The organism is Lysinibacillus sp. NPDC047702 (assembly GCF_050272555.1).
Taxonomy (GTDB): Bacteria; Bacillota; Bacilli; order Bacillales_A; family Planococcaceae; genus Lysinibacillus.
Map to the genome: position 1 here is coordinate 1 of NZ_JBNNMG010000005.1, position 57671 is coordinate 57671.

Annotated in this window: 54 protein-coding genes and 2 rRNA genes (1 of these 56 running past the window's edge); 37 read left to right on the forward strand and 19 right to left on the reverse strand. The window is 37.0% G+C overall.

Going from position 1 to position 57671, the window contains the following annotated elements; genetic code table 11:
* Nucleotides 1-94 (forward strand): 23S ribosomal RNA (locus ACQKIM_RS03975); the annotation flags it as partial.
* Between the two features lie 183 nt (nucleotides 95-277).
* Nucleotides 278-393: ribosomal RNA gene (gene rrf, locus ACQKIM_RS03980) — 5S ribosomal RNA — on the forward strand.
* An 810-nt stretch (nucleotides 394-1203) separates the two neighbouring features.
* Here the strand turns inward: rrf and ACQKIM_RS03985 are convergent.
* Nucleotides 1204-1875 carry a LytTR family DNA-binding domain-containing protein gene (locus ACQKIM_RS03985; RefSeq protein ID WP_427539394.1) on the reverse strand — a complete coding sequence of 224 codons (672 nt, stop codon included), beginning with the start codon at nucleotides 1873-1875 and terminating at the stop codon, nucleotides 1204-1206.
* 214 nt (nucleotides 1876-2089) lie between these two features.
* Between ACQKIM_RS03985 and aceA the strand changes: the two genes are divergently transcribed.
* Together aceA and aceB are read left to right on the forward strand one after the other, a co-directional pair.
* Nucleotides 2090-3373, forward strand: coding sequence for an isocitrate lyase (aceA, locus tag ACQKIM_RS03990; protein WP_427539397.1), 1284 nt, complete (start codon nucleotides 2090-2092; stop codon nucleotides 3371-3373).
* Nucleotides 3374-3487: 114 nt separating this feature from the next.
* The gene (gene aceB, locus ACQKIM_RS03995) at nucleotides 3488-5086 is read left to right on the forward strand and encodes a malate synthase A (RefSeq protein ID WP_427539400.1); all 1599 of its coding nucleotides are present in this window, start codon (nucleotides 3488-3490) and stop codon (nucleotides 5084-5086) included.
* 322 nt (nucleotides 5087-5408) lie between these two features.
* On the opposite strand, the gene ACQKIM_RS04000 is transcribed toward aceB, so the two are convergent.
* Nucleotides 5409-6074 carry an O-methyltransferase gene (locus ACQKIM_RS04000; RefSeq protein WP_427539403.1) on the reverse strand — a complete coding sequence of 222 codons (666 nt, stop codon included), beginning with the start codon at nucleotides 6072-6074 and terminating at the stop codon, nucleotides 5409-5411.
* Nucleotides 6075-6194: 120 nt separating this feature from the next.
* Between ACQKIM_RS04000 and ACQKIM_RS04005 the strand changes: the two genes are divergently transcribed.
* The 6 genes from ACQKIM_RS04005 (at nucleotide 6195) to ACQKIM_RS04030 (ending at nucleotide 11310) form a co-directional block, all read left to right on the forward strand.
* Nucleotides 6195-7082 carry a LysR family transcriptional regulator gene (locus ACQKIM_RS04005; RefSeq protein WP_427539406.1) on the forward strand — a complete coding sequence of 296 codons (888 nt, stop codon included), beginning with the start codon at nucleotides 6195-6197 and terminating at the stop codon, nucleotides 7080-7082.
* Between the two features lie 75 nt (nucleotides 7083-7157).
* Nucleotides 7158-7553, forward strand: a complete 396-nt coding sequence (locus tag ACQKIM_RS04010) for a GntR family transcriptional regulator (protein WP_427539409.1) — start codon at nucleotides 7158-7160, stop codon at nucleotides 7551-7553.
* A 4-nt stretch (nucleotides 7554-7557) separates the two neighbouring features.
* Nucleotides 7558-8652 carry a DUF1648 domain-containing protein gene (locus ACQKIM_RS04015; RefSeq protein WP_427539412.1) on the forward strand — a complete coding sequence of 365 codons (1095 nt, stop codon included), beginning with the start codon at nucleotides 7558-7560 and terminating at the stop codon, nucleotides 8650-8652.
* Nucleotides 8653-8789: 137 nt separating this feature from the next.
* Entirely contained in the window at nucleotides 8790-9461 is a 672-nt protein-coding gene (locus tag ACQKIM_RS04020; RefSeq protein WP_427539415.1) for a response regulator transcription factor, read from the forward strand.
* On the forward strand, nucleotides 9461-10831 hold the full coding sequence (locus tag ACQKIM_RS04025) for an ATP-binding protein (RefSeq protein ID WP_427539771.1): 1371 nt from the start codon (nucleotides 9461-9463) through the stop codon (nucleotides 10829-10831). The genes ACQKIM_RS04020 and ACQKIM_RS04025 overlap by 1 nt, the downstream gene beginning before the upstream one ends.
* Before the next feature lie 74 nt (nucleotides 10832-10905).
* Complete coding sequence (locus ACQKIM_RS04030; RefSeq protein WP_427539418.1) at nucleotides 10906-11310, forward strand: hypothetical protein; 405 nt, start codon at nucleotides 10906-10908, stop codon at nucleotides 11308-11310.
* A 59-nt stretch (nucleotides 11311-11369) separates the two neighbouring features.
* On the opposite strand, the gene ACQKIM_RS04035 is transcribed toward ACQKIM_RS04030, so the two are convergent.
* A complete protein-coding gene (locus tag ACQKIM_RS04035) occupies nucleotides 11370-13313 on the reverse strand; it encodes an SEL1-like repeat protein (protein ID WP_427539421.1) in 1944 nt (647 codons plus the stop codon).
* Between the two features lie 185 nt (nucleotides 13314-13498).
* Here ACQKIM_RS04035 and ACQKIM_RS04040 point away from each other — a divergent pair, with 185 nt between their 5' ends.
* From ACQKIM_RS04040 to ACQKIM_RS04055, 4 genes are all read left to right on the forward strand, one after another.
* Nucleotides 13499-14209 carry a glycosyltransferase family 2 protein gene (locus tag ACQKIM_RS04040; protein WP_427539424.1) on the forward strand — a complete coding sequence of 237 codons (711 nt, stop codon included), beginning with the start codon at nucleotides 13499-13501 and terminating at the stop codon, nucleotides 14207-14209.
* A 74-nt stretch (nucleotides 14210-14283) separates the two neighbouring features.
* Nucleotides 14284-14544 (forward strand): metal-sensitive transcriptional regulator, encoded by a 261-nt coding sequence (locus ACQKIM_RS04045; RefSeq protein WP_004233098.1) that lies wholly within the window; start codon nucleotides 14284-14286, stop codon nucleotides 14542-14544.
* A 232-nt stretch (nucleotides 14545-14776) separates the two neighbouring features.
* Nucleotides 14777-15934 carry a transglutaminase domain-containing protein gene (locus ACQKIM_RS04050; RefSeq protein WP_427539427.1) on the forward strand — a complete coding sequence of 386 codons (1158 nt, stop codon included), beginning with the start codon at nucleotides 14777-14779 and terminating at the stop codon, nucleotides 15932-15934.
* A 131-nt stretch (nucleotides 15935-16065) separates the two neighbouring features.
* Nucleotides 16066-17370 (forward strand): transglutaminase domain-containing protein, encoded by a 1305-nt coding sequence (locus ACQKIM_RS04055; RefSeq protein WP_427539430.1) that lies wholly within the window; start codon nucleotides 16066-16068, stop codon nucleotides 17368-17370.
* Nucleotides 17371-17410: 40 nt separating this feature from the next.
* On the opposite strand, the gene ACQKIM_RS04060 is transcribed toward ACQKIM_RS04055, so the two are convergent.
* From ACQKIM_RS04060 to ACQKIM_RS04090, 7 genes are all read right to left on the reverse strand, one after another.
* Nucleotides 17411-18358: an N-acetylglucosamine kinase gene (locus tag ACQKIM_RS04060; protein ID WP_427539433.1), complete on the reverse strand. Its 948-nt coding sequence runs from the start codon at nucleotides 18356-18358 to the stop codon at nucleotides 17411-17413.
* On the reverse strand, nucleotides 18355-19869 hold the full coding sequence (gene argH, locus ACQKIM_RS04065; RefSeq protein WP_427539436.1) for an argininosuccinate lyase: 1515 nt from the start codon (nucleotides 19867-19869) through the stop codon (nucleotides 18355-18357). Before argH ends, ACQKIM_RS04060 begins: the two co-directional genes overlap by 4 nt.
* Nucleotides 19870-19896: 27 nt before the next feature.
* Entirely contained in the window at nucleotides 19897-21618 is a 1722-nt protein-coding gene (locus tag ACQKIM_RS04070) for an ABC transporter permease (RefSeq protein ID WP_427539439.1), read from the reverse strand.
* A gap of 13 nt (nucleotides 21619-21631) precedes the next feature.
* Complete coding sequence (locus ACQKIM_RS04075) at nucleotides 21632-22702, reverse strand: ABC transporter ATP-binding protein (RefSeq protein ID WP_427539442.1); 1071 nt, start codon at nucleotides 22700-22702, stop codon at nucleotides 21632-21634.
* A gap of 981 nt (nucleotides 22703-23683) precedes the next feature.
* Nucleotides 23684-24775: an extracellular solute-binding protein gene (locus tag ACQKIM_RS04080; protein ID WP_427539445.1), complete on the reverse strand. Its 1092-nt coding sequence runs from the start codon at nucleotides 24773-24775 to the stop codon at nucleotides 23684-23686.
* Nucleotides 24776-24969: 194 nt separating this feature from the next.
* Complete coding sequence (locus tag ACQKIM_RS04085) at nucleotides 24970-25896, reverse strand: EamA family transporter (RefSeq protein WP_427539448.1); 927 nt, start codon at nucleotides 25894-25896, stop codon at nucleotides 24970-24972.
* Nucleotides 25897-25914: 18 nt separating this feature from the next.
* Nucleotides 25915-26478 carry a GNAT family N-acetyltransferase gene (locus tag ACQKIM_RS04090; protein WP_427539451.1) on the reverse strand — a complete coding sequence of 188 codons (564 nt, stop codon included), beginning with the start codon at nucleotides 26476-26478 and terminating at the stop codon, nucleotides 25915-25917.
* Nucleotides 26479-26694: 216 nt separating this feature from the next.
* Here ACQKIM_RS04090 and ACQKIM_RS04095 point away from each other — a divergent pair, with 216 nt between their 5' ends.
* From ACQKIM_RS04095 to ACQKIM_RS04140, 10 genes are all read left to right on the forward strand, one after another.
* A complete protein-coding gene (locus ACQKIM_RS04095; RefSeq protein ID WP_427539454.1) occupies nucleotides 26695-27642 on the forward strand; it encodes a carbohydrate kinase family protein in 948 nt (315 codons plus the stop codon).
* Between the two features lie 19 nt (nucleotides 27643-27661).
* Nucleotides 27662-28093 carry a protein-tyrosine phosphatase family protein gene (locus tag ACQKIM_RS04100; RefSeq protein ID WP_427539457.1) on the forward strand — a complete coding sequence of 144 codons (432 nt, stop codon included), beginning with the start codon at nucleotides 27662-27664 and terminating at the stop codon, nucleotides 28091-28093.
* Nucleotides 28094-28298: 205 nt separating this feature from the next.
* Complete coding sequence (locus ACQKIM_RS04105) at nucleotides 28299-28502, forward strand: PLDc N-terminal domain-containing protein (RefSeq protein ID WP_427539460.1); 204 nt, start codon at nucleotides 28299-28301, stop codon at nucleotides 28500-28502.
* Nucleotides 28499-29392: an ATP-binding cassette domain-containing protein gene (locus ACQKIM_RS04110; RefSeq protein WP_427539463.1), complete on the forward strand. Its 894-nt coding sequence runs from the start codon at nucleotides 28499-28501 to the stop codon at nucleotides 29390-29392. Before ACQKIM_RS04105 ends, ACQKIM_RS04110 begins: the two co-directional genes overlap by 4 nt.
* Nucleotides 29389-30171, forward strand: a complete 783-nt coding sequence (locus ACQKIM_RS04115; protein WP_427539466.1) for an ABC transporter permease — start codon at nucleotides 29389-29391, stop codon at nucleotides 30169-30171. Before ACQKIM_RS04110 ends, ACQKIM_RS04115 begins: the two co-directional genes overlap by 4 nt.
* 131 nt (nucleotides 30172-30302) lie before the next feature.
* Nucleotides 30303-30596, forward strand: coding sequence for a hypothetical protein (locus ACQKIM_RS04120; protein ID WP_427539469.1), 294 nt, complete (start codon nucleotides 30303-30305; stop codon nucleotides 30594-30596).
* 236 nt (nucleotides 30597-30832) lie between these two features.
* The gene (locus ACQKIM_RS04125) at nucleotides 30833-30955 is read left to right on the forward strand and encodes a hypothetical protein (protein ID WP_283870306.1); all 123 of its coding nucleotides are present in this window, start codon (nucleotides 30833-30835) and stop codon (nucleotides 30953-30955) included.
* A 554-nt stretch (nucleotides 30956-31509) separates the two neighbouring features.
* Nucleotides 31510-31638: a hypothetical protein gene (locus tag ACQKIM_RS04130; protein WP_427539472.1), complete on the forward strand. Its 129-nt coding sequence runs from the start codon at nucleotides 31510-31512 to the stop codon at nucleotides 31636-31638.
* A 144-nt stretch (nucleotides 31639-31782) separates the two neighbouring features.
* On the forward strand, nucleotides 31783-31905 hold the full coding sequence (locus tag ACQKIM_RS04135) for a hypothetical protein (protein WP_427539475.1): 123 nt from the start codon (nucleotides 31783-31785) through the stop codon (nucleotides 31903-31905).
* A gap of 322 nt (nucleotides 31906-32227) precedes the next feature.
* Entirely contained in the window at nucleotides 32228-32932 is a 705-nt protein-coding gene (locus tag ACQKIM_RS04140; protein WP_427539478.1) for a CBS domain-containing protein, read from the forward strand.
* Between the two features lie 18 nt (nucleotides 32933-32950).
* Here the strand turns inward: ACQKIM_RS04140 and ACQKIM_RS04145 are convergent, their stop codons facing one another.
* Nucleotides 32951-33670 (reverse strand): DUF421 domain-containing protein, encoded by a 720-nt coding sequence (locus ACQKIM_RS04145; RefSeq protein ID WP_427539481.1) that lies wholly within the window; start codon nucleotides 33668-33670, stop codon nucleotides 32951-32953.
* A 316-nt stretch (nucleotides 33671-33986) separates the two neighbouring features.
* Here ACQKIM_RS04145 and ACQKIM_RS04150 point away from each other — a divergent pair, with 316 nt between their 5' ends.
* The gene (locus ACQKIM_RS04150) at nucleotides 33987-35192 is read left to right on the forward strand and encodes an MFS transporter (protein ID WP_427539484.1); all 1206 of its coding nucleotides are present in this window, start codon (nucleotides 33987-33989) and stop codon (nucleotides 35190-35192) included.
* Between the two features lie 67 nt (nucleotides 35193-35259).
* Here the strand turns inward: ACQKIM_RS04150 and ACQKIM_RS04155 are convergent, their stop codons facing one another.
* Nucleotides 35260-35946: a histidine kinase gene (locus ACQKIM_RS04155; RefSeq protein ID WP_427539487.1), complete on the reverse strand. Its 687-nt coding sequence runs from the start codon at nucleotides 35944-35946 to the stop codon at nucleotides 35260-35262.
* A 727-nt stretch (nucleotides 35947-36673) separates the two neighbouring features.
* Between ACQKIM_RS04155 and ACQKIM_RS04160 the strand changes: the two genes are divergently transcribed.
* The 7 genes from ACQKIM_RS04160 to ACQKIM_RS04190 are packed head-to-tail and all read left to right on the forward strand — an operon-like array spanning nucleotide 36674 to nucleotide 42440.
* Entirely contained in the window at nucleotides 36674-39085 is a 2412-nt protein-coding gene (locus ACQKIM_RS04160; protein ID WP_427539490.1) for a Na+/H+ antiporter subunit A, read from the forward strand.
* Nucleotides 39075-39497 carry a Na(+)/H(+) antiporter subunit B gene (locus ACQKIM_RS04165; protein WP_427539493.1) on the forward strand — a complete coding sequence of 141 codons (423 nt, stop codon included), beginning with the start codon at nucleotides 39075-39077 and terminating at the stop codon, nucleotides 39495-39497. The genes ACQKIM_RS04160 and ACQKIM_RS04165 overlap by 11 nt, the downstream gene beginning before the upstream one ends.
* Nucleotides 39498-39500: 3 nt before the next feature.
* The gene (locus tag ACQKIM_RS04170; protein ID WP_286926359.1) at nucleotides 39501-39839 is read left to right on the forward strand and encodes a Na(+)/H(+) antiporter subunit C; all 339 of its coding nucleotides are present in this window, start codon (nucleotides 39501-39503) and stop codon (nucleotides 39837-39839) included.
* Complete coding sequence (locus tag ACQKIM_RS04175) at nucleotides 39832-41337, forward strand: Na+/H+ antiporter subunit D (RefSeq protein WP_427539496.1); 1506 nt, start codon at nucleotides 39832-39834, stop codon at nucleotides 41335-41337. Before ACQKIM_RS04170 ends, ACQKIM_RS04175 begins: the two co-directional genes overlap by 8 nt.
* The gene (locus ACQKIM_RS04180; RefSeq protein ID WP_427539499.1) at nucleotides 41337-41819 is read left to right on the forward strand and encodes a Na+/H+ antiporter subunit E; all 483 of its coding nucleotides are present in this window, start codon (nucleotides 41337-41339) and stop codon (nucleotides 41817-41819) included. Before ACQKIM_RS04175 ends, ACQKIM_RS04180 begins: the two co-directional genes overlap by 1 nt.
* Nucleotides 41819-42103, forward strand: a complete 285-nt coding sequence (locus ACQKIM_RS04185) for a Na(+)/H(+) antiporter subunit F1 (protein ID WP_427539502.1) — start codon at nucleotides 41819-41821, stop codon at nucleotides 42101-42103. The genes ACQKIM_RS04180 and ACQKIM_RS04185 overlap by 1 nt, the downstream gene beginning before the upstream one ends.
* Nucleotides 42081-42440 (forward strand): Na+/H+ antiporter subunit G, encoded by a 360-nt coding sequence (locus tag ACQKIM_RS04190; protein ID WP_427539505.1) that lies wholly within the window; start codon nucleotides 42081-42083, stop codon nucleotides 42438-42440. The genes ACQKIM_RS04185 and ACQKIM_RS04190 overlap by 23 nt, the downstream gene beginning before the upstream one ends.
* A gap of 145 nt (nucleotides 42441-42585) precedes the next feature.
* Here the strand turns inward: ACQKIM_RS04190 and ACQKIM_RS04195 are convergent, their stop codons facing one another.
* Both ACQKIM_RS04195 and ACQKIM_RS04200 read right to left on the reverse strand, forming a co-directional pair.
* On the reverse strand, nucleotides 42586-43287 hold the full coding sequence (locus ACQKIM_RS04195) for a response regulator (RefSeq protein WP_427539508.1): 702 nt from the start codon (nucleotides 43285-43287) through the stop codon (nucleotides 42586-42588).
* 5 nt (nucleotides 43288-43292) lie between these two features.
* Nucleotides 43293-46310, reverse strand: coding sequence for a hybrid sensor histidine kinase/response regulator (locus ACQKIM_RS04200; RefSeq protein WP_427539511.1), 3018 nt, complete (start codon nucleotides 46308-46310; stop codon nucleotides 43293-43295).
* A gap of 178 nt (nucleotides 46311-46488) precedes the next feature.
* Between ACQKIM_RS04200 and ACQKIM_RS04205 the strand changes: the two genes are divergently transcribed.
* From ACQKIM_RS04205 to ACQKIM_RS04220, 4 genes are all read left to right on the forward strand, one after another.
* Entirely contained in the window at nucleotides 46489-50109 is a 3621-nt protein-coding gene (locus tag ACQKIM_RS04205; protein ID WP_427539514.1) for a leucine-rich repeat protein, read from the forward strand.
* 454 nt (nucleotides 50110-50563) lie between these two features.
* Complete coding sequence (locus ACQKIM_RS04210; protein WP_427539517.1) at nucleotides 50564-51364, forward strand: transporter substrate-binding domain-containing protein; 801 nt, start codon at nucleotides 50564-50566, stop codon at nucleotides 51362-51364.
* An 87-nt stretch (nucleotides 51365-51451) separates the two neighbouring features.
* Nucleotides 51452-52111, forward strand: a complete 660-nt coding sequence (locus tag ACQKIM_RS04215) for an amino acid ABC transporter permease (protein WP_427539520.1) — start codon at nucleotides 51452-51454, stop codon at nucleotides 52109-52111.
* Nucleotides 52104-52826 carry an amino acid ABC transporter ATP-binding protein gene (locus ACQKIM_RS04220; protein ID WP_427539523.1) on the forward strand — a complete coding sequence of 241 codons (723 nt, stop codon included), beginning with the start codon at nucleotides 52104-52106 and terminating at the stop codon, nucleotides 52824-52826. The genes ACQKIM_RS04215 and ACQKIM_RS04220 overlap by 8 nt, the downstream gene beginning before the upstream one ends.
* A gap of 140 nt (nucleotides 52827-52966) precedes the next feature.
* Here the strand turns inward: ACQKIM_RS04220 and ACQKIM_RS04225 are convergent, their stop codons facing one another.
* From ACQKIM_RS04225 to ACQKIM_RS04245, 5 genes are all read right to left on the reverse strand, one after another.
* Nucleotides 52967-54028 carry a saccharopine dehydrogenase family protein gene (locus tag ACQKIM_RS04225; RefSeq protein ID WP_427539526.1) on the reverse strand — a complete coding sequence of 354 codons (1062 nt, stop codon included), beginning with the start codon at nucleotides 54026-54028 and terminating at the stop codon, nucleotides 52967-52969.
* Entirely contained in the window at nucleotides 54025-54729 is a 705-nt protein-coding gene (locus tag ACQKIM_RS04230; RefSeq protein ID WP_427539529.1) for a class I SAM-dependent methyltransferase, read from the reverse strand. The genes ACQKIM_RS04225 and ACQKIM_RS04230 overlap by 4 nt, the downstream gene beginning before the upstream one ends.
* An 11-nt stretch (nucleotides 54730-54740) precedes the next feature.
* The gene (locus ACQKIM_RS04235) at nucleotides 54741-55424 is read right to left on the reverse strand and encodes an ABC transporter ATP-binding protein (protein ID WP_427539532.1); all 684 of its coding nucleotides are present in this window, start codon (nucleotides 55422-55424) and stop codon (nucleotides 54741-54743) included.
* A gap of 116 nt (nucleotides 55425-55540) precedes the next feature.
* Nucleotides 55541-56275, reverse strand: a complete 735-nt coding sequence (locus ACQKIM_RS04240) for an ABC transporter permease (protein ID WP_427539535.1) — start codon at nucleotides 56273-56275, stop codon at nucleotides 55541-55543.
* Complete coding sequence (locus ACQKIM_RS04245) at nucleotides 56250-57227, reverse strand: ABC transporter substrate-binding protein (protein WP_427539538.1); 978 nt, start codon at nucleotides 57225-57227, stop codon at nucleotides 56250-56252. Before ACQKIM_RS04245 ends, ACQKIM_RS04240 begins: the two co-directional genes overlap by 26 nt.
* A 112-nt stretch (nucleotides 57228-57339) precedes the next feature.
* On the opposite strand from ACQKIM_RS04245, the gene ACQKIM_RS04250 reads away from it, so the two are divergent.
* Nucleotides 57340-57671, forward strand: the 5' portion of a protein-coding gene (locus ACQKIM_RS04250) for a helix-turn-helix transcriptional regulator (protein ID WP_427539541.1). 727 nt of this gene lie beyond the right edge of the window; the window shows 332 of its 1059 coding nt (coding positions 1-332); its start codon is at nucleotides 57340-57342; the stop codon falls past the right edge of the window.

The following is a 57671-nucleotide window of genomic DNA, read 5'->3' on the forward strand; positions in this document are numbered from 1 at the left end:
AGATCCCTCAAAGACGATGAGGTAGATAGGTTCGAGGTGGAAGTGTGGTGACACATGGAGCTGACGAATACTAATCGATCGAGGACTTAACCAAAATGTTTGAAACATTCAATGCACCGTTTATCCAGTTTTGAAAGAATAATTTCTTTCAAGGGTTTCAAGATACGAGTAGTTCGAGGAAGCGATGGAGAGAGGGAAGGAGCGTACTCAAGTACGTGACTGACTGAACGACAGAAGCTGACGAAGAAATGCGACGTATATTGAAAGCCGTTCATAGTCTAGTGATGATGGCAAAGAGGTCACACCCGTTCCCATACCGAACACGGAAGTTAAGCTCTTTAGCGCCGATGGTAGTTGGGGGCTTCCCCCTGTGAGAGTAGGACATTGCTAGGCAATAGTAAAACCAGAGTACATTACTCTGGTTTTTTCTTTTTTTCTGTAAAAAACTATTTCATGCTTGAGTTGGGAGTCAGAAACTCATGATTGTTTTATTATAATAAGAAAAATGGGCATTTATCAATTACACCCAACGTAATTGCCGTCCAGATTTTTTCGAACTTGCTCGAAAAGTTCATCTTGATAAAAATTCCATTCATCTCGCACCTATAGAGGTGATAGTATTTTGTACTGAACTTCGCTTTCGGTACAAAAACATTTGTTGCTGTCACTCCACTTTCATACACTAAAAATCTGCTGATTTAAGATAAACTGATTACAAATAGGTAAATTTAGGATTTCGAAAATTGTGCAAATCCATTAAAACATAAAATTTGGGTTGATTTGATTGATATACTCCTGATTAGGTAGACAGATAAAATCCAACTACTTAATCAGGAGTATTTTTTATGGATCGATATAAACATCTAGTTAAAATAAAATTATAAGCGTTCATTCGAAGAGTGTAACACTGGTGAAACTGTTTGCAAACTATCAAGAGACAGCATAAGCATATGGCACTCCCTAATTCAATGAATGAAAAAATTCGAGACAATTGGGAAGTAGGATTACCAGACTGGATGAATATAAGAAGGATAAATATTATTTACATCGTTATGACTTTTTAGACGGATTATATTTAGTTCTATAAACACCATTGCTATCTAAAGCTACACGATCTGAATCTATTGAAATTCATAGTTCAAGAGCACTTACCACTTGGCAAGGAGAAGTTCAAATCAATTCTATATGCTCCAATTCTAAAATTTAGAACTCTAAAGCATTTCGAAGATTATTTAAATAAGATTGACTTACGGGTAGTTCGCTTCCATCTTTTAAAGTAATTATAAAATTTGAAGTAAGATCTCGCGCCATTTTTTTTATGAAATAAATATTCACAATATAGGATCTATGAATGCGAATAAAGAACGAAGGTAAACGCATTTGTAGCTCCTTTAGTGTGATACTAGTTTTAAATTGATCTCCCTCCACATAAAACCACGTTTTTTTCTGTAGGCTCTCAATATGAGATATCTTATCAATAGCCACAGGATTCCATTCTTCCTCATGTTTGCCTGTTAAGAATTGAAATGGTTCTAATTTCTTTTCTGTAAAGGCTGAAGGTAATACTACAACAAGTGCTGCAGGTGCATCTAAAATGTGTATCGGATAGCCTATACCATAATAGGGTGTTTCAAATAGGGAATTATCTAAAATTGCATCTGTCCGTTTTCCTGTACGGATCACCTGCTCCGCAATGCTACCAGGTTGGACTTTTTGCCCCACTTTCAAGTTGATGTTTTGATGTCCAGAATGAAAATAAATATAAGAGTTTTCGACAGCAATTGCAATGGAAGAGTAGGCTGGAATCCAGTCCTTTAATATTGAAATAAACTGTTGTGAAATATCTTTTGGTAAAGAAAACGACTCATTATTCATTGTGAATATCCCCCTTGTTTGTAAACAGTTTACCAAATTTCGTCGTTGAAAAAAGTAGTTTTATCATTAAAATTTGGTCTTTTATCTAAAAATAATGAAAATTCAGATGTTCTGTTATATATTAATTTACAACAAATAAACCTGTTATGGAACAGTTAATTAAAAGTTTTTTAACAGAGTGAATTGTATACAAAGGGGAAGGTGGAATTTCAATATGTCAACACGTCAAGAAAAAATTCAAGTACTAGAAAAAGAATGGGCAGAGAACCCACGTTGGGCAGGTATTGAACGCTCATATTCAGCTGAAGAGGTTATTAAGCTACAGGGTTCTATTATACTTGAACAAACTTTAGCATCTAAAGGTGCTGCTCGACTTTGGAAGTCTCTACATGAAGAACCATTTATTAATGCATTAGGTGCATTAACTGGTAATCAAGCTGTACAACAAGTAAAAGCAGGATTACAAGCAATTTACTTATCAGGCTGGCAAGTGGCTGCTGATGCAAACCTTTCTGGTCAAATGTACCCTGACCAATCTTTATATCCAGCGAACTCTGTACCAGCAGTAGTAAAGCGTATTAACCAAGCTTTACAACGTGCTGATCAAATCGATCATGCTGAAGGACGTGTAGATCAATTCGATTGGTTCGCTCCAATCGTGGCAGATGCTGAGGCTGGCTTCGGTGGTCCTCTAAATGTATTTGAACTTGTAAAAGGAATGATTGAAGCAGGAGCTGCTGGTGTTCACTTAGAGGATCAATTAGCTTCTGAGAAAAAATGTGGTCACTTAGGTGGTAAAGTTTTACTTCCAACACAAAATGCTGTTCGTAACTTAGTTGCTGCTCGTCTTGCAACAGATGTAATGGGTGTAGATACAATTTTAATCGCTCGTACAGATGCAGATGCAGCTGATATGGTAACATCTGATATTGATCCACGCGATGCTGAATTTATTACAGGTGAACGTACACCAGAAGGCTTCTTCCGTACAAAACCAGGTATTAAACAAGCAATTGCACGTGGTTTAGCTTACGCTCCATATGCAGATTTAATTTGGTGTGAAACATCTAAGCCATCTCTTGACGAAGCACGTGAATTTGCAGCAGCTATTCATGCTGAATTCCCAGGTAAGATGCTTGCGTATAACTGCTCACCTTCATTCAACTGGAAGGCTAACCTTTCAGAAGAGGAGATTGCTGAGTATCAACGCGAGCTTGGCAAACTAGGATATAAATTCCAATTCGTTACATTAGCTGGTTTCCATGCATTAAACCACTCTATGTTCGAACTTGCGCATGATTATAAAGATAATGGTATGGCTGCATACTCTAAGCTGCAACAAGCTGAGTTCGCATCTGAATCAAAAGGTTACACAGCTACACGCCATCAACGTGAGGTTGGTACTGGTTACTTTGATGAAGTTTCTCAAGTTATTTCTGGTGGTACTTCTTCAACAACAGCAATGGCTGGCTCTACAGAAACAGAACAATTTGTTTAATTATAAATTAATTACGCTTATATCCTAAATTCATAATCATAGATTAGTCTCCTCCGCTCCTCCTAAGGCGGGGGACGACTCAACTTAAAATCACAAAGGTGGGGGAAACTACTAATGGAACAAGCAACAACAGGTAAGCTTAAAATTGTTGGGGATCAAAATGAGCAAACAAAAGAAATCTTAACACCAGAAGCCCTTGAGTTTGTTCTTGCCCTGCACGAAAAATTTGATGCTCGACGTAAAGAATTGCTAGCAGCACGTCAAGAACGTCAAAAACGACTTGATGCAGGTGAGAAGCTTGATTTCTTACCAGAAACTAAGCATATTCGTGAGGGAGATTGGACAATTGCACCACTTCCAGCAGATTTGCAAGATCGCCGTGTTGAAATTACAGGACCTGTAGATCGTAAAATGGTTATTAATGCATTAAACTCTGGTGCAAAAATGTTTATGGCTTGCTTTGAGGATGCATCATCTCCAACATGGGAAAACATGATTGGCGGTCAAATTAATATGCGTGATGCTATTAATAAAACAATTGAATTTACTCAAGCATCCAATGGAAAAACGTATAAATTAAATGAGCAAACAGCAGTGTTATTAGTTCGTCCACGTGGTCTTCATTTACTAGAAAAGCATGTACTCGTGGATGGAGAACCGATTTCAGGTAGTTTCTTTGACTTCGGCTTGTATTTATTCCACAATGCTAAAAATGCATTGGCAAAGGGTACTGGTCCATACTTCTATTTACCAAAGCTTGAAAGCCATTTAGAGGCACGCTTATGGAATGATGTCTTTGTGTTTGCTCAAGATTATATTGGCATCCCACAAGGTACAATTAAGGCTACTGTTTTAATAGAAACAATCTTAGCTGCATTTGAAATGGATGAAATTTTATATGAACTACGTGAACACTCAGCTGGATTAAATTGTGGACGTTGGGATTATATTTTCAGCTATATCAAACGTCTACGTAACCAGCCTGATGTAATTTTACCTGACCGTGGGCAAGTAACAATGACAGTACCATTCATGAAGGCATATACGTCATTATGTATCCAAACATGTCATAAACGTAATGCTCCTGCAATGGGCGGAATGGCAGCACAAATTCCAGTTAAAGGTGACGATAAAGCGAATGCAGTAGCATTTGCAAAAGTTGCTGAGGATAAGCGTCGTGAGGCAACAGACGGTCATGACGGTACTTGGGTTGCACATCCAGGTATGGTTGCCACGGCAATGGAGCAGTTTGATGCAATTATGACAACGCCAAATCAAATCCATAAAAAACGTGAAGATGTAAATGTTATTGCTGAAGATTTAGTAGCTGTTCCAGAAGGTACAATTACACTCGATGGTCTTCGTGTAAACTGTAGTGTAGGAGTTCAATATATTGCCTCATGGTTACGAGGAAACGGAGCTGCACCAATTAATAACTTGATGGAAGATGCTGCAACTGCGGAAATCTCTCGTACGCAAGTATGGCAATGGATTCGTCATCCTAAGGGTATTTTAGATGATGGACGTGGCATTACATTGGCATTCGTACTAGAAATCTTGGAAGAAGAGCTTGTGAAAATTAAAGAGGCTGTTGGGGAACAAGCCTATAACAGTGGTCGCTATGATGAAGCTGCCGAGCTGTTTAAATCTTTAATTGAGCAAGATGAATTTGCCGAATTCTTGACACTTCCAGGTTATGAAAAATTAGCTTAATCCAAAACAATCTACTAAACGAACATATCCAACTTTCCTAAATGATTGTGGACTGAACTCGAATGCAGTCCACCCAATTCCACTATTGAAATGAGCGGGGTCTGTTCCCCCGTTCCTTTCTAAACGAAATGAGCGCGTTTTTGCAATAAAAAGGGGTCTACTTATAAAAGGTAAGAGATTTAAATGGGGTGTAAGATGTCTTGCAAGCTTAGATGGGGAGCTTGTAGGACATCTTTTTCAATATGAAAGTAGTAAGAAGGCAAAGTCAGAATGGCTTTTTTCAGGGAGATGTCTCAGCTATTTATGAGACATCTCTTTTTAATTACTTAACGATCGCTAGCACAAAGCCATCATAGCCCTTATTACCAACAGTTTGTATAGCTGTAGATTCAATTTTTGATTCTTCTTTTAATAAATCCATGAATTGTCGTACACCTTGTACTCGTTCATCTTCACTTTTTTCGTCAATTACATCACCATTGCGCACTACATTATCAGCGACAATCACAGCTCCTGGGTTAGCCAATTCTAAAGCCCACTTCAAATAGTCTGGATTATTAGGCTTGTCTGCATCGATAAAAATGAAATCAAAAGCTGGAGCTGCATTTTTCAGGGTAGGCAATGTGTCTAAGGCTTTACCAACGATAATTTCCACTTTCTTTTCATAACCAACATTCTCAATATTTTGCTTTGCTAGGGAAGCGTACTCTGGATTAATCTCAAGCGTATAGATTTTACCTTCTTTTGGAAGGGCACGTGCTAACCATATACTACTGTATCCACCTAAAGTTCCGATTTCTAAAATGTTCTTTGCCCCTTTCATTTTAGCCAATAAATACAACAGCATGCCTTGAGTTGGTGAGACATCGATTTCTGGAATACCTGCTGCTTTATTAGCCTGTAATACAGCTTCAAGTTTTCTATCCATCGGTATTAGCTTTTCCAAAAAATAATTATCTACATGATTCCAAACAGTTGAATTGATCATTAAATATTCTCCATTTCCACATTTTCTCTTGCAAGTTAAGTGTATGTTAGAATAAATTATAATAAAAATATATTATTATTATTGATTCATAACTTAAGATTATGAGTGTGGGGTGAAACTATGAATATTCATGCATTGAAATTATTTTATCAGGTTGCTACAACAGGTAGTTTCACAAAGGCTGCTGAATTACTCTGTATTAGCCAACCAGCTGTCTCAAGTCAAATAAAAAAATTTGAACATGAAATGGGTGTTCAATTATTCAAACAGCAAGGAAGAGGTGTAGTATTAACAGATTTTGGAGGAGCCTTAGCGGAAAAAGCCAGAAACCTTGTTGCGCTTGAAGAGCACATTGAATCCTTTATCGAGGATTATCGACTTGCTAAGGCTGGTAATATACATATTGTTGCAACGTACTTACCAGCTAACTTTCTAATTCCTAAGTGGGCAGCTGCCTTTAAAGGAGCGCATGAAGATGTGAATCTAGTCATTACAACAACCAATACGAAAGATGCCTTTGAGCAGCTAATTCACTATAAAGCTGATATCGCCATTTATGGTGGTGGTATTTCAGAAAGACCAGAAGAAATAGCATGGGAGGAGCTGTTTGAAGATGAATTATGGTTTGTCGTTTCATCTGCTCACCGCTATGCGAATCAAACCATTGCACTTGCTGATATGGTGAAGGAACCATTTATAATGCGAGAGGAGGGTAGCTCAATGAGGGAGCATCTTTTTTCTTTATGTCAAACCTATCAAGTGAAACCGCCAAAAATAGCGCTTCAATTCAATGGCATTAATGAAACAATTCGTTCTGTTATGGCGGGCTATGGTGCAAACTTTATTTCATCACTAGCAGTACGCGAGTATGTGGATAGTGGTCATTTGGCAAGAGTTTATGTGAAGGATATTCATATTAAACATAAAATTGCTATATGTACAAGAAAGAATGAAAGGCACAGTATACTTGTCCAAAAATTTATAGAGATGGTTAGGAGCTCTTTATAATTTAAACACTTTCTTTATACATAGCAATCAAATATTTGTTATATTGTTTATATAACAAATATGGAGATGATTGAAATGTATATTCAAATTGAGCCTCGATCTGACGTTCCCATTTATGAACAGGTAACACGTCAAATTATTGAAGGGATTGCAAGAGGAGAAATGAAACCAGGTGATACCTTGCCATCTGTGCGTAATTTAGCGGCTGATTTAGGTGTTAATATGCATACGGTCAATAAAAGCTATCATGAGCTAGAAGAAAAGGGAATTATCACAATAAGAGCCAAATCAGGAGCTATTATTCGTTCAGTTGAAGAGCGAGCCTTAACACCAGAACAATTACAGCTGATTGAAAAAAATTTAAAGCCTGTTGTGGCAGAAGGAATGGTGCTCGGCGCAACAGCAGAGCAAATTGAGCACATGATGAAAAAGGTATTCGCAGATTTGCAAATATCAGTAGAAGGGGTATAGAGAGATGCTACTTGGTGTTTTTACCACAATCTACGTCATAAATTTAGCTTTACAACTTTTTATTCCCTATATCGTACGAGAAACGATTATCTTTGGTGTTACTGTACCCGAGCAGAATGTAAAACATCCAACATTAAGGAATATGAAAAAGCAATATGCACAAATTGTAGGCGTTTTTGGAATTGCGTTTTTAATCATTATGATTGTAGGTTATTCTTTTGCACAATCTACCTTTGTACAAGGGAATTTACTACTAGGGTGCTTTTTTGCTATGATTGCGGTAAGTATGGGGTTATATTGGATGAATCATCACAAAGTTTTAAAACTCAAAAAGCAAGAGCAATGGGGCTTGCATATCAAACAAGTGCGCTCCGTTGATTTAACAGCACGTAGCAGAGATGAAATGCTTCCATGGCCATTTTATGTAGTACCTTTAGGTGTAACAATCTTTTTAGTCATTTTTACTTTGCTACATTATGAACAAATACCCGATAAAATTGCTGTTCATTGGGGGCCAAGTGGTGAGGCAGACTCTTGGAGAAGTAAATCGTATTTTACAGCCCTATCTTTACCACTGATCATGCTAATGATGCAATGTATGATGTGGGGAATTGTTGATTCTATAAAACGTTCAGCGATTAAATTAGCTGTTAATCGTAAAGAGGAATCGTTAGAGGATCAACTAAAAAGTCGAAAATATATGAGTTGGAGCCTTATGCTTATAAGCTATACACTAACAATTCTATTCACGGTTTTACAGCTAAGCAATATTTATCCTTCGATAGCTGAGGGCAATAAACTGTTGCCATTATTTATTTTATATTTAGTAATTATTCTAGGCTCACTACTTGCTTATGCATGGAAAAAACGCCAGTTGCGTGTGAAGTTTGAAGAAAATATCGATTCTAAAGTAATGGATTTAGATGATGATCGCTTTTGGAAGGGCGGACTAATCTATATGAATAAACAGGACCCTTCTGTTTTTGTCGAGAAACGCTTTGGCATAGGCTGGACGATGAATCTAGCAAATCCAAGAGGGTATATTGTCATTGGATTACCACTAATTATTATATTGTTAATTTCTATCTTCGCACTCTAAAAAACTTCTCGCTGCTACAGGAATGTATTGCAAATATTTTGCTATACTTCTGCAAAAATAAGCGAGTTTTTTTGTATCCAAAAAGTAACATATGATAAATTTTAAGGAGCGTAAGGAAGGACGGAGGGTCAAACTATATGAAAATTCTTGTTGTGGATGACGATGTTCACATATTACAGCTTGTGAATATATATCTTACGAGAGAGGGCTATCAAGTATTACAGGCAGAAAATGGACAGCAGGCACTACAATTACTTGAGGGGAGCTTACCTGATTTAGCAATTGTAGATGTGATGATGCCTGGAATGGATGGTTTTACGCTTACGGAGATATTGAGCCAGGATTACGATATTCCTGTATTGCTGTTAACTGCAAAGGGAGAGCTTGAAGATAAGGAACGAGGATTTTTAGCGGGCTCGGATGACTATGTTGTGAAGCCCTTTGAGCCTAGGGAATTGTTATTTCGTGTAGCGGCAATATTACGTAGATTAGATAAAAAAAATCAAATTACTATCCAAGTAGGGAAGCTATTCATTGACCGCCGAAGCTTTGAGGTTGTCGTTGGAGAAGATACACTAGTATTGCCATTAAAGGAATTTGAGCTACTAGCATTACTCGCTTCGCGCCCAAATCAGGTATTCACGCGTAGTTTCATTATGGAACAAGTATGGGGCTATGACTATGAAGGTGATGAGCAAACGTTAAATACGCATGTGAAGCGTATTCGAGAGAGATTGCACCGCTATATAACAGATGTTGAGATTACAACAGTGCGTGGTGTTGGTTATAAGCTTGAGGTTATTACATGATGAAAACATTATATAGTAAGTTCGTTGTCACAACGATGCTTGTTATGATTGGCAGCTTGTGTATAGGCTTTTTAGCGACAAACACTTATTATCATCAAGTTGTAAAGGAAAAAAATGATGCCAAAAATGTGAATATTGCACGGGAAATTGCGAGCTATATTGAGACCACAAAGCCTAAGGATCTTGATAAATATTTAACTACCCTGGGGGAAATTGGCTACCAAATCTATATTACAGATGGTGATGAAGGGCAATTTTTTGGAGGAGAATACCGAGATAAAACATTGTCTTCTGAAGTTGTTGAGCGTGTTACAGGGGGTGAAATTTATCATGGTATGCGTGAATTTCCAAAAGAAACATTTGTGACAGGCTTTTTTGCGAATGAGCTTATAAATACGATAGGTGTCCCATTTACAATTGAAAAAAAGCATTATGCATTGTTTATAAGACCCGATATTCGATTATTATTCTCTGAGGTCCATACAATTCTAGCTGGACTTATTTTAGTAATGACAGTTCTTAGCTTATTAGCAATGCTACTATTTGCTAAAGCATTAATTCGCCCCATTACACAGCTAACTGAGGCCACACATCAGCTAGCTCATGAAAAATTTGATACGTTATTGGATATTGATCGTGCAGATGAAATTGGACAACTTGCAATTAGTTTTAATGTCATGACTGAAAAATTACAGGAAAATGATCGCATACGTAAGGAGTTTATTAGTAATGTATCACATGATTTTCAGTCACCATTGCTAAATATTCAAGGTTATGTAGATTTATTAAAGAATCCTTCGCTAACAGAACAGGAGCGACAGGAATATACAATGATTATTGAGCTGGAAACAAAGCGTCTTTCTACATTAACGAAGCAGTTACTTTTACTAACTTCCCTCGACCAATCTACAAGATTGTTAAAGCGTGAATCTTATCGCTTAGATGAGCAATTAAAGGAAACAGTTAGCAAATATCGCTGGCAGCTTGAGGAGGAAAATATACAATTATCCTATCAGCTAGAGCCACTTATTTATAACGGCGATGCAAGGCTGTTACAAAATATTTGGGATAATTTATTGACAAATGCCATTAAATATAATGTCGAGAACGGAGAAATTCATATTCGTTTACAGGAGCAATCGACCTATGTTGAAGTACTAATTGAGGATAGTGGTATAGGAATAACAGCTGATCAATTACGGCAGGTATTTGATCGCTTCTATCGAGTAGATGCTTCAAGAACAAAGCAAGGGACTGGGCTTGGACTAGCCATTGTTAAACAAATCGCAGAGCTACATGAAGGTACGGTTGAGATGGAAAGTGTTATTCACACTGGTACAAAGGTTTATATCCGCTTACCAAAACTGTAATAAGGAGTTCATGTAAAGTTCATGTTCCTACGATAAACTGCTGATAGTTGAAAAAGCTTAGGGGGAATAATCGTATGGAACAAAAATGGAGTTTACGTTTAATACGCCTTGCTGCAATTTTTGCATTGTTTGGAACGTATTTAGGCTCACATATGTCTGGTTCAGGAAGTTATCAATTTAGACCAATACATGCACACGTTTTACTAGTAGGTTGGTTAAGTATGTTTGCATGGGGAATTTTTTATCGAGCGTTCAAAGTGAAGTCTCAAAAATTAGTTACTGTACATGGCTGGACAGCGATTTTAGGTGTTTTTGGCTTAACATTAGGCATGTGGTTTTATAATATAAATCCATTTAATTTTAGCAGTACATTTACATTAGTTTTCTTTATTGTAGGTGGGACAACCTTGTTAATAAGCTTTGCATTATTTATCGTTGTAACATTTATGATTCATCAAAAAGAAGAAATGAAAAATTAAAGGCTAATACCGTGTCATTTTTAAACTGGCTGATGACACGGTATCTTTGTTTAAGAGGGCTATTCTTTTATATTTTCGAGAGACATCTTGAGCCATTTTGTTGCCTCATTATAATCTTGAGCAACACCCTGCCCCTTTTTATACAACATACCTAGCTGGAATTGGGCCTTTTGATGGCCTTGATAAGCCGCTAGGCGATACAGTTGTGCGGCTTTTGCAAAATCCTTTGGTACACCTTGTCCATGACTATGCATTTGAGCTAATTGATACCGTGCTTTGGCATGACCTTGTGCCGCAGCCTGTTCAATCCACTTTGCTGCCTCAGTATAATCCTGTTTGACACCTTTTCCCTTATCGAATATATTTCCAAGCTGGTATTGAGCACCTGAATGCCCTTGAATGGCCGCTAGACGATAGCAACGCCGCGCCTCTTCTAAATCTTGTGCAATTCCTAAGCCCTGTTCATACAATAATCCTAATTGGTACTCTGCATTAATATGAGACTGATCTGTGGCTGCTCTCCACCATTTCACTGCCTCATTATAATTTAATGTGACGCCAGATCCATTTGCATATAATAATCCAAGCTCGTACTGGGCATCAGCATAGCCTTTTTCTGCGGCCTTTTTAAAGTAAGGTAACGCTTTGTCAGGCTGTTCAAGCTGATGTACATACATACATCCAAGCTCAAAACCTGCACTTATATGTCCATGGCTAGCGGCGAGCTGCAACCATTTTTCAGCTAATGCCATATCCTTCTCCTTTTGATACAACAGGCCGAGACAATATTGAGCATTTGTATGTCCGCTATGTGCCGCAAGCTTAAACCACTTAATAGCCTCTATATGGTCCTGAGCGATACCTTGACCGGTGTTATAGAGCATCGCTAATTGAAACTCTGCATTGGTATGGTCTTGGAGTGCTGCCATGTGGAACCATCTAGCAGCTTCTTCGAAATTTTGTGTGATACCACGACCTTTTAGATACATATAGCCAAGATTATATTGGGCACTTGCATCACCTGCTAAGGCAGCCATTTCAAAATAAGTGATAGCTTCTTCATAGCTTTGCTCTACACCAGTTCCATTATGATAAAGAAATCCAAGATTATTTTGTGCGCTCGTATAGCCTTGATTGGCTGCAGCAATATACCATTTTGCTGCCTCAAAAAAATCTACAGGTACACCAAGTCCTTGATTAAAAAGAACACCTAAATTATACTGAGCATCTGCATTTCCTAAATTCGCAGCCTCTTTATAGTAGTGAGCTGCTTTCTCATAATCCTGCGATACGCCCTGTCCTAAATGATAAAGTACCCCTAAACTGTATAAAGCATTTGCATCTTTTTGCGCTGCTGCTCTCTCATACCACTTTCTTGCTAAAGTATAATCTTTTTTTACTCCACGTCCGTGATTATAAAGCACCCCTAAATTATATTGGGCACTTGGATTTCCCTGTTTTGCTGCCATCTCGAACCAGCCTGCTGAATTTTTATAGGCCTCTGCTGACTGTTGATCTTGATGTAGCATACTGGCATTAACAATGGATGCTAAATCTTCAAAATTAGAGCCTTTGCCTGGTAATTTGGCCTTGAAGCTTCGATCAAAGCGTTTAATAAACCACTCTACAATATCACTTATATAATCAAGTACAATTTTTGCAGCCTTTGCCTCGACAATCTCATTGCTTTGACTGGAAGCCATTTTATTCACAAGGTTCATTAATAAATAAATACGACGCGGATGTATTTTAGCGACAAAATTACGATGATTAAGTAAAGAATGTATGCTTTTCAGCCTCGGCTCTGCATGCATTTCTAACTTATAAATTTCATATAAAATTTCCTCTAGTACAAGCAGTGATTTATGTAGGGATAGAGCTGGCTTCGAAATAGCGAATGCATTTGCACCTTGTAAATTTTCAGCTAAATTTAGAAAGGATAACGCTCTTACTTTCTTACATTGATGTCGTAGGATTTCCTCTTGTCTGACGATTGTCCTCACCTCTTTCATCCTCTTTTTTCATATATCGGGAAAATATCTATATTATTGATATGTTTAATGGGATTCATCAGTTGAATTGTCATCGTTACATGATACTATGTGATATAAGGGAGATTTTCAAAAGGAATTGTTAAAAAGTACATCTGCCAAAGTTTCATTTTAATGTCGTCCGGAGGATAATAATAATGAAAAATATCGCAGCCATTATTCCAGCATTTAATCCACAATCTTCATTAATAACCTATGTACATCAGCTTTTAACAACGAAGATTTCACAAATTATTATCGTTAATGATGGAAGTGACGATAAATATGCAGATATTTTCGAAGAGCTGAAGAGCATTAATTGCTGTCGAGTGTTACAACATGATAAAAATATTGGAAAGGGCGGCGCACTTAAAACAGCATTTTCATATATATGGTCGCAAAAAAATCTGTTTCAGGGTGTAATTACAGTCGGTGCCCACAATCAACATACAGTGCAAGATGTAAAATTGGTGTTAACGATGACAAAGGTGTTCTCAGAAGGAATTGTACTGGGAGTACGTAATTTTCATTCATCAGACAGCACACTCTTATCCTACTGGGGAAATCGTGCAACAAGCTTGTTTTTCGAGCTTCTATACCATAGAAAGCTAATGGATACTCAGACTGGTCTAAGGTATATCTCTATTAAAGAGCTTCCATGGTTGCTGCGTGTAAAGGGAGTGCGTTATGAGTATGATACAAATATGCTAGTTGCTGCCCTTAAAAGAAAATGTCCAATTTTTGAGGTGGAGATTGGACAGTTACGTATAAAGAAAAACACAATTATACAATACGATGAAATAACAAATGCAGGGACAATTATTACTAAAATGCTTATGAATTATTTAAAACCAAGGGAGAATAATTAATAAGTTGAATAAATGTGCAAAAAAACATTAATTACTCAAGAACGTAGCGAGTATGGAAAGAAGGGGCAATGATGATGGAGTATTCAGATCAAGTAAAAAATCGTGTTAAACGTATGGAAGGTCAGCTACGTGGTATTTTGAAAATGATGGAGGAAGAAAAGGATTGTAAGGCAGTCATTACCCAATTGTCCGCAGTACGTTCAGCAGTAGATCGTACGGTTGGAGTGATTGTAAGTACAAATCTTTTAGAGTGTGTACAAAATGCTGAAGGGGATGGCGAGAAAATGAATGAAGCTATTCAGGAAGCAGTTAATTTAGTAGTAAAGAGTCGTTGAAAAAAAGGGGAAAATACCCATTAAACTCACTGTTTTAGGTGGGTTTTTATTTTTTGCAAAAATATAGTTTATTTCGGTTCTAATTTAAAAAAGCTGGGGATTTTAACCTATGTAATTTTATGGTTTCTCTAGTTAAAAGTCACAGTTAGTGAACTTGTACGATAGATTTATAGATACTTTTTCTGTTATGCTAATTAGTAAGAAGATTACCATAAAAGGGAAGGTGATTATTATGAAAAAATGGTTGATAAGTGGAGCAGCTTTATTGATGCTAAGTCCAACAGCAGCCTTTGCTCAAAATACAGATACTCATCCAGAAAATACTTCCCCAGTGATTGCTTATAATGTAGTAGCTAACTCTAAAGTAACGACTTGGGATCAATTCACAGCAGAAATCGTCAAGCAATTAAATAATTTCGCACCAGAAATTAAAATTACATATAGTGGTCCAATGACTAATTTTAAAGATAAATTTATGGAAGCCTATGAAAAGGCACAGAAGCAAGCCGTCTATGCGAGTGGTCATTTGGAGAGTACCGCTATATCTGCGGATTCAGCTGGCAATGTGACATTTAAAGTCAAATATTTCACAAACCAAACACAAGAAGTGGCTGTACAAAAAAAGATTGATCAAGTATTAAAAACAATTATTAAGCCTTCTATGACAGAGTTTGAAAAAGTAAAGGCAATTAATGATTATATTGTGTCAAATAGCGAGTATGGTACTAATACAAAGGCTAGTCCTCATAGTGCATATGCGCTGTTAATGGAAGGGCAGGCTGTATGTCAAGGTTATACGCTAACAGCTTATAAAATGCTGGAACAAGTAGGAATCGAATCGAAGTATGTTGTTGGCTATGTTAACGGCAATGAGGACCATGCATGGAACTTAGTGAAGTTGAATGGCAAATGGTATCATTTAGATACAACTTGGAATGATCCATTACCGAATCGAGTAGGTGTTTCTTCATATGATTATTTTTTAGTAACAGATGCACAACTTAAAAAAGATCATACTTGGATAACATCAGATTATCCTGCCGCAACAAGTACAGCATATAGCTATATGCAAAATATTCATTATGCCTATCATCAAGATAAGAACACTTTATACTTTAGTAATACAGCAGATAATGATAAATTGTATAAGCTTGATTTAGCAAGTGGCAAGAAGACTAAAATTATTGATAAGCGTGCCCTCTATATTACTGGTGCGGATAACTTTTTGTACTTCAGTGACTACAGTAATAGCGGTTTTTTAACAAAACTAAATCTTAAGACATTAAAAATGGAAGTGCTTGTAAAGCAATCTGTTTCAGATTTAAGAATTAGTGATAGTCATTTAGTTTACAATATGAATAAGAAAGAACAAAAACTTAAAATTAACTAGGATTCTAAAGATATAAAAAATAGAACCTCTTAAAATTAAATATCTGTAAATAAAATGTAAGCACAAAAGAACTTTCTAGTGAGTTCTTTGTGCTTTTTTTGTATATAATGAAAAGAAGAAGATGGTTGGAGGTGAGGATTTTGTGGAAAAAATTAGCCATTATCGTAATAATCGTTATATTTATTGACCCAATTTATACGGCTGGAAAGGCAGTTGTCCAACAAGTAATAACTTGGGCAAATAATGATGAAATTGAAACAATGATACTCTCAACAAAGGAAAAAATAGTAGATGTCACTGCCAAATTGTCAGAGAATGCCTCCATTGAAATAGCCACACCTCTAGAAGAGGTACCAGAAGCTGGCGTTGCTGTCACAGCTCCTGCTGCTCCAAAGCCTGAAGCAAAATTAGTTGTAACAAATGCAAAAGAAATGGCTGATGCAATGTATGCTTACTACAGTAGTTTTTCGCCAACTTTTGAGATTCAATATAAAGGAAGTACACAACGGATTGAACAAATCGTGGAAGAAGCCTATGACAATGCTATAAAGCGAGATGATTATGTATATGGACATATTAGCAAACACTCAATCCGTTTTGAATATGGCAGAAAAACAGCGACAATTTATGGTAATCAAAGCTATTTGATGACTCCAGATCAAGCCGCATATGTAGAAACGAATATTCAAGATATCGTCGCTTCTATTCAAAAAAGTTCTTTAAATGATTTAGAGAAGGTTAGGGCTGTCAATGACTTTATTGTTGCTAACACAGCTTATACCGATCAAACATCCTCAAGCCCGCATAGCGCATATACTGTACTGGCTGAGCATGGTGGTGTTTGTCAGGGATATGCATTATTAGCACATTCGATGCTCCAAAAGCTAGGTATAGAAACTAAATATATAGTGGGCTATGTTGGACAGGAAGGACATGCTTGGAATTTAGTTAAGCTTGATGGCCAATGGTATCATCTCGATACGACTTGGAATGACCCAGTCCCTGATCGTAAAGGGGCGGTACGATATCAATACTTTTTAGTGGATGATCGAACGATGGCAAAAGATCATACATGGATTGCAGAGGACTATCCAAAAGCGACGAATACCATGTATAACTATTTTCATAATGTAGATTTTCCGGCTCAGGTAGGACAGCAAATTTTTTATAGTAATGTTGCTGATGATAATAAACTATATATGCTCGATTTGAAATCAGGTCAGTCAGAGCGTATTTCAAACTCTCGAGCACAATTTATTGTATATGCAGATGGCTGGCTCTATTTTAGCAATTATTCACAAGGTGCATATTTAACAAAAATTCGTCCTGACGGAAGTGGAGAACAAGTTCTAAATAGAGAGGATACGAAGAATTTATTTGTAAAAGACGGCTATTTATATTTTACGACAGATGGATTGAAAAAAATGGCGCTCTAACATTGTATAATGTGTTTTTCTATATAAAAGGCCTATGACATTATAAGTTGTCATAGGCCCTTTTTGTACGCTCTATTAGGTAATAAATAGGCTGATGCTGGCATAAGCCAACCTCAATTTGTGGATACATGGATTTCATTTCCTGTGAGAAGGTTTTAAAAATAATTGGGTTATGCTTAATAGCACCACCGTTGCAATAAAGGTTAAATGTGCCACCATTATAGCCAATTTTTTTCAATACTGCACAAGCTAAAAGCACTAATTCATGGGCAGCACGCATGGATATTTGAGTGGCACAAGAATCCTTTTTAGTTACTGCCTCTGCCAGAAATGCACCCATTTTTGCGAGCTGTGCATTCGTGTAAGATGGACGGAACAGCCATGCCGCTAGTTCCGTAACATCTTGAATGCGTAAATAATGATAGACTGCATTTTTTAAGATCGTTGGTTCCCCACGTCCATCCTCCATCTTAAAAATAGCACGAATTACTTCTTGTCCTAACCAATAGCCACTGCCTTCATCCCCTGCACGATGTCCCCAACCACCAGCGCGTGCAATTTTAGAGCCATCATACGCATACGCAATAGCACCCGTGCCAGCAATTAGTAAAGCACCTGCCTGTTCGGCAGTGACCCCTAGTAAAGTAGCTTGTGCATCATTTTCGATAATAAGTGTATCTACTTGCAATGAGATAGAGGAGATGACGTGATGAACAATAGCTGATACAATTTCATGATCTTTATTAGAATCAATCCCAGACAATGCAAAGGTTGCTACAGCAATTTTTGAGCTCTCTTGTTTTTGTAAAAAATCATACACATTTGCTAGTAATGAATGCAATACCGCTGTAGCTGATTCAGTACCAATAGCTTGATAGTTGGAGCCCTTTGTTGAGTTTGAATATTTAATTTCACCGGATTCAGCGTGTACGACTGCACAAGCCGTCTTAGTAGCACCACCGTCAACAATAAGGAGCCATTTCGTCATTGATTCCAATCCTCTAAAAATACAGTTAATTGCTTTTCTGCTTCAATGATTTTTGTCTCCTTTGCATGAATCCAGGCATAAAGATCTTGAGCTTTTACCTTAGATCTTTCAAGCGACGCCTTCATCGTTTCTGGTGCTGGACCACCAGGCAAAGTACGAACACCTACAAAAGTTTCAGGTTTTAAAGTGTTATAAAAATCCTCTTCAGAAATATTTAACGGTTTACCAGTAATTAGCTTAGACTGTGTATTTGCTAATCCCCATGTAAGGCTTACCAAAGATTCCTCACCATGAGCAAGCAGTACTTTTATGCATTTGCTGACAATACTATGTGACTGACGGAAGGATATCCCCTCTGACCGTACTAATGTATCAGCAAGCTCTGTAACGTTAGCAAAGCTATTTTCTGCTCGATTTTTTAATTTTTTCTTGTTCACATTCATTGTCACAACAAGTGAACCAAATAGTTTGTAAATACCTAGTAAACGATCAATAGCACGCCATAAATAGGGCTGCATATCATCTTCTGTGTCTACGATATCTCCAAACGGTGTATTATGTACCATTTGTAATACTGTACTAGCATCCCCAACAACCGCTGAGAGCAATGAACGAGTATGCTCGATTGAAACAGGGTTACGCTTTTGTGGCATGATGGAGCTAATTTGTACATACGGACTTGCTAGTGTAAAGGCATTGAATTCCTGAGTTGCCCACAGTAAAAAATCCTGAGATGTGCGACCAAGATTAAGTGCCGCAAGCTGTACAATGCTTGCTGCCTCGGCAATATAATCTGCACCTGCAACAGCATCCCAAGCATTTTCTATAATATCATCGAATGCCAATAAATCACGCATGCGCTCTCGGCTAATTTTGAAGCCTGTCGTTGTTAGTGCCGCTGCCCCCATGCTGCTGCGATTAACTGTTTTGTAGACGTGCTGCAAACGTTCGAAATCTCGCTCCAGTTGATCGATAACAGCCTTCAAATAATGTGCAAAGGTTGTTGGCTGTGCCTGTTGAGTATGAGTATAGCCAATCATAATAGTATCCACATGTTCTTCTGCAGCCGCGATTAAATCATCACGTAATGTCAATAATTCACGCATAAGCAATAATAATTTTTTTCTTAATGTCATGCGATAAATGGCAATACCCATGTCATTACGACTTCTGCCAATGTGAAGATTTCCAGCAATATCACCAGCTAGTTCTATTAATTTATTTTCGATACGGAAGAATAAATCCTCGTATCTTGGGCTGTAATCCTCTAAGCGATAATAGTTTAAATCTAGCTTTTTAAGTGCGACGCCAATTTGTTTTGCTTCTTCATTTTTTACGAGTCCTTGTTCTTCCAGCATTTTTAAGTGTGCAATATTAATTTGTAGCATGATTGATAAAAAGTTTTTCTTTGCTTCATCATAGGCCGGTTGTAAGACAATTTTGCGATAAATATTAGAAGGGAAAATCATCCCATCTTCTTGCTGTGTTTTATTGCGGAAATCTTCAAACATGTTCATTGCCTCCTAGTAGATTAGCAGTTAGATGGCTGAGCCAGCACTGCCCTTAGATAACTTCTCAGAAATAATCAGTACAATTAAAATTAAGCAAATTTGTAAAACACCATATGCACAGGCAGTTCCAAATTTAAATGAATATAGTTTTTGGAATATAGCGACGGACAGTGGAATAGTAGATGTACTGTAAATAAGAATGGATGCTACAAACTCACCAATGCTTTGGACAAGCGCTAATAATGTACCAGCAAGAATTCCAGTAAAGGTGAGCGGTACTACGATACGTCTAAACGTATACCACCAAGTGGCACCTAATCCTCGAGATGCTTCTTCGATAGACTGATCTAATTGCACAAGTGAAGCAGATGTCGAGCGAAAGACAAGCGGTAAATGTCTAATAAAGTAAGCTAACGGTAAAATCCAGAACGTCCCAATGAGCACTTGATTAAAAGCGAAGACGTTTTCAGTACTAAAGGCTGCAATTAAGTTAACAGCTACAACTGTCCCTGGTAATGCCCATGGTACCATAATTAATATATCAAGTAACGTTTTACCTTTAAAGTTTAATCGTACCATAGCATAGGCAGCTGCAACTCCAAAAATTATATTACCAATCGTCGCAACAACACCCATTTGTATGGAATTCCAAATTGGTCGCCATGTGCGTTCATCTGTAAACAGTGCAACATAATGATTCATTGTGTATTCTGTTGGGAGAATTTGCGTTTTCCATGCACCATCCACAGAAAATGAAATTAAGACTAGCACTAATATGGGTAAAATTAAAATTAAGGTGCTGATGAATGATGCAGCAACAGCAGTTATTTTCATTCCCTTTGAAGATACTTCTGATCGATGGATACTGACGCCTTTGCTTAGATTTTGGTAGTTACGGCGATTTTGATACCAACGCATCAGCAACAGAAATGAGATGGACACAAAGGATAAAATCATAGATTGTGTCGCCGCCATATCTAGATTGCCATTTGTTCTAGATAAATAAATTTGCATTGTCATTGTACGCTCTACACCGAACATTAATGGTGCCGTGTAGGATGCCATAGATATCATAAATACTAATAATGAAGATGCCACTATTGAAGGAGTCAGCATCGGTAAAATAACCTTTGTCCATATGCGAATACGTCCAGCGCCAAGGCTCGTTGCTGCTTCCTCTAAAGCTGGATCAAGCCCCTTTATAGCAGCAGAGGCCGTCAGGTAGAAATAGGTATACATCGTGAATGTATGGACAACGATAACTCCCCAAATTCCTTTTAACGAAAAGGGTACCTGACTCAATCCAAATAAATGCTGGAAGGCACGGGGGAAGATACCGCTTTCCCCATATAAAAATGTAAAGGACAACACACCTACTAACGGTGGAAGAGCCATGGGTACTAATACCAAAACTGATAGCAGCCGTCTTCCTGGAAAATCATAACGTTCTAGTAAAAATGCCATTGTCACTCCAACAATTGCACAACATATAACACTAATGACTGAAATATATAAACTAGTCCATAACGCTTCTAAATTGGCGGGGCTAGCCAGATCAAAAAATTTTTTATAGGAGAAAAATGGATCATTTCCTGAAAAACTCTGTAAAAAAGTTTGATAGAAGGGATAAACCACATAGGCAAGCAATATTAAAAATAATGGCGATATGAGGATGTATACAAACCAATTAGAATACGTAACTCGTGACCATATATTTTCTTTAGGAGTGTTGACAGGTGTTTTGTTCATGTCAGCTTCCCCCCTATTCACCTAAAAAATATAATGCATCATACGGAATATTTAACGTAATATCCTCACCAATCTTTTTTAATGAATCACTTGAATTAACAATCATTACTTTTAGCGAAAATTCTTGAAAATCGACAATGTAATTCACGCTAATTCCAGTAAATTCAACAAAAGAAATTTTACCAGTCAATGTATTGTCACCTGTATCTAGATGAATCGATTCTGGACGAATAGAGATAAACACTTTGTCTCCAATCATATGCGATAAAGATAGAGAGCTTTGGTGTTTTCGCCCAGTGAGAACAAGTCCATTTGCTGTTTTTGCTTGTATATGCTCGTCATCAATAGTATCAATGGTTGCTTCGATTAAGTTTGTTTCGCCGATAAAATCTGCAACGAAGCGGCTTAAAGGACGATGATAAACTTCCTGAGGGGTACCAATTTGCTTGATATAGCCATTTTCCATCACCATAATGCGATCAGACATGGCCATTGCTTCCATTTGATCATGCGTCACATAAATAGTTGTGACACCAAGCTCGCTTTGAATTCGTTTTATTTCAATTCTAGTTTCCTCACGTAATTTTGCATCTAAATTCGATAAAGGCTCATCAAGTAATAAAATATCTGGCTCAATCACAAGTGCTCTAGCCAATGCGACTCTTTGCTGCTGCCCGCCTGATAGCTCATTGATTTTTCGATTTCCATAGGGCTCTAGATGAACAAGTCCTCGAATTCGATCGACCTTTCGTTTAATTTCGCTTTTGCTAAGCTTTCTAACCTGTAAACCAAAGGCGATATTTTCATCAACCGTCATATGGGGGAAAAGAGCATAGTTTTGAAACACCATACCGATATTCCGTTTATTGGGCTGAAGCCGAGTCACATCCTGATCATCAAATAAAATTTTCCCCGCTGTCGGGTAATAAAAGCCAGCAATCATTCTCAAGGTAGTTGTTTTACCACAGCCGCTTGGACCGAGAAATGTAAAAAACTCCCCAGCTTTAATATCAAGACTTAAATTTTTTACACCATGCACCTGACCAAATTGCTTAGAGACATTCTCTATTTTGACACTTCTCAAAAAAGTGCTCCTTTCTCGCAGAAAGTTAGAATACATGAAGGCTTCTAAATAAGAAATTCTGTTGTCCTTTCTTGTGAGCAGTAGGTGGTCATTTATACAAAAATAGCAAACTAGTGATAACACTAGTCATGTTGTTGAAATACTATTATGTCAATGACATCAAGGTGACATATAAAAAAGTATAGCCCTTTTTCAAAACGAGGGGTTGATCTCCGTTCCGACTGAGTGCTTTCCTGGGGGCGTCCGATGAGCCGCTTGGGGCAACAGGAGGTTGGTCACGAAGGCGTTGTCACAGGACGTGACGATTTTAGCCTTCGTTCCCCTAATCTGCTCGCTCCAGGGTCTCATCTGTGACGCTGAATCCCCGAGGAGTCACTCAGTCTACACTCCAATCAACCATTACTCATAGTATTTTCTATTGGCATTTCACATAAATGTGTAGTGATAAAATGAAGTCTTAACCATCACTATTTTGCGCAAAAATTGAGCTTTGATATAACATTTTTCTTTTGCGAAACAGAGCGACAGCAATAAGTGACTTTATGAAAAGTGACAAAGTGGTTTTATCCATAGAATGTAGGATAAACAACTATAGAATTGTACCACTACTCTATCTAATTAATGTTGGTAAGTAATATGCTTTTACTTTACTTTTGAGGGAAGAAAATATTCAAAGTTCGACACTATTGCTGATTGGAGTGCAAGGCAACTCGACTCCCGTGGGATAGCGAGACAGACGAGAAACTGAGGCCAACATGATGTTGGTCACGAAGGCGTTGTCACAGGACGTGACGAACTTAGCCTTCGTTCCTCAGCGCAGGAAGCCTTGCTCTGTGCGAAAGCGAAGCGTCAGCGGCAAAGCGAGTAGCCTGGAACGGAAATCACCTTCATTTTGACTAAATATTTACAAAGGGTCCCTTGACTATTTAATTTTTCAACAACATGACTAGTGATAACACTAGTAAGCTATTTTCTATAATCTTATTTGCCGCGTCCTTTAATATTATTATCCCAGTATTCCATCCACTCGGCTTCTTTTTCTGACATAAGCTGCCAATCAATATCAAAAGTTTTTAAATCTAGCTCTTGATACCATTCAGGCATTGTTGCTTTATCAATATCTGAACGTGTAGGAATTTGATAATAGTCATTAGCCAGTTGCGTGACCATACCCTTTTCAAATAAGAATTCAACGAAGAGCTTTGCATTTTCTAAGTTTTTCGCATTATTGACAACAGCTACACCATCTACTAAAATCGGTGCACCACTTTTTGGATAAATGTAATCAAATGGATAATCCGTTGTATATTTTTTTAATAAAATATCTTGCAGATTCCATAACGAAACACTGCCCTCCTGACGAGTAAGCTTTAAATAAAGTGCATTTGGATCTTGTGTATATTCCTTTGTATTGGCATCTAGCTGTAATAGCCAATCATAGCCCTTATCAGGGGAATCGGTGCCTTGACGTACAATCATGGAGGAGTAAATAGTCCGCATTGTTCCAGATGCTAAAACACCACGAATTAAAACTTTATCCTTCCATTTAGGATCTAATAAATCATCCCAATCCTGTGGTCCAGATTCTTTCGTTAATACATCACTGTTAATCATAATTACCTCAGGGAGCAGCATTTCGCCAAACCAACGTCCTTCTGCATCTTTATGTGCAGTATCGATGGAGTCGATAAAGCTAGGCTTCCATGCATGAAGCAAATCCTCATTAGCCCCAACAATAAGTGCTGATTGTGTACCGCCCCACCAGAAATCAGCCTGTGGGTTTGCCTTCTCACCGCGTAGACGCTCTAAAATTTGCTGAGCCCCCATTGTCAAAAACTCTACCTCAATGTCTGGATACTTTTCATTAAATTGATCGATTACCTTCTGTACCATCTCCTCATCACGACCAGTGTAAATAACTAGCTTGCCTGATGGTGATGTTTCTACATCTGCTTTTTCAGGATTTGACGTTTTGTCATCATTTGTAGAATTCTTGTTGTTTTCACTACTACATGCAGCTAAGACAATGAGCATCAGCACAAGGAAAAAACCGAAAATACGCGATTTTTTCATAATCTTCTCCTTTCTCATAGTGAGTAACTTGCATATAGCAGTATAATACGGAGGTAACACAATAATGTTAGAATTATTAAAAAATTCTAATTGCCCTCATCATAAACTAAATAAATATTGGTTATCAATGCCATAATTACAAAATTCGAAAAAACTCCTTAAAAAGGGATGAACCCAATATTAAGGAGTTTTAATTATGCGTTTTTATTGTTGATGGGTTCTAAAATAATATCCTTTTGCCGACGTTGGGTAATAATTGCAGGAAGCATCATCCCGACAATGACAAGAATTATCCCCATTACTTGTATAGCAGTTAATGGTTCATGTAGAACAATAACTGAAACGGTAACTGCTACTGGAAGCTCGATGGCACTTAATATGGAGGCGAGGGCACCGCCTATTTTTGGAATGGCTATTGAAAATAAATAAATCGGCAATATAATGCCAAAAAGCCCTAAAGCTAGTCCAAACTTCCATAAACCATGAACAAATAATTTTCCATTCCATATAATTTCAGGGTTAAGGAAAATGCTAATTAAAATCAGTGCAACGAAGGATACAATTAAGACACGGGCAGTAGTTGTAATACCTTCCACAGGTCGTGAGTTAAATTGAATAAAACAAGCAAAGCTAAATGCAGCAGCAAAGCCAAAAAGCCACCCTTTTATTGGGATACTACTTAGATCAACATTTAACACACCAGCGGCTAGAATGGTTCCTGCAAATAAAATAATTAGCGAAATCACTTCAGGACGACTTGGTAACCGTTTGTTTAGTGCACAATCCAGTAGTAGACCAATCCAAGTAAATTGAAAGAGCATCACTACCGCCAAAGAAGCAGGCAGATATCTTAATGATTCTCCATAGACAATACCTGTAGTGCCAGTAAGTAGCCCTGCACAAACCAAAATAACTAGCCCACCTTTCGAAGGCTTGGGTAATTGTCTTTGCGTAATTAAAAAAATAGTGAGTATTAGTATGAAGCCAATAATATATTGACTCGACACAGCCTCTGCTGATGTAAAGCCATGTTGCATAGCTACTTTGACAATTGTCGATAATATTCCATAGCTACTAGAGGCAATAACAATCAGTAGAGGATATAGTAAATTTGATTTCATATTTTTGCGATTCACTTCCTAAATTTGCTTCACCATATGATGAAAAGGTTCATCAATAATTGACCATGGTTCTGTAATGACGAAGCCTAAACGTTCATACAAACGACGTGCACTCTCTTTTTGAGTTTCAACATTTAATGATAGTTTTTTAAAGCCTCGCTGCTTTGTTAGTTCTTCTGCATATTGCAGCAGTAATGTACCAATCCCTTTACCACGAGCCTCAGATGAAACACATACTGTATCAATATAGTATTCGTCCTCGTGAGCCTCTCGATCAATGATAATAGAAGGCGCATTTTTAGCCTTCAGCCACTTTACAAGGTTAGCATCCATCTCAATAGCCTGCTCGCCATTATAATAAACAAGAATTCCTAATACGTGCTCATTCTCAACGACTACATAAGTATTTAAATAAGAATGTCGATTATCCTCACGTTTGAAAAGGTTTGTTAATTCTCGTTTAACAGCTTCCTCTGTTTGTTCACCAGTTAAACGATTGGCAATATCACCAATAGCATCCATTATTAATGGAACAACGGCATGGGCATCCTGTGGTTGCGCTTGTCGAATTGTTATACTCATTGTCAAAATCCCTACCTTTCTATAGGCAAGTATAACAAAGATAGAAGATGACTCAAGTTTTAAGAGAATGATGCTCGCTTTCCTATTTTTCAGAAAACTATAAACACAAGCCCGCCGTTATGGAGGATTAAGGAAAGGCGTCCTCATGAAGTTTCACTTTATGTGACAACTATTTTCATGTTAATCTATAATGAATAGACTTTTGGGAGGACAACAATGACAAAGGATGAGAAGGATTTTATATTAGTCTATGGAGATGCTTTTATTGACTATATTGCTGATGATGTAACAAATACATCTTTTACTAAATATATGGGTGGTGCAACGGTAAATGTTGCGGCAGGTATTAGCCGTATTGGTGCGCCATCTGCATTAATTACCATTACCGGGGATGACGAGGGCTCACAATTTGTGAGAGATGGGCTTGCACAAGAAGGGGTGACTCTGGATTATGCAGTTTTTAACCCTGCAAAACGTGTAAGTGGTGTCTATGTGCATTTAACTGAAGCATGTGAGCGAATTTTTAAAGATTATGTCGATGAGACGCCAGATTTACAAGTAGAAGCGTCTCAATTAAATGAAGTAGCATTTAAACATGCATCTGCGTTAACTGTTTGCTCAGGTACAATGTTCCATCCTACAGCACTTGAAACAACACGTGCTGCGGTTGATATGGCCAAGGAAAAAGGAGCCATTATTGCGATGGATGCGAATATAAGACCTCTACGCTGGAGCAGTGAGGAGATCTGCCGTGAAACAGTTACATCTTTTTTTGAGCAGGTAGATATTTTAAAGGTCACAGATGATGAACTTTACTTCCTCACAGAGACAATAAATTTGGCAGAGGGAATTGAGCATTTAAACAGCTATCTGGTGCCGATTATTTTAGTAACTGTTGGCGAAAATGGCACATATGCGGTATTAAATGGTGAGACTATTCATGTACCGACAGAGAAGGTAGTGCCAGTAGATACTACAGGTGCTGGGGATGCATTTATGGCTGGTGTTTTACGTGATGTTCATTACAATGGTTTACCTACAACAGAAGAGGAGCTTATTCGTTGTGTAAGCTTTGGTAATAAACTAGGTGCTTTAGCGGCAACAAAAGCGGGGGCTTTAACAGCTCTTCCTTATTACGATGATATTAAGCACTTGCTTAAATAATCATGTGGAGCGTGTATAGATGGAGAAGAACTATGATGTGTTAGTGAAGGATCGATTATTTTTCGGTGGGGCAAAGGATGCTGAAGCGGCTTTTGAGCAAGAGTCTGTTGATGTCGTAATAGATGTTAGGGTAAATGGTCTTACCTTAGAAGAACAGAGTGAGTCTTCTTATCTGTACAAGCATTTACCAATAGCTGATGAGGATTTAGAAGTAGCGCCATCTATAAAAAAAGTAGCCAATGAAATCGTTTCTGCCTATGAGAGTGGACAGAAGGTATATTTTCATTGCGGAAGTGGAGGTGGACGAGCAGGTGTTGCAGCCACAGCTATATTGATGGAGCTTGGATTTGCCAGCTCTTTAGAGGAAGCTGAAGCTACTGTAAAGGAAGCCCGTCCACAAGTAACAATCCGTCCAAAAATGGCAGATGCTTTGCAGAAGTTATATAAATAATGAACAGGGAGTACCATAAAATAATTTGGTACTTCTTTTTTTGTGCCAGAAATCTTTTTTGATATATTAATACTATATTATTATTAATAATATCAAAAAAACGACACTTAAATTTACTAAAAATGGAATACCGTTCATTTTGTTCTATACATATTAGAACAAAGTTGTTATAGTATTGATATAACAATAAATTGAGGTGATCAGTATGATAGAGCAGTTAGGGGATATTCCATGGGCAATCATAGCACCACTAATCGTCGTACAATTAATTTTAATGATTGTAGCTCTATTTGACTTAAGAAAAATCCACGCAACGAATGGTCCAAAAATTTTATGGGTTTTTATTATTGTGTTTGTTAATCTACTTGGACCCATTGCGTACTTTATTGTTGGGAGAAAACAAACATGACAACATTGCTTGAAGTAACAGGTCTGACAAAGCAATTTGCAGAGAAGGTCGTAGTGGATGGTATTGATTTCACACTAGAAGAAAATACATCAACAGCTTTGATTGGACCGAATGGTGCAGGAAAAACAACAACATTATCAATGTTAACCGGCCTTTTAAAGCCAACATCTGGAAGTGTAAAGATGCAGAAGGATGAAGTTAGAGCTAACATCGGCTTTTTACCACAATATCCACAATTTCATCCTTGGCTAAGTGCGATAGAGTTTACAGAAATGGCTGCAAAATTAAATGGAGTCTCTACTAAGAATGCAAAAAAGGATGCACAAAAAACGCTTGAATTTGTAGGATTGGGTAATGATTTAAATAAGAAAATTGCCACATTTTCAGGTGGAATGAAGCAACGTCTTGGCATTGCTCAGGCAATTGTGCATAAACCTAAACTACTGTTATTAGATGAGCCTGTTTCTGCTTTAGATCCAGTAGGACGAAGGGAAGTTCTTGATTTATTAAAGGGCTTACAGCAAGAAACAACTATTTTATATTCAACACATATTTTAAATGATGCAGAGGAAATGACAGATCAATTATTATTTTTGCGTGATGGGAAATTAGTAGAGCAAGGAACATTACTGGAGGTACGACAACGCTTTGATGAGCTCCATTTTGTCGTTGAATTTAGCTCCGAAGAAGAAGCAAAACATTTTATTGATCAAAATGAGCTGAAAGGCAAAATCAAGGGCTGTTTTGTATATATAGAAATTATTGATGAGAAGCCAAGTATGCAGCAACTACTACAATATTTAAGTAAGACACCTTATAAAATCCGAAAAGTGGAAAGACAAACGGCATCACTTGAAGAAATTTTTATGAAGGTGGCGAAAAAAATATGAGAGGTTTTAACGTACTTCTGCAAAAGGAATTTAGAGAAGCTTGGCGAAGCAGGAAGTTTTTATGGATACCTCTTGTATTTGTATTACTAGGTATGAGTGATCCACTGACAAACTATTATATGATGGATATATTAAATGCTGTTGGAAATGTACCAGAAGGGTTTGAAATGTTACTGCCAGAGTTAATGCCTGTCGATTTATTACAGGCTTCTATTGGACAGTTTCAAACAATAGGGTTACTGGTGATATTGGCTACTTTTGTTGGAGCAATTAGTAAGGAACGCGCTAATGGAATGGCGACACTCTTATATGTGCGTCCAATTTCATTTGCTGCATATTTTCTAAGTAAGTTCACGGTTTTAAGTGTTATAAGTTTGGTAAGTATTATAGCAGGCTTTACAGGTAGTGTTTATTACACAGTCATTTTATATGGATCAATTGATGCAGCAACACTTCTAGCAAGCTTTTGTACTTATTATGTTTGGTTGCTATTTGTTCTAGCAGTCACACTTCTAATGAGTGCAGCATTTAAAACAACTATTGCTACAGCATTTACGTTCATAGTGATTTTTGTTGGGCAGATTATAGATGCATTGTTGGGCTCATTTTGGACCATCTCACCGTGGAAAATGCCGACATATGGTGTACAGCTTATCCGTGGTACGATGGAAATGTCATATTATTGGTGGAGTATGCTTCTTACGATTATGCTACTTCTAACTTGTGTTGTTTTAGGGATATGGGCCATGAAGAAGAATGCTGCAATGACAAAGATTTAAAGCAATTAAAAAAAGAGTGAGGGGGCTGGCAAATAAAGTGCTAGTCCTTTTCTGTTGTATAGTATATAGTTTTTTAATGGATTTCTAAAAAAATGTAATGATTCAGAGCTTGAATGAAAGGGAGGTGTGAGATGGCATCCATAATCTATTATATAGTACAGGTAGAGAGCAGCTATTATCATGGGTTAAACGATATGCTCATGCTTACTGAAGATGAAGAGCATGCATTTGCTTTTACGAATAGTGAGGCTGCTGAGCAATTAGCCGCTAAAGTTAATGGAACTGTTCTAACAAGAGAAGTCAGCTTTGAAGAACTAGAGGAACTCTCAGCAGACCATTGGACAGAATATAATGCACTGCCAAAAGACGAACGTGACATAATTGAATCCTTTTGCAGCAAACTTCAACTAGGCATAGATGAATAAATTTCAGTGAATCCAGCTCATTTTATCCCTTCAAATAATGTAAATTCACAATTTGTTCAATGAAAGCGTTTTGAATTTGAACAGTTTGTGAAAAACCTCACATAATGCTTTTCTTTTGAAAAAATCGGAGTAGAATAGGAATCAAGTTAGAAGTTGTTATAAAACAGTTAGACAAAAATATTACCAATAGCTTAATTGTTATAATACAAAAAAACAAATTGATGGGGGATTTTACTATGTGGGTTATTACAGTATTTGAGCAAAAAGATGTTCGTATTTTTGAATATACAAATAAAAAGGAAGCTACACAAGCGCTTCAGCATTTTAAGAAAAATGCGGTATTGTCTTACACAAAATAATTTTAACCCTTAGCTATGGTCAAAACATAGCTAAGGGTTTTTTTTCAGTGATTATGCAAATTTCGGAATATATTTTGACGATTTCAATTATTCCTATAAATATACTTGACTTTGTAAATTTCAACATTTATGATGTAGCTAACAATCATAAATAAGTAACTCACTAATCAACTCGAAACATACTCTTTAGAAAACCGACTAAGGTAATAGAGATATCTCATTGATAGTAGGTCTGCTAGACGACTAGAGACTTCTTAATCTTAGAATTAAGGAGTTTTTTTTGTTTTGTTAAAAGGAATATAAATTTTTTTAGGATTAATATGTAATGTTTTGTACCCACTAGTCAACTAGAGGTCCCTTGTTCATTTACTTGATAAGGGACCTTTTCTGTTTATCTTGTAGTAGCTGGGCGTTCAGCAAAATATCAGGATAATAAGCAATCAAATGTGTGGTTAATGGACAATAAAACTAACTGATGAAAGTTGCCATTCAGAGATATAAAGAGAACCCCTTTCTGAATGAAGTTTCAATAGATATGGTAAGGAGGGGTAGGAATGAATGTAAAAACTGAATTCGATGAGATTTATCATATACCTGATATAAGATTTGCTAAATGGTGCGAAATGACATTTTCTGTTAATAGGGGGGTTATAATACTATTGATGAAAGGCTCTTTGATGTAGGCTTTTATCATATTTATGATAGAAGAAAAGCCATTGTAGCATTTTTAGAAAAATATGTTCAGCCAAGTGAAACAACTAAATTCTTTAAGTTTGGTCAAGGAAATCTATCCTTTGCTTTACAGCAATTTAGTACAGAAGAATTAAATGAAAGCATTCAGTGATTTTAGAGAAGATGTGTTAAAGGAGATTGTTGAAAATCTATCAAATATCGGCACAATAATAGTCACTGTTCATAATGGTGATATTACACAATTAGATGTGACATAGAAAAAGCGCTTTGACCGTGTAGAAACGCGGCAGGTGATTCCTAAGCTATCAAGAAAGTAGTTCGCAAACTCTAACGTACAAGGGTATAGATAGAATAATAGAGAAATCATCTAGCAGGCTTAGATTCACATGCCTGCTAGAATTCCTTTATTTTCCATTATATTTACTCCCGACAACGATATTCCTCTCCTTTCTTCCCTGTAGTTCACATGTACCTTTTCTTGGAATCTTAGTCATTTAGGCATATAATGTAGCTATAACTCGAAATTTGTCAAATAACTCGGAAAATATGAAAACTAACATGTGAAGGAAGGTTAGTAAATTGACAATACAAAATTCCGATCGTTTTCTTACAGCATTTAATCGGATAGATCATAGGCTAAGAGATATTGTTGGTGCAAAAGATTTCATGCCCTTTTACCGACTGATTGATCAAGCCAAGAAGAAGGATGTACTAATTCGGAAATACGAAGATGATTTGAGGTCCTATGCAGACTTGAGAAATGCTATTGTACATCATCGAACATCGATGGAATTTGTAATAGCTGAGCCTCATCTTGATGTAGTTGAAAGAATTGAGCATATCGATTCAACAATTGCTAAGCCTACATTGGTTGGTCAAATGTTTCGAAAAAAAGTGCTTGTTTTTCAAGAAAGGGATTCCTTAAAGCATGTATTGAAGGTCATTCGTCAACGTAAATTCACGCAGTTCCCTGTATACCATAAGGATCAATTTAAAGGATTAGTAACGACAGTTGGTATTACTAATTGGTTGGCTACGATGATGGGAGGCAATCAAATTCCAAAACAGATTCCAACCCTACATGATATTTTAATGCATGAAAAAAATCGAGTGAATTACAAATTTGTGAGTAGATACATAACGATTTATGAGGCTGAAGATATTTTTAAGCAAGGTGTGGAGCGTGGTCGACGATTTGAGGCATTATTAATAACTGAGCATGGGAAGCCGCAGCAAAAGCTAATTGGCATCGTTACCCCGCTAGATATTGTGAAAATTGATTAAGCAAGACGATACAAGCTGTTAAGGGCTTGATCGTCTTGCTTTATCCTTTAGACTGATATATAATGAACCGTTTGCTTGAACTTGGGCAAAATAGACATCATCAACTGTTTGGACATTCTGCTTTTTCAGCTTTTTCATTAGCCAGTCTTCTGTTAAATCAAGTTCGACTAGGTTTTCATAAATAAGCTGTCCATCTGAAACCACTTCTGTTGGAATATAGATTGGCGGTGTAACATCAGCCTTCACATCCTGCTTGGTTGCTGGTTGTTCAGCAGGCTTTGGAAGCACACTCAATTTACCGGTAGTTTCAAGCAACGCATATTGAACATCCTGAACCGAGAAAACAGCCTGTTCTCGAAGCATCATTGTTAGCTCATCCATATGCAATCGATTTTTCTTTAAGGCAGATTCTAAAATTAGACCGTTTTGAATAACAATGGTTGGCTTGTCGTCGATTAATACTCGAGCCTTTTTTGACTTAATGGTAATAATAGTCATTAAATAGGTTAACACACTCCACCAAATTAACGCTATAAGACCATCTAAAAAGGGGGTCTCTGCCTGTGCTGCTATTTCAGAAGCAATCGAACCAAATGTAATACCTGTTGTATAGTGGAAGAATGTGAGCTGCCCAAGCTGCTTCTTTCCCAGTACTCTAGCTAAAATAAGTAATGCAAAAAAGGAAAGTGTAGCTCTTAGGATCATTTCCCAAAAATTCACGTGAAAAAATTCGTCCATATTCATACATCCATCAACTCCTTTACACTGCTGTCGGAAATTAGCTTGTGCAAAAAGACCAAGAGTATGCGATAATCATTTATCTTCATTCAGTATATGACTCCCACCTCTACATGTGGTAATATGAATGATGTTTTGGTTTCCTTTTCAGTGGGTGTCCCAACATCCACTGAATGAAGATAAAGCCTCCGGTGGATGTCACGGATTTTCAAAGGAATGAATTGTGTAGGCACAATTCAAAATCCGGACGCAATTACGCCAAGGCGAAATTGATTATTATCGTAATTTGAGAAAAATTAGAAAGTGGGTGTGCAGCATGAACAAGTCAGTAGAAAATGTTAATAATCCAATCTATCCTATTATGATTGCAATAGCTGTTGCCCATCTTATTAATGACACGATGCAGGCGGTAATACCAGCGATGTTCCCAATATTCAAGAGTGATTTAGGTTTAACCTTTACACAAATTGGACTAATTTCATTTGTTTTAAATATGTTCGCTTCTGCATTACAGCCAGTGGTGGGCTTTGTTAGTGATAAAAAGCCAATGCCTTATGCTTTGCCAATTGGTATGATAAGTTCATTCATAGGTATTGCTATCATTGCATTTACAACCCAATATTGGGTAATTATTATATCAGTATTATTTTTAGGCTTTGGCTCAGCTATATTTCATCCAGAAGGTTCTCGTGTTTCATTTATGGCAGCAGGCTCTAAAAGAGGGCTTGCACAATCGATTTATCAAGTGGGTGGTAACTCAGGTCAAGCACTGGCACCATTGATTAGTGCCTATATTTTTAGTGTTTTTGGTCAACGCGGTGCCGCAATGGTATTAGTTGTAGCTGCGATTGGTATCGTTGTATTAAGTAAAATAGCTGCATGGTATAAAAAGAAGTTAGAGCAGGAACGTCTAGCAAAGAAAAAGCGTGTATTAGTATCCACCTTACCTCCATTAACAAAAAATCAAGTGGGTATTGCGCTGACGTTATTATTTACTATTATTTTTGCACGATCATTTTATACAACCAATATTACAAGTTTTTATGTATTTTATTTAATGGATCATTATGATGTTAGCCTTCGACTTGGGCAAATTCTTATTTTCAGCTTTATGGCATTTGGTGTTATTGGAACATTTTTCGGCGGTTCATTATCTGATCGAATTGGTAGAAAGAATGTTATATTATTATCCGTTATTGTACCAATGCCATTCTGTCTAGCTCTTCCATATGTTCCTTTATGGACAGCTATGATATTCTTAGTGATTATTGGTACACTCATTATGATTAGCTTCTCAGTGACAGTTGTATACGCACAGGAGCTAGTCCCTTCAAAAATTGGTACAATGGCTGGTTTAACAACGGGCTTTGCTTTCGGTATGGGAGCAATTGGAGCTATGGTCATTGGTGTTTTAATGGACCATAAGGGAATTGATTTTACGATGATGGTCGTTTCCTTGTTGCCTTTATTGCTATTAGTAGCCTTTTTCTTACCAAAGGATAAACCTGCGTCAGCAGTATAAAAACTAAAACGCGTCTCAAAATTTTAAAGAACCTGGAAAGGACATTTAAAATTTGAGAACGCGTTTTTTATTGTCGTAATGGTGATAAAAACTCTGCTGGTAGATTTTCTTTATCTATAACGTAGCCCTCTGATATATGAACTTCATGCATTTTATCGTTATAGGTAAATTTAAAAATGCCATTGTCAAAGTCGGTGCCAATTTCTTTAAAGAAAATACCCTCAATCGATACATATTTCGGACATGTAAATGCTACTTTAAAGCTTTCATGCTCTTTGATTAAATAAGCGCGTACGCCTTTCTCATATATGTCATTAGCATCATCATCAGTTGGGCGCTGAACAGCAACTATATGGAAGTCGACAAAGGGAACCTCTTTTAACAGTACGTTTAAGAATGAGCCTTTTGTGATTTCTTCCCAACGACTCTGCGCACTTTGACCTACAATTATTTGTGATATTCCAAAATTCTTTGCTACTTCTGCGATAACTTTTTGTATAGGGCGTTTTTCATCATCTAATAAAATGAATTTTTCAACATCTAGCTCATCCGATAGCTTTTTCCATTGCTCAATATAGCTAGATTTTTCTGCATCAAATGCATCAAGGGGCTGCGAATCTACAGAAAGAATATAGAGTGGGCAATCTAACATTGTGGCCATTTTATGTCCACGGCGTATTAAGCGTTCCCCGTTAAGCCCGTAATAAACACAAACTAAAATACTTTCGTCTAAACGCCCTTTCACATGCTTCATAAAAAATTTACACCTCTTATCTTGTTGTTATTTTGTTATTTCCACTGTCAATTTTGAAAAAATTATCCTAAAACAGCTAAAATTGATGCTGTTACAGTGCATTATGCTCATTTATATTGTATACTTAAAAATGTATAAAAGTTAATGACAATATATCGAGAAAGCCTTGAGAGATTGAGTTTATATCTATAACTCACAGGTATTTTATTTATGCATTTTGTGCATTTAAACGAATTGTCTCTATATGCCACACTATTATGCAGTGAGTTAAATAGATAGTCAAGTCTCTCGGTATTCCTTAGTAAAATTGCGTTTAATTTTAATAAGCTTCCATTTTAAAATAACCTTAGTTACCAACTCTAAGTTCCCCTAGTTTTTTCTTACAGCACTACCATAAAAGCTTACTGAATCATAAATTAAGTTGCAATAAAAAATCCTAATTCTCACTGTTAATTCATCAAATCATGATATCTTCTAAAACCCCTTAAGGATTATTCAAAGGAATTTCTGATATATTCGTTTAGCTTTACTATATTCATAACAGCATTTTTTCAGCAGGTAATGAATACTAGCTGAAATAAAAAAAGCGTCCTCAATTACGTATTTGATTTTGATTGTTAAGTAATAAAGCGTACTATCTTCATCAGATTAGGGAATACTTTATTATCGGCATCATTATAATCAATCAACAGTCTGCAGGACGAATTCGATAGTAGGAGGTTTTCATTTGGTTACAGTTCTTATTGCAATACTTTTTCCATTTGTCTGCGCTGCGCTTATTCCACTTCTTTATAGGCGACTGAGGCGTGTTGCACATCTTGGCTGGTTTGTGTTAGCCGTTCCATTCATCTTGTTTCTTTTACTCGCTCGCTCTATTCCTCAAATTGCCGAGGGTAAAACGTTTATTTATACATATGAGTGGATTCCCTCTTTTAATATAAATTTCACAACATACCTAGACGGTCTCAGTATGATTTTTGGCTTACTGATTACTGGTGTAGGTAGTTTGGTTATTTTATATTCTATTTTTTATTTATCAACGAAAGAATCTCTTCATCACTTTTACTGCTATCTATTACTATTCATGGGCGCTATGCTTGGCGTCGTTTTTTCAGATAATTTAATGGTATTATACACGTTTTGGGAATTAACAAGCGTGTCATCATTTTTGTTAATAGCATTTTGGCATCACCGAAAGGCATCCCGAGCTGGTGCTAGAAAAGCCATGACAATTACTGTTTTTGGTGGCCTATCCATGCTAGCTGGTTTTTTAATGCTTTTTGTGGCTTCAGGATCATTTAGTATTCGTGAAATTGTAGCCAATGTTGAAGTAATACGTGATCATACACTGTTTACGCCAGCATTAATCCTTATATTAATAGGTGCTTTTACAAAGTCAGCACAATTCCCATTCCATATTTGGCTACCTGATGCAATGGAGGCACCAACTCCAGTCAGTGCTTATTTACACTCCGCAACTATGGTAAAGGCCGGAATCTATTTAGTTGCACGTTTTTCCCCTGTATTTGGCGGTGAGGCCATTTGGTTCTGGCTTGTTAGTGTGGTTGGTCTTGCAACATTATTCTGGGGCTCATTTAATGCCGTACGCCAAACGGATTTAAAAGCCTTATTAGCCTTTTCAACAATTAGTCAGCTTGGGTTGATTATGAGTTTATTTGGCCTAGGATCGGTTGGTCATTATTACGGCTATGCTGAAAATACTATTATTTATACGCAGGCAAGCTTTGCGGCGTTATTTCATCTTGTCAATCACTCCACTTTTAAGGGTGCACTCTTTATGATGGTAGGGATTGTCGATCATGAGGTGGGGACACGTGATATACGCCGTCTTGGTGGCTTAATGGCGTTGATGCCTGTAACGTTTACAATTGCCGTAATTGGTGGTTTTTCGATGGCTGGATTGCCACCATTTAATGGATTTTTAAGTAAAGAAATGTTTTTTGCCGCAATGCTGGCTATTCGTAATGTAGAAGCCTTTTCAATTACTGATGTAGGGCTATTATTTCCGATTATCGCTTGGGTGGCGAGTATTTTTACATTTGTCTACAGCTTAATTTTAATAAGTCGCACGTTCTTTGGAAAATTACAGCCAGATAAGATTGATAAAAAGCCACATGAAGCGCCAATTGGTATGCTAGTTTCGCCAATTATCCTAAGCATCCTTGTAGTGGGAATCTTCTTCTTCCCGAATATGCTAGGACATTATATTTTAGAGCCCGCAATGGCAAGTATATATCCAACTTTCCCGTCAACAAGTGAGCTAACACCGCATATTCATGCATGGCATGGCATAAATGCAGAGCTATTAATGACACTAGGAGTAATCATTATTGGGGCTATATTATTTAAAACGTTAAAAAGCTGGAAGCCTTTATATCGAATATTCTCTCAAAAGTATACGTTTAATACGTATTACAATCGTCTCATTGAAATGAGCGAAAATGGCTCAGCAAGGCTGACTAATCGCTATATGACAGGTAATTTAACTCATTATTTTATCTATATATATGTATTTTTTGTAGCGCTTATTGCGGGCTACTTTATTTGGTCGGATGCTATTGCATTTGATTTTGCTAAGGATTCTACAATTGAGTCCTATGAGCTGATTCTAGTGTTTGTAATGATGTTCGCAGCAGTATGGATGATTTTCGCAAAGGGTCGTGTGACGGCAATGTTGTTAAATGGTGTGCTTGGTTATTCAATTGCCTTTTTCTTTGTTATTTTCCGTGCTCCTGATTTAGCGTTGACGCAATTAGTTGTTGAATCTGTGACGACAGCTTTGTTTCTCCTATGTTTTAAATATTTACCTGATTTAATGCCCGAATCAGCACATAAAAAGGTCCAATGGTCAAATGCCACAATATCTATTTTAGTTGGTGCTACCGTTACACTGGTGGGCTTGGCCGTAGTTCACTTTGATCGCTTTGAGCCTGTTGCTACTTACTTTAATGATGCTTACGAGCTTGCAGGAGGCTCGAATATTGTGAATACGATACTGGGCGATTTCCGGGCATTTGATACGATGCTAGAGGTTGTCGTTCTTCTAATTGCTGGCTTAGGCGTGTATACACTCACGAAGCTAAAGCCACGAAAGGAGAAGACTGACCATGAAAATTAATGACGTTATTTTACGTACAATAACTAAAGCAGTCGTATTCATTATTTTAACCCTAGGCGTTTATTTGTTCTTTGCAGGGCATCATGCTCCAGGTGGTGGCTTTATAGGTGGTCTCGTACTTGCCTCGGGTATTGTTCTGTTGTATCTAGCCTATGATATTGAAACCGTGCATAAAGGAATGCCGTTTGATTTTAAAAAAATGGCGGCGCTAGGAGTATTACTTGCTACAGGAACGGCTATTGGATCACTATTTTTTGATGTGCCATTTTTAACACAGGCACATACCTATATTGATGTTCCGATATTTGGGAAAATGGGCTTTTCAACTGTCACCATTTTTGAGGCTGGTGTAGCGTTAACGGTTGTAGGTGTTGTAGTGACAATTATTTTAAGTATAAGTGAGGATGAGTAGCCAATGGAATCTTTAATACTTGTGTTAGTTGGTGTATTAGTAGCTGTTGCGACGTACTTAATCCTCTCGAAACAGTTATTGCGTGTAATTTTAGGAACTGCAGTTTTATCACATGCAGCCCATCTCCTAATTTTAACGATGGGCGGGCTAAAAAAAGGGGATGTACCACTTTTAGGAGAATCAGAAGGTCCCTATACAGATGCACTGCCTCAAGCGTTAATTTTAACTGCAATCGTTATTAGCTTCGCAGTGACAGCATTTGTGCTTGTTCTTGGCTACCGTGCCTATAAAACAAATGGTTCAGGGAATTTTGACGAATTGAGAGGTACGCCGGATGAGTAATATGATTGTTTTACCATTAATCGTACCTGTTATTACGGCAATATTGTTAGTATTTTTACGTGAACATATTATCTTGCAGCGCATTATTAGTGTATTAACATTAAGCTTTGTGGTTTTGATTGGTATTGTGCTATTGATAGCTATTCAGGAGCAGGGTGTGTTGCGGATCGATTTTAGCGGATGGGGGCCACCGTTTGGTATTCTATTTGTTGCAGATTCATTTGCCGTTTTACTTGTTTTAATAGCGAATATTGTCGCAGTAATTTGTGTGCTATATGCCTTGTTTACGATTGGCAACAGCTATGAAAAAATGTATTTCTATCCGTTCGTCTTACTTATGGTAGCAGGAGTCAATGGTTCATTCTTAACAGGGGATATATTTAATCTGTTTGTGTGCTTTGAGGTAATGTTACTGGCCTCATATGCACTTATAAGTTTAGGTGGCGATAAAATCCAGCTTCGCGAGGCATTAAAATATGTACTTATTAATATTGTGGCCTCTTGGATTTTCTTAGTAGCATTAGCCTTTTTATATGGAACTGTTGGAACATTAAATATGGCACATATTTCTGTTCGTGTAATGGAGGCTGGGGCAGATCCTGTTATTACAACTGTTGCTCTGATTTTCTTAATAGTCTTTAGCTTAAAGGCAGGTTTATTATTGTTCTTCTGGTTACCTGGCTCATACAGTGTACCACCTACAGCAATTGCTGCACTTTTTGCTGCGTTATTAACAAAGGTGGGCATTTATGCGCTCGTTCGCACCTTTACTTTGCTATTTCCAAACAATCCGGATGTTACACATACTGCACTCGGAATTATGGCAGGGCTTACGATAATTGCTGGGTGTATGGGTGCATTGGCAGGACGAGATGTACGAACTATTGCATCTTATAATGTCCTCATTGGTGTTGGATTTATAGTAGCTGGTCTTGCGATTGGTACAGAGTCTGCGCTACAAGGAGTAACCTATTATTTAATGCATGATATGGTAGCGAAAGCTATGCTATTTTTGGCAGTAGGTATGATGATTTATGTTACGGGTGAAACGTTAATAGATAAAATGAGCGGGCTGATTCGAAATTATCCTCTTTTCGGCTGGTTATTCTTTATTGTCATGTGTTCACTTGCTGGTATACCGCCATTAAGCGGTTTTTTAGGCAAGGTTTTAATTGGACAAGGTGCGATAGAAGGCGGGAATTTTATCCTGTTGGGTCTAGGGTTTTTATCAAGTTTAATTGTCTTGTATTCCCTTCTACGAATCTTTCTTTCCTCATTCTTTGGAGAAACAATTATTAGTCTAGAAGATGAGAAGCCGTTACCGAAACGCATTGTCTTGCCGTTAGCATTATTGGCAGTTTGCACAATTGCTTTAGGGATTGGAGCTGAGTGGATGGCGCCATACGTAACAGATGCAGCAGAAACACTTTATACGCCATCGATTTATATTGATGCTGTGTTAGATGGAGAAGCTTGGCAGGGTGAGGTGAGTAAATAATGGCAATGCAATTTATTTTAAATTTATTTATCGCAGCACTTTGGTTATTGCTACAAGATGAGGTGGTCCCGCAGTTTTCCACATTTTTAATTGGCTTTATTGTAGGTATTGGAATTTTGTATGCGTTGCATCGCTTTTATGGCACACAATTTTATTTGCGACGTGTGTTTTCCATTATTAAATTACTATGGCTCTTTAATTGGGAGCTACTATTATCGAGCTACAGCGTGTTAAAACAAATAACTACGCCAAGACTTACGATTACCCCTGGCATATTTACGTACAAAACTGTTCTAAAGGGAGATTGGGAAGTAACAGCACTTGCGTTGCTACTCACACTTACTCCAGGATCAGTAGTGATGGAGGTTTCTGAGGAGGGTGACGTGTTCTATATTCATGCAATGGACATTGAACAATCGAAGGATGCTGTCATTCGTTCTATAGGTAAATTTGAACAAGCAATAATGGAGGTGACACGTTAATGATTGAAAATATTTTGCTCTTAGCTTTAGCTTTATTTAGTGTTTCTATCGCGCTGTCACTGTATCGTGTTATTCGAGGACCATCGATGCCCGACCGTGCTATCGCTCTTGACACAATTGGTGTACATTTATTGTCAGCAATCGCCATCGTGTCGATTGTATTGAAAACAAAGGCATATTTAGAAGCAATTTTGATATTAGGTATTTTAGCATTTATCGGTACAATCGCTTTTACAAAATATATCGAAAGAGGTGTGATTGTTGAACGTAAATCAAATGATTGAATGGGCGGCTGTCATCCTCATTTTGATTGGCTCGATTGTAAGTGTTATTAGTGCATATGGGATGATCCGTTTACCTGATGTTTACACGCGCTCCCATGCTGCAACGAAAAGTTCTACGCTATCGGTATTAACATGTTTATTAGGTGCATTTATTTATTTTTGGGTACATGATGGATTTGTAAGTGTACGTTTAATATTAGGTATCCTTTTCGTCTTTGTAACAGCTCCTGTAGCAGGGCACTTAATTTGTCGTGCCGCCTATCGCTCTCGAGTTCCTTTGGCTGAGGGCTCTGGTGAGGATGAACTGAAGCCCAAGCTGTTTCCAGAAGAAAAATAGAAAGAAGACTGTTTGCCAAAGCAAGCAGTCTTTTTTCTATCGGTGGATAGAGGATTTAAAGTGCTGGATAATTGTGCTGAATTGGTGGATTAAATTCCCGAAATCGTAGATAGAACCACAAAACGAAAGGATAGCGCTATTACGATTAATATTGAAAAACTAATTGATAGCCAGCACCTCTTGCCATCACAATTTTAGCTGGTTGTCCTGGAATTGCATCTAGCTTTTTTCTTAAATTGCTAATATGAACACGTAATGCCTGTGTTTGCCCAATGCTATCCTCATCCCAAATACGTCGATATAGCTCAGCAGATGGGAAGGCTTGATGACTATGCTGTGCTAAAAAGAACAAAATTTGAAATTCCTTTGTTGATAAGGCGAATACAGTATCACCAGTTGAAACTTTTCCTGAATGAATATGAAAATGTAATGTATGAATAATTTTAGTAGAATCATGTTCCATCGACATCAAGGATTTCATAGGATATCGTCGTTCGTATAGTCGCTCAATCGTTTTCAATAATCGGTCATAATCAATTGGTTTTAAAATATAGTCTGTAGCCTGTACATCAAATGCTTCTAAGGCATAATGCTCATACGCTGTCACAAAGACAATATCTATTTGATGTGAGGCATCCTCTATTTTAGAAGCAAGTTCAAGACCAGTCATTTCAGCCATTTCAATATCTAAAAACAGAATATCAGGCTTTAATGTATCAATATTTGTTAATGCCTCTTTTGGATTTAGGAAGGTTCCTATAATCTCAATAGAGCAGCTTGCCTTTAGCATGGATTCTAATAAACGAATGGCTAAAATTTCATCATCTATAATGATTGCTTTTAACAAGATACTCATATCCTTTCTATTGAAATAATTGGGAAATGAATTTCAACAGTTGTCCCTTTATTTTCAAGGCTTTCAAAATGGATCGTAGCATTTTCGAATTTTTTTAATCGTTTAGAAATATTTACAAGGCCAATTCCTTGACTAGCGGTTGTTTCACCATTTTGAATTTGCTGCAAAAGCTTTGGTGATATGCCAATGCCATTGTCTGTAAGCTGAAAAATCAACATTTGCTGCTCTTGCTTAATCAATAATTGCAGCCTACCACCCTCTTTTTTTGCCTTCAGCCCATGAAGAAGTGCGTTCTCCACTAAAGGTTGAAGCAGGAGCGGGGGGATTAGACACTGAATAGGCTCATCCATGCAAATTTCCCATTCTAACTGCTCAGGATATCGCATGCAATGAATATTTATATATGCCTCTATGAGACTAAGCTCTTTTTCTAAAGGAACAAGACTATTGGCATTTTCAAAGGCAAAGCTATTGCGTAAAAAGATAGCAAAATTTGTAATCATTGTACGCGCCTGCTCCAAATCTAAATAGCTAAGCGATAAAATTGAATTTAGTACGTTGTAAACAAAATGCGGTTTAATTTGAGCCTGTAAAAAGGCAGTTTCCATCGCAATTGCTGTTTCTGCTGAATCCTTTAGTAAAATTAGATTGCGTACACGCGTTTTGAGCTCTACTATATCGAGCGGCTTATGTAAAAAATCATTCGCTCCTGATTGAAAGGCTGCAATCATATCCTCTGGACGCATGGCCGCTGTTAACATTAAAATGGGTAGCTCTGTAGAGGTATAATTTTGTCTAATCTGCTGACAAACCTCATAGCCAGAAATAGTAGGCATCATAATATCTAAAATTAATAAATCAATATCAGGATGCTGTGTGACCTGATCAAAGACATGCTGCCCTTTATCAACAGCAATAATAGAGTAGTTTTCCTGTGTCAGAATATCAATTAATACTTTTAGATTAACAGCATCATCATCCACGATAAGAATTTTTTTCCCCCCAATATTTTCAACAATATGTGGGAATGTCAGGAAAGGGTGTCGATAGGTTTGTATGGGTGTTATTTGTAATTCTTCATGTTTCGGCTGTGCTTTTAGCAGTTTAACAGAAAATGTCGTACCTTGACCGACAATAGAATATACACTGATTTTGCCGCCTTGCCGTTCTACAAGTTCCTTTGTAATGTGCAAACCTAATCCAGTACCATCAACAGAACGGCTTAATTGCTGAAATGGGCTAAAAATTGTTTTTAAGTTTTCGGGTGCAATGCCGCATCCAGTATCTTTAATGTCAATCACTAGAAATGCCTGCTCCTCATAGCAAGTAATATCGATTGTTCCTTTATTTGTATACTTCACTGCATTATGAATTAAGTTATAGAGAATTTGTCGAAGTCGATTTTCATCCGCATGGACAAAGCGTCCACGTTCAATATGATTATAGATTTTTACATCTTTGCTAATTGTATAGGACAGCACTTCCACAGTCATATGTGTAGTCGCAAATAAATCGACAGTTGTCAACTGCAATGCTAGTTCATTCTCCTTTAATTTAGAAAAATCGAGTATATCGTTAACCAAATAGGAGAGGCGTTCAGCGATATTAAAAATAAGTGTTACTTTCTCTTTCTGTTCTACAGCTAAATCAGGCTTGCTATTGTCATTCAGCATAGATTGCGAAATTCCAATAATGCCATGCAAAGGTGTTTGGAATTCATGAGATGTTTTAGCAAGGAATTCGTCTTTTAATTGATCTACACGTATAAGTGCCTCTGTTAGTTTACCTTTTTCTAAATATGAATCTGCAAAACGATGTGAAATATATAAAGAAAGCATTGTTAAACAAATAAATGGCAGCAAGGGCGGCAAGGCATTCAATTCAAGATTAATATGTGTATTTAATGTAGCAACGATAAAATAAAGCAGAATGGCTAACGAGCTTATTATTAAATACATAACACCAGGAACACGTCGGTAGATTGCGATAATTTGTACATAGAAAATATAAATGATATTGACAAATACATATAAGGAATTAACGTTTTGTAATTTAGAATTAATGGATGCTGGCAGTATCATAAATAACATCATGAATATACCTATAATAGATAGTACCTTTACCACCCAATAATTCATATATTGTGGCAAGGCGCGATAAAAATAGAGCAAAATAGAAAGACCAACAAAGACACTAGAAGCCATTTGTATACTTTGAAACGGTACATAGTTCATATCGACAAGGGCTAGTAGCAGCTTTTCGCCATGCGTAAGCGTGTAAAGCGCACTTGCAAAACAAAATAACGCAAAATAAAGCTGCTCAATCCCTAATTTAGAATAAAGATAAGAGCCAAAAAAGTAGATAAACATAGTTAAAAAAGCTGCTAGTGTAATTAAATCGTAGAATAATGCACTTTCACGAAGCTTTGTAATACTAGTTTGATCCCCCAAAAAAATGGAGCTAATAATACCCCCTCCTGGTGCATAATCAAAATTTGCTACATGCACAATCAATTCCAGTTCATTTTGATCAGGCGAAAAATAAGCAGTATACGGCGTATTGTGCGGTATATAGCGGGCATTCTCAGTAGGCTCTCCGCTTTGTCCAATTCGATGTCCATTGATATAGATTGCATTGGACATGCGAATGACGTTTGTTTTAATTCCTAAAATATCCTTAGGATCATTTACTAAAATTTTAAGTCGATAAGTTCCACTTGCGAATGAGGGGAGCGGTTGTCCATCAATTGTATATTTAGTCCATCCTGAAGGAACATCTACGAGATAGCTTGGATAGGTATCAAAGTTCGAACCATCAACCAAACGATTCGGAATAAATGCCCACACGCCATCTAATTTGATAGGAGCATTATCGTTAAATATATGATGACGCAAATCCATCACGCCTTTAACCGCTAGTGGTCCATGGGATTTAGTTTGGGATAAGGGAAGAATAACGCCTGCTAGCAGCAGTGCTCCGATAATAAATGCGAACAGTATTGATAATTTTTTCATCCTTAAAAACCCCCTAAACCTTCATTGACTCACTCACTTGACACGGTTTTAGTTGGATTATACAAGATAGATTCCTTTATTAATAGATGCAGGCTGAACGTTAAGAAATCTTAACGCCAAGAAAACTCATGATTCTTTTATACTAAGTAAAACAACACATGAAAGAGGAGGTTTATAGATGATAAAAAAATGGAGTAGCGTCTTCATCATCGTGGTACTTATTTGGTCACAGCTAGGGGTATTATCTCCTAAAGCTGATGGTGGATTCCTAACAGAAACGAATCCAGATGGTTTAACTATTATTGGATATGCAGGACTAATCCCAGATGGAAACTTAGTTATTCCACGCACACTACAGGATGGTGGTGTTGAAAAAAAAGTAACAGTAATAAAAGAGGGTGCTTTTGCAAATCGTCTATTAACATCCTTAACTTTTGAACCAGCCTCTGAGTTAAAGGAAATAGGAATGTCAGCCTTTAGTAGCAATACATTAGGGAGTGTCCAAATCCCTGCTTCTGTTCAAAAGATAGGAGATGGTGCCTTTGCAAATAATCAAATAACATCCTTAACATTTGAATCAGCTTCTAACTTAGAGGAAATAGGATTAGTAGCTTTTATGAACAATACATTAGGAAGTGTCCAAATCCCTGCTTCTGTTAAAAAGATAGGTAACCATGCCTTTTTTATGACTCAACTAACGTCCTTAACGTTTGAGCAAGCCTCAAAGTTAGAGGAAATAGGGATGTCAACTTTTGCATACAATGCTTTAGGGAGTGTCACAATTCCTTCTTCCGTTCAAAAGATAGGCAACAATTCTTTTGAAAATAGTCAACTGACATCATTAATGTTTGAGCCAACTTCTAATTTAAATGAAATTGGAGATAGTGCCTTTTTGTTAAATCAAATTGAGTCTATCACGATTCCATCAAGTGTAGAAAAGATAGGCGTGAGTTCTTTTTCGCAGAATAAATTAACAAACCTTATTTTTGAATCAGGAAGTCCTATAGACATAGGCATAAGCGCATTTTTAATAAATGAACTGGAAAGCATTATTTTCCCATCTAATATAAAAACGATTGGCGGTTCAGCCTTTTCATTTAATAAATTAAAGAAAATAGAATTTAAACAACCAACAAATCAAGAAGTGACAATTGATCCTATGGCATTTCAATTTCAAAATGGTGACATAAATACTACTCAGTGGTTTATAAACGGTAATGGCCAATCACTATGGAATCAACAAACTGTAACAACAGCCCTAAAAGTTTACTCTACACCACAAACACCGTATGAAGTAACCTTTGAAACATATGAGGGTAGTGCAGTAGAAAAAGAAGATGTTATAGATGGAGAGCTTGTAACGAAGCCAACTGATCCAACAAAGGATGGTTATATTTTTGATGGTTGGTATCGTGAGGACTTCCAAACGCCATGGAATTTTGCAACTGATACAGTAACAGAGCCTGTAACACTGCATGCAAAGTGGCTATCAGCAAGTCCATTTACTACATCCGACAATGGTGATGGAACAGTAACGGTTACAGGCTATACAGGGCAAGTGCCAATAGATTTGGAAATACCATTTGAAATTAATGGCAAAAATGTAACGGTTATAGGGGCTGGCGCTTTTAAGAAGAAAGGGTTAACAAATGTAACTATTTCAGAAGGTATACAAGAAATTAAAGTATCTGCTTTTTCAGAGAATCAGTTAACCAACTTAATCATGCCCTCCACAATGAAGAAAATTGGTTATAGTGCCTTTTCGGAAAATCTATTAACATATGTAGATATCCCAGAAGGAATCGAAGAAATCGGTAGTAATGCATTTTTAATGAATAAATTAACAAATGTCAAGATTCCATCAACACTTAAAAAGATTAATGGGGCAGTCTTTGCAGAAAATGAATTGACGAGTGTAGAGATTCCAGAAGGTGTGCAGGAAATTGACGGACCAGCCTTTGCTTCAAATAAATTAACAAGTGTCACAATTCCATCAACAATCACAGCAATAGGTATTTCAGCATTTCGAAGTAATAACTTAGAAACAGTTGAGTTTAAGGGGGCTGTGGATAGTATAGACGAATCAGCTTTTAGTGAACAAACTGTAATACCAACATTTACAGGTTGGTACACAGATCAATCTATGCAGCCATCTGTACTATGGAATGGCACTATACCACAGGCAATGACAATTTATTCAGTAGGTTTCCCAGCATATATCGTCTCATTTAATTCAAATGGAGGCAGTGATGTAGCACCGAAAACCGTGACGCAGGGTGAAGGCGTATCTGCACCTACTGTACCGATAAAATCAGGCTATACATTTGTAGGTTGGTATAAAGATGGTGCATTGCAAACACCGTGGAATTTCCAAACTGATAAAGTAACAGGAAATATTGCACTTTATGCAAAATGGAATGCTATATCAACACCGAATGTAACATCGCCATCAGTGCCAGATTCAACACCATCAATGCCATCTACAACTAATCAAATTAAGGTAGATGTAGTGGATGCGAGTAATCCCAATGCAGTGCTCGTACAAACAGTTATTACACGCGACAATAGTGGTGGTGTAATAAAGGATACAGTGAACTTTACACCTGCGAATGCAAGAGAGTCGATTGATAAACTAGCAAATAAGGAGAATAAAAAATCACGTATCGTTATTCCTGATGAACAGCAACAAGTAAGTGAAACAACTGTAGGTATTGCAAGAGAGGCAGCACGACTGCTAGCAGAAGGGCAAGCAGGCTTAGGGATTGATATGGAAACAGTGAAGTTGGATATTCCTGCATCCTCTTTAGCGAATTTCGACAATGATTTTTATTTCCGTGTAGTGCCAGTCAAAGTACAGGCAACAAAGCAGCAATTAGAAGAACATGCGAAAACAGAGGTAAATGTACAACAACTAACAAACAGTGCAACAATCACATTACTCGGACAACCAATGACGATTGAAACTAATATGCAGAATCGACCAGTAACATTGACATTGCCGTTACCAAAGGATGTCACACAGGAGCAGCTCGCGAATTTAGCAATCTATATCGAACATAGTGATGGCACAAAAGAGGTAGTACGTGGGATAATAGTGGATTTCAAGGAAGGAACAAAAGGTATCCAATTCGAGGTAACAAAATTCTCTACATTCTCAATTTTATATGCACCTATGAAAAAGGAGCAGCCAAAAGAGGAAGTAAAAGCGGAGGAAGAAATTACACTAGAAGAGCCTGTGTCTGAGCCATATATTAAGGGCTATCCAGATGGTACATTCCGTCCAGAGGCATTTGTAACACGTGCTCAAATGGCAAGTATGTTGGCGCGTCATCTAACAGGCAATTTAATTCCAGAGGCAACAGCGACATTTACAGATACAACAAAGCATGATGCCAAGGATGCGATTGAATTTGTGAAGGAAACAGGCTTATTTAAAGGCACAACAGCAACAACATTTAACCCAAATGGCTCTATCACACGTGCACAAATGGCTACAGTGGTTGCACGATGGTTAGCAGAAAATGGGGAAGTGAACAAGTCTCAGGCAAAGGTATTTAAGGATGTAAAAACTAACCACTGGGCAGCTGAAGCGATTGCGGTAGTTAGTGCACATGGCATTATGACGGGTACAGCTAAAGATACGTTCAATCCAGATGGTTATTTAACAAGAGCACAAGCAGTAAAAGTATTAAATCGCTTATTTGAACGTTCAGTTGCGTCAACAGAACAAACGCCATTATTCACAGATGTTTCAAGCAACCACTGGGCATTTGATGAGGTTCAAGCAGCAGCACAATAATCAGAGGAAAGCTGTCTTTATAATAATAGATAGGCTTTTAGAAATCGGCAAAATTTGTTTGGATTAAACTAGAATAGAGATCAGCAGGTTATTTAGTGCATGTGGGAGATATAGATCTCCTACATGCTTTTTTACATTTTTAGGATGAATTTGAATGATGCTAAAAGTTTTTTATGGGAATTGTGCAATAGTGGGATAAAAGTTGATAAAACGGAAAATAGTAAAGGTAACCTTAGTAATGTTGAAAACAAAAATAAATTGACTTATCTGAAAATTATGTTTATAATATTTAGCTAAAAATTATTTACTTTAACTTGATTATTATTTCAAAAGAGTATATCTTAATTAGCAGATAGATTTTTTATTCTTTTGAGTGAATAATTATCCATTTGACTATTTTCAAGAAATCCATTCTCATACACAATAAAATAAACTTAAAAGGAGATCTATGATGATGAAGAATAAATTATTCTTGCTAATGCTCGTTCTAGTAATTGGTGTACTAGCTGCATGTGGCGCAAAAGAAAATAAAGACAATAGTACAAATTCAAATGCTGATGTGGGTACAGAGCAGAAGCAAGTATTAAAGGTAGGTACTTCAGCTGATTACGCACCATTCGAGTATGTTGATGCTGCAAAAGGTGAAGAAATTATCGGGTTTGATATTGATTTGATCAAATTAGTTGGTGAAAAAATTGGTGTAGACATGCAAGTGCAGGATATGGATTTTAACAGCCTAGTACCAGCATTACAAGCAGGTAAAATTGATGTAGTTATTTCTGGTATGACGCCGAATCCAGAGCGTGAGCAAGTGGTGGATTTCACGGATAAATACAATGAGACAGAACAAGTAATTATCGTGAAAAAGGATAGCAGTATTAAAAAAGAGGCTGATTTAACTGGCAAAAAAATTGGTGTACAAATAGCTTCTATTCAAGAAAATTTAGGGAATAATATTGCGAAAAAGGTAGATGCAACTGTTGAAGGACGTACTCGAATTCCAGAAATCATCCAGGATATGATGTCTAAACGTTTGGATGCCGGAATTTTAGAAGGTGGCGTTGCCAAAGGTTATCTTAAAACAAATGATAAATTAGCTGCTTTCCCTGTTGAAGAGCAACCAGAAGATTTCAAAGCAATCGCTGTTCCAAAAGGAAGCGACCTAAAAGATAAAATTAACAAAGCATTAAAGGAACTAGCTGATGAAGGTAAGATTCAAGAGCTAGAAGAAAAATGGCTAGAAAAAGCTGAATAAATACTTAGACACTGCGATAGCTCTATTTTGGGCTATCGCTTGTGCTTTTCATATTCTTAACAGAAATCAAGAAAGGAGGGAGATGCTGTGAATTTAGATTTTTCAGCTATCGTTCCCTCTATTCCTTATATACTTAAAGGAATAGGTGTTACACTTCAAATTGCAATTGGTGCCTCAATCATCGGTTTTATCGTAGGGATACTACTCGCACTGTGTAAAATTGGTAAAGTGAATGTTTTACGTTGGTTTGCGGATTTTTATACATCCATTTTCCGAGGTACACCACTTGTCCTACAATTATTAATTATTTACTATGCAGTACCACAGTTATTAGATATTCAAATTGAACCAATTCCAACAGCAATTATGGCATTCGGCTTAAACTCAGGTGCTTATATTTCAGAAATTATTCGTGCTGGTATTAATGCAGTCGATAAAGGCCAGATGGAGGCAGCACAAGCACTTGGAATTCCCTATGCAAAAATGATGAAGGATATTATTATTCCACAAGCAGTAAAAAATATTTTACCATCTTTAGTCAATGAATTTATCACATTAAACAAAGAAACAGCAGTAGTAACAGTCATTAGCGCATTAGATATTATGCGTCGAGCTTATATAGTTGGTGGTTCAACATATCGCTATCTTGAGCCTTTACTTTTTGCTGGTGTAGTTTATTACATTATGACGCTTATTTTAACGTTCCTTGGTAAACGAATCGAGAAAGGAATGAGAAAAAGTGATTAAAATTGAAGAGCTTCATAAATCATATGGACAAAATGAGGTACTTAAAGGGATTTCAACTGAAATCAAAGAAAAAGAGGTTATTGCGATTATCGGTCCATCCGGCTCGGGTAAATCAACATTTCTTCGTTGCTTAAACTTATTAGAAGAGCCAACGAGCGGAAAAATTACAATTGCTGGTGATGTTTTAACTGATAAAGGGACAAATATAATGAAAATACGTGAAGAAGTTGGTATGGTTTTTCAGCATTTTCATCTTTTTCCACATAAAACAGTACTAGAAAATTTAACATATGCACCCATCAATGTGAAGGGGATGGACAAGTCAGCTGCCATAAAAAATGCAGAGGATTTACTGACAAAAGTCGGTCTATATGAGAAGCGTCATGAGTATCCTAACCGTTTGTCTGGTGGACAAAAGCAACGTGTTGCCATTGCTCGTGCACTTGCAATGGATCCAAAGGTAATTTTATTTGATGAGCCTACCTCTGCACTTGATCCAGAAATGGTTAAAGAGGTTTTAGCAGTTATGAAAAACCTTGCAGATACAGGCATGACAATGTTAATCGTTACCCATGAGATGGGCTTCGCTCGTGAGGTGGCAGATCGCGTACTATTCCTCGATGGCGGAAAGCTAATTGAGGATGCTCCACCAGAACAATTCTTTACAGCGCCATCAACACAGCGTGCAAAGGACTTTTTAGAGAAGGTTTTATAGTTTAATGCTGCATCATTAAAATAGCTATGCAAAAAAATCATTAGTCTATTAGATTCAAGCGGATAAAGTTATATAGCACGGTGATTGTTAGATAAATTTCTAATAATCATCGTGCATTTTTTTATTTAGAAAATTAATCTTTATTCTTCTATAAATGAGGAAAACGTAAAATGTTTCTTTAATGTTTCGACATTAAACAATTCCTCAATATGATAGGCTCCTGCTGGTTGATTATGTTCAAGTAATTCAGTAGCGATAGTTGCTGCGATTTTAGCCGTTACCATTGATTCATCATGTTCCAAAAATGTTATTGCTACAGCTCTCTTCTCATACTGACCCCTACCAATAGCCTCCACCTTAATGCCACATATATCTGAACCAATTTTTATTTTTTGCATAGCTGATGCAAGTAGATGTTGAACCTTGTCGAATTTTAGTAAATAGGATAGACGACTTTTTTGTAAAAACGAGACAAATCGATTGAGCGACTCAATATCAAAGCCCATTCTCGTAACAATTTGTCTAGTTGAAAAATGCTTGGTTAATGTATGCTGATCTGAAAAATTAAATTGATAGAGACTGCGTTTTCCAACACCCTTAAAATGAACAATTCTCCTATTTGTAAAGTTATTGACGATCTGCTTTTTATTCTGATACATAATATGGTAGGGCTTATTTAGCTGGTCCAAAATCCATAAAATTGCCGCAGTGCCATGTGTATCCCCAGCTCCAAGTAAAATTGAAATATGAAGCTGGTCAACAGTAGTTAATTGCTGTGCGGCATGCATCGCCATTAAATTGGTTAATCCTGGTGCCATTCCAACACTGTAGACAATTGTAGAACGATATTGTACAGCAACTGGATGAAGATCCTCTAATTTTTTAAGAAAAGCATAGCTGGCAGTAATATCAATGTACATAATCCCCTCTCTCAAGCAGAGCTGAGCAAATGCAGTATCTTGTTGCTCTAAACACATAATTACAAGCGCTACACCTTCTAGTTGCTTCAGACATACAGTCTTTGGCACATCCATCTGTAGAGGGATTGCAAGATGATTATAGCGAGCGCAAAATTGTTTAGCCTTTTCTATATTTCTACCAGCAATACATACTCTATTCGGATAGCTTTGTAATAGGAGTTTTGCAATTTTCCCTCCGACTTCACCATAGCCTCCAACAATTAAGATATTCTCTTTATTCATTTAAAATTTTCTCCCTTAATAGCTACTAAAGCATCAATCATATGTGTTTTAAAATATGGAATGATTGTTGTAAAGCCAACATCCTTCAATAAATTAATAAGCAATTCAAGTTTAATCGGGTGGGTTGTAATGCTAAAGGATTGTTCAAAAAATTGCCAATGATTTTCAGAAATATTATTATGGAGCATTGAGCCTCGCCAGTAGCGGAGCTGATGCTTGAACGCTGAGGAAGTTAAATCAGCATTTATAGAAGATATAAACAGCACGCCATTCTCCTTCAAGCTATCTGCTATTTTTTGAAGCAGTGCTTTCTTTTGATCAAGATCCTGCATAAAATGTAAAACTAAATGACAGGTAGCTACATCAAACAGCTCTTTTACGTTAGATGTCAGTAAACCTCTGTCAATCCATTCAATATTAAGTGCATATGGAAGCATATCAATTTGTTTAGCAGCTAGCTCCAGCATTACCTTGGATGTATCAACTGCTGTGAAATGAGCAGAAGGCAATAATTCTCCTAATGTTAGTAATTCCTGCCCACCACCTGCACCTACTACTAAAACTTTATGTGTAGTGGGAAAGCTATGAAGTATATTGGCCATCATGTCATAAATAAGGTCGTAGCCAATAATCTTCTGACGAATGGATTGTTGGTATGTAGAGACAGAAGAGTCATCCCAGTTGTGTAATGGTTTATTCAATTAAATACCTCCTAATTTTTGTGGGTAGTAGATGCAGAGAGTAACTCATTCATCTTTAAGCAATCATTCTTATGGAAGATTGCTGACTGTCTTGTAAAGTCACCTACTATTTGTGTTGGGCTGTTCCCTAAAATAAGTATTCGTTGTCCAATATTAAGAGCCTCATTCAAATCATGTGTCACTAATATAACTGTGGGCTGATAGTCCAACCAAAGTGAACGCACTAGTTGAAGCATTTCATTTTTTAAGTGGATATCTAATGATTGAAATGGTTCATCCATTAGCAAAAGTGCTGGTTGGTTGACCATTGCCCGAATAAGAGAAACACGCTGCTTCATACCACCACTTAATTGATGTGGATAGTGCGCTTTAGCATCATAGAGACCTGCAATTTCCAATAATTTATCTATTCTATCCTCTGTGACTGTCTCATCCACCCATGCAATATTTTCAAATACGGTGAGACTAGGAAGAAGTCGTGGCTCTTGAAAAACATATCCCAATGAGCCAATAGGAAAGCCGATAAACCCTGCATCCGGTGAAATTAAGTTCGCAATAAGCTTCAATAATGTTGTTTTTCCAATGCCAGAAGAGCCTAAAATACATGTAACTGTGGTAGGAGCTATTTGTAAATGAAACTGCTGAAAAATTTGCTTTTGATTTCTTGAGAAGGATAAATTATCTATGGTTAACATAGGTTGAGCCCCTTTCTATTCTGCATAAACGGACAATGACGAAGATAAAGGTGGAAAAACTAGAAATTAATCCTCAAAATGATCGTCTGCTTTAACAAACAGATAGAAACATCACATCACTTTATTAGCCTCTGTAGGAGAAATTCCATAGCTAGACCTGCCAAAGCTAGAATAACTGTCCAAGCAAAAACTGTTGGGGTATCAAAGTAAATACGTGCTTGGCTAAGCTGTTGTCCAATACCTCCATGTCCAACGATTAATTCTGACATCACAATTGTCTTCCATCCCATGCCAACTGCTATTAAGAGGGCAGACTGTAGGTAAGGTAACACTTGTGGGAAATAAATATCTTTTATCACTTTCTTGCGTGAGACTCGAAAACATAGAGCCATTTCCAGCAGCTCTTGAGGAGTTTGAAGTATCCCTTTCATTACATTAAAGAAAAAGATAGGTACTAAGGTGACAAAAACAATAAAGATTTGGGCACCACCATGTTCTCCAAACCATAAAACCGTGAATAGCATCCATGAAACAGGTGGGATGGATTGAGCCAAAATAATAATCGGCTTTATAACATCCTTTATCATATTTGATAAACCTGCCATGATTCCTAACATACTACCCAACAATAGAGACAACAATATACCAATAAGAAAGGATAATGTTGTAATAAAGAATGCTGACCAAAATATAGGATTCCCTAATAGTTTGATTAAAACAGAAGCAACTACAATAGGACTAGGTAATAGTACATCAGGATATTTAGTAGCCAACATGGTCCAGAGAAGTATTAGCACGATAATACTACCTATTGAACGAAGCAGGCTATTCACTGTAATAGAAATCTTCATTAGGTAAAGCACCACCTAAGGATTCAGGTGCAATCTCTAGTAAAATCTTAAAGTAAGCTTCTATATCCTTTCGGGCTTGTTGAGCGGTTTGAAAGTGTAAGGAGCTATTTGTTAATGCACTTTTCATGATCTTTTCATCACTATTGAAAAAATCACTAAGTAATGGCAAGGTAACATCTGGCTGTTGATGTAAATCAGTAATTGCTGCTTCAGAAAGAGCTTGAAATTGTTTAATAGCATCTTGGTTACTAGACGCCCAATTCTTATTAATAAAAATACCGGTTTGTGGTAGTTGTTGATTAAATTGTTTCTGCCATACTTCCTCAAAGTTGATGACGATATGTAAATCTGTCTGTAAATTTGCTTGCACTATACTTAACAATGGCTCTGGAATAACAACATGCTGGATTGCACCTGATGCTAGTTGTTGACCAATTTCCGATATATTGACAAATGATAGCTTAACACCTGGGATATTATTTTGAGTGATTAAGTAATTTGTTAATATATCTGGCGGACCACCTTGACTAGGGACGAAAATAGTTTGATGTGCTAAATCTTCTATTTCGTGAACATTGTTATCGGTTGAAACAAGAAACATAGAGCCAAATGTATTGACTTGAATAAGCTGCAAGGGCATACCTTTCGCATATAAATTTGCCCCCATATTAAGAGGAAGTGCCATAAATTGTGCTTGTTCTTTCTGTATTTGAGCTAAAAGAGTATCTGCTGTTTCCCATGTGATAAGCTCAATATCCTTTTGTTGATGTGCCAGCAAGATACTTGGAAAAATAGATGGCGATTTTGGAGCACTAATGGTTGCCTTGAGAGTATGCTGCTGTTCATCTGAATTCTGATAATTGGTAGTGGCAGGAGAGGATTTCTCTGAGCAACCACTAATAACAGTTACTACTAGCAAGACAATAAAAAATATGTAATAAAATTTCTTCAAAATAGTATTCCTCCTTAGTGAACTCTTGTACAATTTAATTAAGAATTATTCTCAATTATAAAGTTTCAGAAAAAAAGAGCTATCCCATATTTCTGGGGGGAGGTAGATTTTTATGATGGATGCACAGTACTGGCGAAGAAAATCTGAACAATGCTTAAAGCGCAGCAAAAATTCATTTGAATATCGTCAATTGATGATAGAAGCTTTGCATACGCAAATAAATTTTGATGCATATTGCTGTACATTAACGGATGCACATACACTTTTTTCGATAGGTGCTGTCACGGAACATTCTATAGAGGCTATTCATCAGGAGATAATGGAGTTGGAGTATGCTATAGAGGATATAAATAAATATGAATTCTTAGTTCGCAGTGGTCAACACATAGGTAGGCTAAGTGATTCGACAAATCAAAGCTTCCGCTATAGAGAAGTGTTAGCTCC

What these genes read in the sequence shown, in the direction of transcription:
- ACQKIM_RS04095 (WP_427539454.1), top strand. Translation starts at nt 26,695, where the DNA reads ATGACAAAGGATGAGAAGGATTTTATATTAGTCTATGGAGATGCTTTT.
- ACQKIM_RS04120 (WP_427539469.1), top strand. Translation starts at nt 30,303, where the DNA reads ATGGCATCCATAATCTATTATATAGTACAGGTAGAGAGCAGCTATTAT.
- ACQKIM_RS04180 (WP_427539499.1), top strand. Translation starts at nt 41,337, where the DNA reads ATGGCAATGCAATTTATTTTAAATTTATTTATCGCAGCACTTTGGTTA.
- ACQKIM_RS04200 (WP_427539511.1), bottom strand. Translation starts at nt 46,310, where the DNA reads ATGAAAAAATTATCAATACTGTTCGCATTTATTATCGGAGCACTGCTG.
- ACQKIM_RS04240 (WP_427539535.1), bottom strand. Translation starts at nt 56,275, where the DNA reads ATGAAGATTTCTATTACAGTGAATAGCCTGCTTCGTTCAATAGGTAGT.
- ACQKIM_RS04100 (WP_427539457.1), top strand. Translation starts at nt 27,662, where the DNA reads ATGGAGAAGAACTATGATGTGTTAGTGAAGGATCGATTATTTTTCGGT.
- ACQKIM_RS04210 (WP_427539517.1), top strand. Translation starts at nt 50,564, where the DNA reads ATGAAGAATAAATTATTCTTGCTAATGCTCGTTCTAGTAATTGGTGTA.
- ACQKIM_RS04145 (WP_427539481.1), bottom strand. Translation starts at nt 33,670, where the DNA reads ATGGACGAATTTTTTCACGTGAATTTTTGGGAAATGATCCTAAGAGCT.
- ACQKIM_RS04005 (WP_427539406.1), top strand. Translation starts at nt 6,195, where the DNA reads ATGAATATTCATGCATTGAAATTATTTTATCAGGTTGCTACAACAGGT.
- ACQKIM_RS04010 (WP_427539409.1), top strand. Translation starts at nt 7,158, where the DNA reads ATGTATATTCAAATTGAGCCTCGATCTGACGTTCCCATTTATGAACAG.
- ACQKIM_RS04130 (WP_427539472.1), top strand. Translation starts at nt 31,510, where the DNA reads ATGAATGTAAAAACTGAATTCGATGAGATTTATCATATACCTGATATA.
- ACQKIM_RS04115 (WP_427539466.1), top strand. Translation starts at nt 29,389, where the DNA reads ATGAGAGGTTTTAACGTACTTCTGCAAAAGGAATTTAGAGAAGCTTGG.
- ACQKIM_RS04110 (WP_427539463.1), top strand. Translation starts at nt 28,499, where the DNA reads ATGACAACATTGCTTGAAGTAACAGGTCTGACAAAGCAATTTGCAGAG.
- ACQKIM_RS04125 (WP_283870306.1), top strand. Translation starts at nt 30,833, where the DNA reads ATGTGGGTTATTACAGTATTTGAGCAAAAAGATGTTCGTATTTTTGAA.
- ACQKIM_RS04045 (WP_004233098.1), top strand. Translation starts at nt 14,284, where the DNA reads ATGGAGTATTCAGATCAAGTAAAAAATCGTGTTAAACGTATGGAAGGT.
- ACQKIM_RS04150 (WP_427539484.1), top strand. Translation starts at nt 33,987, where the DNA reads ATGAACAAGTCAGTAGAAAATGTTAATAATCCAATCTATCCTATTATG.
- aceA (WP_427539397.1), top strand. Translation starts at nt 2,090, where the DNA reads ATGTCAACACGTCAAGAAAAAATTCAAGTACTAGAAAAAGAATGGGCA.
- ACQKIM_RS04105 (WP_427539460.1), top strand. Translation starts at nt 28,299, where the DNA reads ATGATAGAGCAGTTAGGGGATATTCCATGGGCAATCATAGCACCACTA.
- ACQKIM_RS04175 (WP_427539496.1), top strand. Translation starts at nt 39,832, where the DNA reads ATGAGTAATATGATTGTTTTACCATTAATCGTACCTGTTATTACGGCA.
- ACQKIM_RS04040 (WP_427539424.1), top strand. Translation starts at nt 13,499, where the DNA reads ATGAAAAATATCGCAGCCATTATTCCAGCATTTAATCCACAATCTTCA.
- ACQKIM_RS03985 (WP_427539394.1), bottom strand. Translation starts at nt 1,875, where the DNA reads ATGAATAATGAGTCGTTTTCTTTACCAAAAGATATTTCACAACAGTTT.
- ACQKIM_RS04225 (WP_427539526.1), bottom strand. Translation starts at nt 54,028, where the DNA reads ATGAATAAAGAGAATATCTTAATTGTTGGAGGCTATGGTGAAGTCGGA.
- ACQKIM_RS04135 (WP_427539475.1), top strand. Translation starts at nt 31,783, where the DNA reads ATGAAAGCATTCAGTGATTTTAGAGAAGATGTGTTAAAGGAGATTGTT.
- argH (WP_427539436.1), bottom strand. Translation starts at nt 19,869, where the DNA reads ATGTTTGAAGATTTCCGCAATAAAACACAGCAAGAAGATGGGATGATT.
- ACQKIM_RS04000 (WP_427539403.1), bottom strand. Translation starts at nt 6,074, where the DNA reads ATGATCAATTCAACTGTTTGGAATCATGTAGATAATTATTTTTTGGAA.
- ACQKIM_RS04015 (WP_427539412.1), top strand. Translation starts at nt 7,558, where the DNA reads ATGCTACTTGGTGTTTTTACCACAATCTACGTCATAAATTTAGCTTTA.
- ACQKIM_RS04080 (WP_427539445.1), bottom strand. Translation starts at nt 24,775, where the DNA reads ATGAAAAAATCGCGTATTTTCGGTTTTTTCCTTGTGCTGATGCTCATT.
- ACQKIM_RS04060 (WP_427539433.1), bottom strand. Translation starts at nt 18,358, where the DNA reads ATGACGAAATGGCTCCTTATTGTTGACGGTGGTGCTACTAAGACGGCT.
- ACQKIM_RS04030 (WP_427539418.1), top strand. Translation starts at nt 10,906, where the DNA reads ATGGAACAAAAATGGAGTTTACGTTTAATACGCCTTGCTGCAATTTTT.
- ACQKIM_RS04020 (WP_427539415.1), top strand. Translation starts at nt 8,790, where the DNA reads ATGAAAATTCTTGTTGTGGATGACGATGTTCACATATTACAGCTTGTG.
- ACQKIM_RS04185 (WP_427539502.1), top strand. Translation starts at nt 41,819, where the DNA reads ATGATTGAAAATATTTTGCTCTTAGCTTTAGCTTTATTTAGTGTTTCT.
- ACQKIM_RS04070 (WP_427539439.1), bottom strand. Translation starts at nt 21,618, where the DNA reads ATGAACAAAACACCTGTCAACACTCCTAAAGAAAATATATGGTCACGA.
- ACQKIM_RS04025 (WP_427539771.1), top strand. Translation starts at nt 9,461, where the DNA reads ATGAAAACATTATATAGTAAGTTCGTTGTCACAACGATGCTTGTTATG.
- ACQKIM_RS04090 (WP_427539451.1), bottom strand. Translation starts at nt 26,478, where the DNA reads ATGAGTATAACAATTCGACAAGCGCAACCACAGGATGCCCATGCCGTT.
- ACQKIM_RS04205 (WP_427539514.1), top strand. Translation starts at nt 46,489, where the DNA reads ATGATAAAAAAATGGAGTAGCGTCTTCATCATCGTGGTACTTATTTGG.
- ACQKIM_RS04085 (WP_427539448.1), bottom strand. Translation starts at nt 25,896, where the DNA reads ATGAAATCAAATTTACTATATCCTCTACTGATTGTTATTGCCTCTAGT.
- ACQKIM_RS04170 (WP_286926359.1), top strand. Translation starts at nt 39,501, where the DNA reads ATGGAATCTTTAATACTTGTGTTAGTTGGTGTATTAGTAGCTGTTGCG.
- ACQKIM_RS04235 (WP_427539532.1), bottom strand. Translation starts at nt 55,424, where the DNA reads ATGTTAACCATAGATAATTTATCCTTCTCAAGAAATCAAAAGCAAATT.
- ACQKIM_RS04050 (WP_427539427.1), top strand. Translation starts at nt 14,777, where the DNA reads ATGAAAAAATGGTTGATAAGTGGAGCAGCTTTATTGATGCTAAGTCCA.
- aceB (WP_427539400.1), top strand. Translation starts at nt 3,488, where the DNA reads ATGGAACAAGCAACAACAGGTAAGCTTAAAATTGTTGGGGATCAAAAT.
- ACQKIM_RS04155 (WP_427539487.1), bottom strand. Translation starts at nt 35,946, where the DNA reads ATGAAGCATGTGAAAGGGCGTTTAGACGAAAGTATTTTAGTTTGTGTT.
- ACQKIM_RS04165 (WP_427539493.1), top strand. Translation starts at nt 39,075, where the DNA reads ATGAAAATTAATGACGTTATTTTACGTACAATAACTAAAGCAGTCGTA.